Origin of the sequence: Solibacillus merdavium (genome assembly GCF_014836935.1) — a bacterium.
Taxonomy (GTDB): Bacteria; Bacillota; Bacilli; order Bacillales_A; family Planococcaceae; genus Solibacillus; species Solibacillus ferritrahens.
Window position 1 is genome coordinate 519,043 of sequence record NZ_JACSPW010000001.1, and the last position, 57,671, is coordinate 576,713.

At 36.4% G+C, this 57,671-nt stretch carries 65 protein-coding genes and 1 riboswitch (2 of these 66 only partly in view); of the genes, 45 read left to right on the forward strand and 20 right to left on the reverse strand.

Going from position 1 to position 57,671, the window contains the following annotated elements; all coding sequences use genetic code 11:
* A protein-coding gene (locus H9632_RS02425) for a hypothetical protein (protein ID WP_191702523.1) crosses the window boundary here: on the reverse strand, positions 1-451 show its 5' portion. Its footprint begins 80 nt before the window's first position; 451 of the gene's 531 nt are visible here — the first part of the coding sequence; the start codon lies at positions 449-451; its stop codon lies off the left edge, out of view.
* Positions 452-656: 205 nt separating this feature from the next.
* Between H9632_RS02425 and H9632_RS02430 the strand changes: the two genes are divergently transcribed.
* A complete protein-coding gene (locus H9632_RS02430; protein WP_191702524.1) occupies positions 657-1,877 on the forward strand; it encodes a hypothetical protein in 1,221 nt (406 codons plus the stop codon).
* A 54-nt stretch (positions 1,878-1,931) separates the two neighbouring features.
* Here H9632_RS02430 and H9632_RS02435 read toward each other — a convergent pair whose 3' ends face one another.
* Positions 1,932-3,374, reverse strand: a complete 1,443-nt coding sequence (locus H9632_RS02435; protein WP_191702525.1) for a bifunctional metallophosphatase/5'-nucleotidase — start codon at positions 3,372-3,374, stop codon at positions 1,932-1,934.
* 127 nt (positions 3,375-3,501) lie between these two features.
* Here H9632_RS02435 and H9632_RS02440 point away from each other — a divergent pair, with 127 nt between their 5' ends.
* Together H9632_RS02440 and H9632_RS02445 are read left to right on the forward strand one after the other, a co-directional pair.
* Entirely contained in the window at positions 3,502-3,831 is a 330-nt protein-coding gene (locus H9632_RS02440) for a heme oxygenase (RefSeq protein WP_191702526.1), read from the forward strand.
* An 89-nt stretch (positions 3,832-3,920) separates the two neighbouring features.
* A complete protein-coding gene (locus H9632_RS02445; RefSeq protein WP_225223651.1) occupies positions 3,921-4,613 on the forward strand; it encodes a tetratricopeptide repeat protein in 693 nt (230 codons plus the stop codon).
* A 362-nt stretch (positions 4,614-4,975) separates the two neighbouring features.
* On the opposite strand, the gene H9632_RS02450 is transcribed toward H9632_RS02445, so the two are convergent.
* The 6 genes from H9632_RS02450 to H9632_RS02475 form a co-directional block, all read right to left on the reverse strand.
* Positions 4,976-5,290: an acyl-CoA dehydrogenase gene (locus H9632_RS02450; protein WP_191702528.1), complete on the reverse strand. Its 315-nt coding sequence runs from the start codon at positions 5,288-5,290 to the stop codon at positions 4,976-4,978.
* 16 nt (positions 5,291-5,306) lie between these two features.
* Positions 5,307-5,936, reverse strand: coding sequence for a response regulator transcription factor (locus H9632_RS02455; protein WP_191702529.1), 630 nt, complete (start codon positions 5,934-5,936; stop codon positions 5,307-5,309).
* Positions 5,929-6,954 (reverse strand): sensor histidine kinase, encoded by a 1,026-nt coding sequence (locus tag H9632_RS02460; protein WP_191702530.1) that lies wholly within the window; start codon positions 6,952-6,954, stop codon positions 5,929-5,931. The genes H9632_RS02455 and H9632_RS02460 overlap by 8 nt, the downstream gene beginning before the upstream one ends.
* A complete protein-coding gene (gene liaF / locus H9632_RS02465) occupies positions 6,951-7,625 on the reverse strand; it encodes a cell wall-active antibiotics response protein LiaF (RefSeq protein WP_191702531.1) in 675 nt (224 codons plus the stop codon). The genes H9632_RS02460 and liaF overlap by 4 nt, the downstream gene beginning before the upstream one ends.
* A gap of 67 nt (positions 7,626-7,692) precedes the next feature.
* Complete coding sequence (locus tag H9632_RS02470; RefSeq protein ID WP_191702532.1) at positions 7,693-8,319, reverse strand: PspA/IM30 family protein; 627 nt, start codon at positions 8,317-8,319, stop codon at positions 7,693-7,695.
* 13 nt (positions 8,320-8,332) lie between these two features.
* On the reverse strand, positions 8,333-8,683 hold the full coding sequence (locus tag H9632_RS02475) for a lmo0954 family membrane protein (RefSeq protein WP_191702533.1): 351 nt from the start codon (positions 8,681-8,683) through the stop codon (positions 8,333-8,335).
* Between the two features lie 213 nt (positions 8,684-8,896).
* Here H9632_RS02475 and H9632_RS02480 point away from each other — a divergent pair, with 213 nt between their 5' ends.
* Together H9632_RS02480 and H9632_RS02485 are read left to right on the forward strand one after the other, a co-directional pair.
* Positions 8,897-9,115 carry a YneF family protein gene (locus tag H9632_RS02480; protein ID WP_191702534.1) on the forward strand — a complete coding sequence of 73 codons (219 nt, stop codon included), beginning with the start codon at positions 8,897-8,899 and terminating at the stop codon, positions 9,113-9,115.
* Positions 9,116-9,280: 165 nt separating this feature from the next.
* Positions 9,281-9,754 carry an S-ribosylhomocysteine lyase gene (locus tag H9632_RS02485; protein WP_191702535.1) on the forward strand — a complete coding sequence of 158 codons (474 nt, stop codon included), beginning with the start codon at positions 9,281-9,283 and terminating at the stop codon, positions 9,752-9,754.
* Between the two features lie 134 nt (positions 9,755-9,888).
* On the opposite strand, the gene H9632_RS02490 is transcribed toward H9632_RS02485, so the two are convergent.
* Entirely contained in the window at positions 9,889-10,842 is a 954-nt protein-coding gene (locus H9632_RS02490; protein ID WP_191702536.1) for an alpha/beta hydrolase, read from the reverse strand.
* A 178-nt stretch (positions 10,843-11,020) separates the two neighbouring features.
* Between H9632_RS02490 and H9632_RS02495 the strand changes: the two genes are divergently transcribed.
* Together H9632_RS02495 and H9632_RS02500 are read left to right on the forward strand one after the other, a co-directional pair.
* Complete coding sequence (locus H9632_RS02495; RefSeq protein WP_191702537.1) at positions 11,021-12,199, forward strand: acetyl-CoA C-acetyltransferase; 1,179 nt, start codon at positions 11,021-11,023, stop codon at positions 12,197-12,199.
* 122 nt (positions 12,200-12,321) lie between these two features.
* Entirely contained in the window at positions 12,322-12,579 is a 258-nt protein-coding gene (locus H9632_RS02500) for a YqkE family protein (RefSeq protein WP_191702538.1), read from the forward strand.
* Positions 12,580-12,609: 30 nt separating this feature from the next.
* Here the strand turns inward: H9632_RS02500 and H9632_RS02505 are convergent, their stop codons facing one another.
* Positions 12,610-13,080 carry a VanZ family protein gene (locus H9632_RS02505; protein ID WP_191702539.1) on the reverse strand — a complete coding sequence of 157 codons (471 nt, stop codon included), beginning with the start codon at positions 13,078-13,080 and terminating at the stop codon, positions 12,610-12,612.
* On the reverse strand, positions 13,077-13,967 hold the full coding sequence (locus tag H9632_RS02510; RefSeq protein WP_191702540.1) for an aldo/keto reductase: 891 nt from the start codon (positions 13,965-13,967) through the stop codon (positions 13,077-13,079). The genes H9632_RS02505 and H9632_RS02510 overlap by 4 nt, the downstream gene beginning before the upstream one ends.
* Positions 13,968-14,055: 88 nt before the next feature.
* Here H9632_RS02510 and H9632_RS02515 point away from each other — a divergent pair, with 88 nt between their 5' ends.
* The 3 genes from H9632_RS02515 (at position 14,056) to fur (ending at position 15,704) form a co-directional block, all read left to right on the forward strand.
* On the forward strand, positions 14,056-14,607 hold the full coding sequence (locus H9632_RS02515; protein WP_191702541.1) for an NUDIX domain-containing protein: 552 nt from the start codon (positions 14,056-14,058) through the stop codon (positions 14,605-14,607).
* A gap of 58 nt (positions 14,608-14,665) precedes the next feature.
* Positions 14,666-15,175: a hypothetical protein gene (locus H9632_RS02520; protein WP_191702542.1), complete on the forward strand. Its 510-nt coding sequence runs from the start codon at positions 14,666-14,668 to the stop codon at positions 15,173-15,175.
* Between the two features lie 64 nt (positions 15,176-15,239).
* Positions 15,240-15,704 (forward strand): ferric iron uptake transcriptional regulator, encoded by a 465-nt coding sequence (fur, locus tag H9632_RS02525; protein WP_191698236.1) that lies wholly within the window; start codon positions 15,240-15,242, stop codon positions 15,702-15,704.
* A gap of 112 nt (positions 15,705-15,816) precedes the next feature.
* Here fur and H9632_RS02530 read toward each other — a convergent pair whose 3' ends face one another.
* The 3 genes from H9632_RS02530 to H9632_RS02540 all read right to left on the reverse strand — a co-directional run bounded on the left by H9632_RS02530 (position 15,817) and on the right by H9632_RS02540 (position 18,025).
* On the reverse strand, positions 15,817-16,161 hold the full coding sequence (locus H9632_RS02530; RefSeq protein WP_191702543.1) for a general stress protein: 345 nt from the start codon (positions 16,159-16,161) through the stop codon (positions 15,817-15,819).
* Positions 16,162-16,270: 109 nt separating this feature from the next.
* Entirely contained in the window at positions 16,271-17,593 is a 1,323-nt protein-coding gene (locus H9632_RS02535; protein ID WP_191702544.1) for a hemolysin family protein, read from the reverse strand.
* 36 nt (positions 17,594-17,629) lie between these two features.
* Positions 17,630-18,025, reverse strand: coding sequence for a MerR family transcriptional regulator (locus H9632_RS02540; protein ID WP_318247663.1), 396 nt, complete (start codon positions 18,023-18,025; stop codon positions 17,630-17,632).
* A 186-nt stretch (positions 18,026-18,211) separates the two neighbouring features.
* On the opposite strand from H9632_RS02540, the gene xerD reads away from it, so the two are divergent.
* The 10 genes from xerD to H9632_RS02590 all read left to right on the forward strand — a co-directional run bounded on the left by xerD (position 18,212) and on the right by H9632_RS02590 (position 28,873).
* Positions 18,212-19,114 (forward strand): site-specific tyrosine recombinase XerD, encoded by a 903-nt coding sequence (xerD, locus tag H9632_RS02545; protein WP_191702545.1) that lies wholly within the window; start codon positions 18,212-18,214, stop codon positions 19,112-19,114.
* A gap of 89 nt (positions 19,115-19,203) precedes the next feature.
* Positions 19,204-20,382 carry a phosphopentomutase gene (deoB, locus tag H9632_RS02550; protein WP_191702546.1) on the forward strand — a complete coding sequence of 393 codons (1,179 nt, stop codon included), beginning with the start codon at positions 19,204-19,206 and terminating at the stop codon, positions 20,380-20,382.
* 14 nt (positions 20,383-20,396) lie between these two features.
* Complete coding sequence (locus tag H9632_RS02555; RefSeq protein ID WP_191702547.1) at positions 20,397-21,701, forward strand: pyrimidine-nucleoside phosphorylase; 1,305 nt, start codon at positions 20,397-20,399, stop codon at positions 21,699-21,701.
* Positions 21,702-21,851: 150 nt separating this feature from the next.
* Positions 21,852-23,582, forward strand: a complete 1,731-nt coding sequence (locus tag H9632_RS02560) for a SulP family inorganic anion transporter (protein ID WP_191702548.1) — start codon at positions 21,852-21,854, stop codon at positions 23,580-23,582.
* A gap of 274 nt (positions 23,583-23,856) precedes the next feature.
* On the forward strand, positions 23,857-24,219 hold the full coding sequence (locus tag H9632_RS02565; RefSeq protein ID WP_191698229.1) for an STAS domain-containing protein: 363 nt from the start codon (positions 23,857-23,859) through the stop codon (positions 24,217-24,219).
* Positions 24,204-24,644 carry an anti-sigma F factor gene (gene spoIIAB / locus H9632_RS02570; protein WP_191702549.1) on the forward strand — a complete coding sequence of 147 codons (441 nt, stop codon included), beginning with the start codon at positions 24,204-24,206 and terminating at the stop codon, positions 24,642-24,644. The genes H9632_RS02565 and spoIIAB overlap by 16 nt, the downstream gene beginning before the upstream one ends.
* 12 nt (positions 24,645-24,656) lie before the next feature.
* Entirely contained in the window at positions 24,657-25,436 is a 780-nt protein-coding gene (locus H9632_RS02575) for a SigF/SigG family RNA polymerase sporulation sigma factor (RefSeq protein ID WP_191702550.1), read from the forward strand.
* The gene (locus H9632_RS02580; protein WP_191702551.1) at positions 25,433-26,875 is read left to right on the forward strand and encodes a spore germination protein; all 1,443 of its coding nucleotides are present in this window, start codon (positions 25,433-25,435) and stop codon (positions 26,873-26,875) included. The genes H9632_RS02575 and H9632_RS02580 overlap by 4 nt, the downstream gene beginning before the upstream one ends.
* A 102-nt stretch (positions 26,876-26,977) precedes the next feature.
* Positions 26,978-28,297: a diaminopimelate decarboxylase gene (gene lysA / locus H9632_RS02585; RefSeq protein ID WP_191702552.1), complete on the forward strand. Its 1,320-nt coding sequence runs from the start codon at positions 26,978-26,980 to the stop codon at positions 28,295-28,297.
* A gap of 216 nt (positions 28,298-28,513) precedes the next feature.
* Positions 28,514-28,873: a GNAT family N-acetyltransferase gene (locus tag H9632_RS02590; protein WP_191702553.1), complete on the forward strand. Its 360-nt coding sequence runs from the start codon at positions 28,514-28,516 to the stop codon at positions 28,871-28,873.
* On the opposite strand, the gene H9632_RS02595 is transcribed toward H9632_RS02590, so the two are convergent.
* On the reverse strand, positions 28,870-29,373 hold the full coding sequence (locus tag H9632_RS02595) for a DUF309 domain-containing protein (RefSeq protein ID WP_191702554.1): 504 nt from the start codon (positions 29,371-29,373) through the stop codon (positions 28,870-28,872). The genes H9632_RS02590 and H9632_RS02595 overlap by 4 nt on opposite strands.
* Before the next feature lie 197 nt (positions 29,374-29,570).
* Between H9632_RS02595 and H9632_RS02600 the strand changes: the two genes are divergently transcribed.
* The 13 genes from H9632_RS02600 to brnQ all read left to right on the forward strand — a co-directional run bounded on the left by H9632_RS02600 (position 29,571) and on the right by brnQ (position 43,518).
* A complete protein-coding gene (locus tag H9632_RS02600; protein WP_191702555.1) occupies positions 29,571-30,347 on the forward strand; it encodes a segregation/condensation protein A in 777 nt (258 codons plus the stop codon).
* Complete coding sequence (gene scpB / locus H9632_RS02605) at positions 30,322-30,909, forward strand: SMC-Scp complex subunit ScpB (RefSeq protein ID WP_191702556.1); 588 nt, start codon at positions 30,322-30,324, stop codon at positions 30,907-30,909. The genes H9632_RS02600 and scpB overlap by 26 nt, the downstream gene beginning before the upstream one ends.
* A gap of 12 nt (positions 30,910-30,921) precedes the next feature.
* A complete protein-coding gene (locus H9632_RS02610) occupies positions 30,922-31,896 on the forward strand; it encodes a D-alanyl-D-alanine carboxypeptidase family protein (RefSeq protein ID WP_191702557.1) in 975 nt (324 codons plus the stop codon).
* A gap of 215 nt (positions 31,897-32,111) precedes the next feature.
* A complete protein-coding gene (locus H9632_RS02615; protein WP_191702558.1) occupies positions 32,112-32,855 on the forward strand; it encodes a pseudouridine synthase in 744 nt (247 codons plus the stop codon).
* A gap of 106 nt (positions 32,856-32,961) precedes the next feature.
* Positions 32,962-33,495: a thiol-disulfide oxidoreductase ResA gene (gene resA / locus H9632_RS02620; RefSeq protein ID WP_191702559.1), complete on the forward strand. Its 534-nt coding sequence runs from the start codon at positions 32,962-32,964 to the stop codon at positions 33,493-33,495.
* A gap of 13 nt (positions 33,496-33,508) precedes the next feature.
* Positions 33,509-35,167 (forward strand): cytochrome c biogenesis protein ResB, encoded by a 1,659-nt coding sequence (locus H9632_RS02625; RefSeq protein WP_191702560.1) that lies wholly within the window; start codon positions 33,509-33,511, stop codon positions 35,165-35,167.
* Positions 35,164-36,348: a c-type cytochrome biogenesis protein CcsB gene (gene ccsB / locus H9632_RS02630; protein WP_191702561.1), complete on the forward strand. Its 1,185-nt coding sequence runs from the start codon at positions 35,164-35,166 to the stop codon at positions 36,346-36,348. Before H9632_RS02625 ends, ccsB begins: the two co-directional genes overlap by 4 nt.
* A 121-nt stretch (positions 36,349-36,469) precedes the next feature.
* A complete protein-coding gene (locus H9632_RS02635) occupies positions 36,470-37,186 on the forward strand; it encodes a response regulator transcription factor (RefSeq protein WP_191702562.1) in 717 nt (238 codons plus the stop codon).
* Entirely contained in the window at positions 37,179-38,954 is a 1,776-nt protein-coding gene (locus H9632_RS02640; RefSeq protein WP_191702563.1) for an ATP-binding protein, read from the forward strand. Before H9632_RS02635 ends, H9632_RS02640 begins: the two co-directional genes overlap by 8 nt.
* 144 nt (positions 38,955-39,098) lie before the next feature.
* On the forward strand, positions 39,099-39,632 hold the full coding sequence (locus tag H9632_RS02645; protein ID WP_191702564.1) for an RNA polymerase sigma factor SigX: 534 nt from the start codon (positions 39,099-39,101) through the stop codon (positions 39,630-39,632).
* Positions 39,629-40,840, forward strand: coding sequence for a hypothetical protein (locus H9632_RS02650; RefSeq protein ID WP_191702565.1), 1,212 nt, complete (start codon positions 39,629-39,631; stop codon positions 40,838-40,840). Before H9632_RS02645 ends, H9632_RS02650 begins: the two co-directional genes overlap by 4 nt.
* Positions 40,841-40,948: 108 nt before the next feature.
* Positions 40,949-41,123, forward strand: a riboswitch (FMN riboswitch).
* A 245-nt stretch (positions 41,124-41,368) separates the two neighbouring features.
* Positions 41,369-41,944: an ECF transporter S component gene (locus tag H9632_RS02655; protein ID WP_225223622.1), complete on the forward strand. Its 576-nt coding sequence runs from the start codon at positions 41,369-41,371 to the stop codon at positions 41,942-41,944.
* Positions 41,945-42,168: 224 nt separating this feature from the next.
* On the forward strand, positions 42,169-43,518 hold the full coding sequence (gene brnQ, locus H9632_RS02660; RefSeq protein ID WP_191702566.1) for a branched-chain amino acid transport system II carrier protein: 1,350 nt from the start codon (positions 42,169-42,171) through the stop codon (positions 43,516-43,518).
* 49 nt (positions 43,519-43,567) lie between these two features.
* On the opposite strand, the gene H9632_RS02665 is transcribed toward brnQ, so the two are convergent.
* On the reverse strand, positions 43,568-44,428 hold the full coding sequence (locus H9632_RS02665) for a YitT family protein (RefSeq protein ID WP_191702567.1): 861 nt from the start codon (positions 44,426-44,428) through the stop codon (positions 43,568-43,570).
* Between the two features lie 358 nt (positions 44,429-44,786).
* Positions 44,787-46,244, reverse strand: coding sequence for an S-layer homology domain-containing protein (locus tag H9632_RS02670; RefSeq protein ID WP_225223623.1), 1,458 nt, complete (start codon positions 46,242-46,244; stop codon positions 44,787-44,789).
* A gap of 705 nt (positions 46,245-46,949) precedes the next feature.
* On the opposite strand from H9632_RS02670, the gene H9632_RS02675 reads away from it, so the two are divergent.
* Positions 46,950-47,336 carry a MerR family transcriptional regulator gene (locus H9632_RS02675; protein ID WP_191698209.1) on the forward strand — a complete coding sequence of 129 codons (387 nt, stop codon included), beginning with the start codon at positions 46,950-46,952 and terminating at the stop codon, positions 47,334-47,336.
* Positions 47,337-47,372: 36 nt separating this feature from the next.
* Positions 47,373-48,731 (forward strand): type I glutamate--ammonia ligase, encoded by a 1,359-nt coding sequence (glnA, locus tag H9632_RS02680; protein WP_191702569.1) that lies wholly within the window; start codon positions 47,373-47,375, stop codon positions 48,729-48,731.
* A gap of 142 nt (positions 48,732-48,873) precedes the next feature.
* On the opposite strand, the gene H9632_RS02685 is transcribed toward glnA, so the two are convergent.
* A complete protein-coding gene (locus H9632_RS02685; RefSeq protein ID WP_318247664.1) occupies positions 48,874-49,266 on the reverse strand; it encodes a tyrosine-type recombinase/integrase in 393 nt (130 codons plus the stop codon).
* 541 nt (positions 49,267-49,807) lie between these two features.
* Between H9632_RS02685 and H9632_RS02690 the strand changes: the two genes are divergently transcribed.
* The 4 genes from H9632_RS02690 to H9632_RS02705 all read left to right on the forward strand — a co-directional run bounded on the left by H9632_RS02690 (position 49,808) and on the right by H9632_RS02705 (position 51,308).
* Positions 49,808-50,005, forward strand: a complete 198-nt coding sequence (locus H9632_RS02690) for an XtrA/YqaO family protein (protein ID WP_191702571.1) — start codon at positions 49,808-49,810, stop codon at positions 50,003-50,005.
* Positions 50,002-50,667, forward strand: a complete 666-nt coding sequence (locus H9632_RS02695) for a hypothetical protein (RefSeq protein ID WP_191702572.1) — start codon at positions 50,002-50,004, stop codon at positions 50,665-50,667. The genes H9632_RS02690 and H9632_RS02695 overlap by 4 nt, the downstream gene beginning before the upstream one ends.
* 153 nt (positions 50,668-50,820) lie before the next feature.
* The gene (locus H9632_RS02700; protein WP_191702573.1) at positions 50,821-50,997 is read left to right on the forward strand and encodes a hypothetical protein; all 177 of its coding nucleotides are present in this window, start codon (positions 50,821-50,823) and stop codon (positions 50,995-50,997) included.
* An 11-nt stretch (positions 50,998-51,008) separates the two neighbouring features.
* Entirely contained in the window at positions 51,009-51,308 is a 300-nt protein-coding gene (locus tag H9632_RS02705) for an ArpU family phage packaging/lysis transcriptional regulator (protein ID WP_191702574.1), read from the forward strand.
* Positions 51,309-51,737: 429 nt separating this feature from the next.
* Here the strand turns inward: H9632_RS02705 and H9632_RS02710 are convergent, their stop codons facing one another.
* Entirely contained in the window at positions 51,738-52,028 is a 291-nt protein-coding gene (locus tag H9632_RS02710; protein ID WP_225223625.1) for a hypothetical protein, read from the reverse strand.
* Between the two features lie 288 nt (positions 52,029-52,316).
* Between H9632_RS02710 and H9632_RS02715 the strand changes: the two genes are divergently transcribed.
* The 5 genes from H9632_RS02715 to H9632_RS02735 all read left to right on the forward strand — a co-directional run bounded on the left by H9632_RS02715 (position 52,317) and on the right by H9632_RS02735 (position 56,228).
* The gene (locus H9632_RS02715) at positions 52,317-53,096 is read left to right on the forward strand and encodes a MerR family transcriptional regulator (protein WP_191702575.1); all 780 of its coding nucleotides are present in this window, start codon (positions 52,317-52,319) and stop codon (positions 53,094-53,096) included.
* Positions 53,097-53,770: 674 nt separating this feature from the next.
* The gene (locus H9632_RS02720; RefSeq protein WP_191702576.1) at positions 53,771-54,739 is read left to right on the forward strand and encodes a hypothetical protein; all 969 of its coding nucleotides are present in this window, start codon (positions 53,771-53,773) and stop codon (positions 54,737-54,739) included.
* Between the two features lie 245 nt (positions 54,740-54,984).
* On the forward strand, positions 54,985-55,461 hold the full coding sequence (locus H9632_RS02725) for a DinB family protein (protein ID WP_191702577.1): 477 nt from the start codon (positions 54,985-54,987) through the stop codon (positions 55,459-55,461).
* A 49-nt stretch (positions 55,462-55,510) separates the two neighbouring features.
* Positions 55,511-55,801 carry an alpha/beta fold hydrolase gene (locus H9632_RS02730; protein WP_191702578.1) on the forward strand — a complete coding sequence of 97 codons (291 nt, stop codon included), beginning with the start codon at positions 55,511-55,513 and terminating at the stop codon, positions 55,799-55,801.
* Positions 55,802-55,904: 103 nt separating this feature from the next.
* Positions 55,905-56,228, forward strand: coding sequence for a histidine kinase (locus H9632_RS02735; protein WP_225223626.1), 324 nt, complete (start codon positions 55,905-55,907; stop codon positions 56,226-56,228).
* Positions 56,229-56,651: 423 nt separating this feature from the next.
* Here the strand turns inward: H9632_RS02735 and H9632_RS02740 are convergent, their stop codons facing one another.
* Positions 56,652-56,819, reverse strand: a complete 168-nt coding sequence (locus H9632_RS02740; RefSeq protein ID WP_191702579.1) for a hypothetical protein — start codon at positions 56,817-56,819, stop codon at positions 56,652-56,654.
* Positions 56,820-57,398: 579 nt separating this feature from the next.
* On the opposite strand from H9632_RS02740, the gene H9632_RS02745 reads away from it, so the two are divergent.
* A protein-coding gene (locus H9632_RS02745) for a YhgE/Pip domain-containing protein (RefSeq protein WP_191702580.1) crosses the window boundary here: on the forward strand, positions 57,399-57,671 show its beginning. Its footprint extends 873 nt past the window's final position; only the first 273 of its 1,146 coding nucleotides appear in the window; it begins with the start codon at positions 57,399-57,401; its stop codon lies beyond the right edge, outside the window.

Here is a 57,671-nt window from a genome sequence, read left to right on the forward strand (position 1 = left end):
CATATGGAATTTCTACATGATGAAAGCTCGCCGCACGTTTGGAAATGATACCGTTTGCGGATTCTATTACGATTTCCCCGAAGCCATCTAAAGGAACAGGTACAATGACTTTTCCAGCCTGGCCTTCAAGCGATTCATCTGTATAAGCAAGAGATACTTCAGCTGAGCGTAAAGGAACGAGTAAGAAATAATAAAGAAGTGCTGTGAGTAAACACGCTATAATGAATGCGATTATTAAGATGATGAAGCTTGTAAAACCTGTAAAACGCTCAAAAATATAACCGGCAGCAGAAGTGAATGTGATAAACGAAAGGATAACAGCCGGATCTAAAAAAGGAAGTCCATCGATAGATACATCAGCAAAATCTGCAAAAAATAAATAAAGAATCGTACAGCATCCGATAACGATTAAGATGGTTAAATAAATGGTTTCAATGGAATACCCAAACAAGTTGTCACCTCCTTAAGTCCTTTGTATTAGTAAATACGGATGGAACTGGAAAAAGTTTCAGAAAAAACAAAATTTTAAAGGAATAACAAATTGAAAGTTAAAAATAATATCTCTTCCTTAAATCTCGCTGTCAATACGGTCAAGACAAGATTGCGTCGTGCACGTCAAATGCTCGGCATAGAGTTAACAAGGGAAGGTGAACTATATGGATCCAATTAAAGAGGCCATGAAGGAATCATATAAGGGACACGGTTTATCAAAATTAAAAAAGATGGAAACGCAGCAAAAAGTTCGTGAGCAACGTAAAACGATGTTACCTGTCGTTATTTCAACGGTAGTAACATTTACGATTTTTTTATTCATTTTTCTGACGATTAATGAGCAGAATCCTGAATTAAAAATGTCAGCTAGTATTTCAAGCAAAGTAGAAGGACAGGATGCAGTCAACGAAATGATGGAAAGGAAACTTCAATTTCAAACAATTATAGAGGACGAAGAAATAACAGCAGCGGAACGAGTAGAATATTTGCGGACGAGTGATTGGAAATTGCAACTAGCTTTTGAGCATATTACTAATTCAACATATGAGATTCCTGACGTAACAGAGAAACAGGGGATGCTGTATGCGACATTATTATTTTATATGCGCCAATTTATGCTGGAGCCTCATAGTATTACAGAAGTAGCGGATGCCTTTTCACAAGTAAGGAGGTTCCAACAATTACCTGAATTGGTTCCGGTATTAGATGCGCTTATTTTAGCCAATTATCAACCTACGAAAGCAGAACAGATGCCAGCTAACCAGAAATTTTTCTTAGTCAATCGTACGTTACAAACTGTCATCGTATGTATGTATATCCTTAGTATTTTTTTCATTATAAAAAATATTTTAAAGCGTCAGCTTTTGTGGATTACTCTTTTGAATATAGGTATCGTAATTGCGACATTAGTATTCCTTTTTAAACCGCTTCCTCATTTTTATGCTAACGATGAAACGACATTATCAATATCAAGTATAAAAGCAATAAAAGAGGCGGGGTTACCTACTGATCAAGCTCAATTCATTTCGGCAGCAACATTTGATAATAGCCGTTTTGCCTTAATTAAAGAGCAGCAAAACCATATGCTAGTGAAATTTCAAAAAGGGGATAACTACTACCAGTTTACAGACTTTACATCGTTGGGTGAGAATACACCAGTAATAACAGGTATTTATCATGTTCGTAACGATGGGCAAGCAATCTATGTTATGGCGTTTACAGAAGGACATCCAATTGTTAAAGGAGTGCTGATTGATCATGCTAGTAAGGAAATAGAGTTTCAGGTAGAGCAAGGGAAAGCTGGGATTGAAGCAATTTACCTACCTCAAAGAAATACGAGTTTTGGATTGAAGTTTTATGATGCCAATGGGGAAATAGTAAGGTAGCAATTAAAAGCGTATGTCGTTTTGTTCGGAGCGACATACGCTATTTTTGAGTATTTATTTCATTGTAAAAAAGTTTTTTAGCTCTACTGTTAATGGGCTGTTCTGTTCAATATATTCCATCATTAAGTCAGGTATGAATTTTTTTGATTTACGAATAGGCTGCTTTTTAAACATGTGGAAATGATGGGCACCTGTCGCGCGGTAGCTGTTGACCGCTACTTCAAACAATGAAGTGTCTTGTATAGGGCAACCATTATAGTTTAGTTTAACTACACGTTGTCCGACTGGTTTACTTAAATCAATTTCATAGTCAATGCCACCCCATAAATCATAAATATAAGGCTGCGGCTCTGGATAAAAAACAGAAAGACTAAAATCGACTTCGCCTTTGTTATTCAGTGCAAAGACGGCTGCGCTTTGTTCAATTGCTTCGCGAATGTCAGCTCCAGTCAGTTCAACAACTAGCAAACGATTGGCGCGCGGCATATTGTGTATAACTTGTTCCCGCGTTATAACTTTGTGAAAGCCGCCTGATGAATGGTAGGGGAGCTCAATGACAGAAATCTGAGCTCCTGAATAATGAAGCTGCATGTTATGTATCAATTGCGTGTACGATGTTGATATTATTCGCGGAGTAAAAAAATCCGAGTATGTTAAATCGTTTTCTGTATTACCGATTTCTTCCCTTTTCCAGTGGTTAAATTCGGGAAAGGGCTGTATTGGAATGTTTGAATCCACGTGTACAAGAGATGGTTCGTGAATTATTTGGTCATTTTCTATCGTTACATCGATTTGGGCAAAGCAATGCGCATTCGCTCCAGGCTGCACGACAGAAATTCCGTTAATCTTTGTCGCGATTTCTAAATGCTGATGACCAGTAATGAATACGTCAATACCCTCTATTTCATAAAGCATGCGGTAGCCTTCATTTTCCCCATGTTCAAGATCAATTTGATTCCCATTATGCAAATCCCGTTCAAAGCCGCCATGATAGCTTAAAATTACGAATTGGGCTTTTTCTACTTCTCGTACGTACTTCACAGTATTTTTCGCACTTTCAAATGCCTGTTCAAAATGTAAATTCTTTATCGTGTTTACTTCATCCCAAAGCTTCGTGAAATGCGTCACAACGCCTACTACCGCTATCCGTATTCCGTGAATTTCCTTTATAAAATACGGTTTTGCAAAGCCTGTAATATTGGCAGCTATCCATGGGAAGTTACAGGCTTTCTGTATTTTTCGCACTTTTTCGAGTGGATAATTAAATTCATGATTTCCGAAAATGCCAACATCATAGCCGAGCTTATTAGCCAGCTCTATTTGAGGATGCTGTTTATGTATAATATGGTCGTAATAGTAGCTTAAATGGCTGCCCTGAAGAAAATCACCGTTATCAATTAACAATGCAGGCTGTCTTTTTGAAATCATTTGAGCAAGCTGCGAAAACCGCTCTGTATGGCCATGTATGTCACTAGTGGCAATAATAGAAAACTGCATATGTAAAAACTTCCTTCAACTATTCATTTTCCTTCATTATAGCGTGTGTGAATTATTGCGCAACAGTGATGAAAGTGCTTTAATAAAAAGTGAATACACTTACTTTTAAATTTTAGGAGTTGGAATAATGATTACAGTAACAAACCGCATTAAAGTAAAAAAAGGCTTTGCCGAAATGATGGCGCCAAAATTTGTGCAACCAGGTCCATTACAACAGTTTGAAGGATTCCAAAAGGTTGAAGTATTAGTTTCGACTCAATTTGAAGAGTATGATGAAATGAGTGTCGTAATGTACTGGGATTCGAAAGAAAGCTTCGCAGTATGGCGTGAAAGTGATGCATTTAAAGAGTCACATAAACGTCCATCTGAAGGACAAGGTCATGGTGAGCAAGGTGACTCTCCAATGCTAGGTTCAGAAATTATTATTGCTGAAGTAGCAGGCACTATTTCAAAATAAGTTAAAAAAAAGCGTCCTAATGATGATTAGGGCGCTTCTTTTTCATACGATGATTCATCAAGATTAGGAAGGTGCTTTTCGTGTTATTAATGGAAAAATATTTTTATGACGGGCAATTTTTGAAATGCTATGAAGAGTCTACACGTCAGTTACAGGACGGCAATGACGCATTAGCTACACAATTTTTAAATTTATTTAAAAAATACGAGTATGAAAATTTCCCTAAGCCGACTGAGAAACATACGCAAAGTATTGAACGTGCCAATGAAAGCTATGAAGAAAATGATGAACTAGAACAATTGCGAAGCATTAAAGACGAACAGGAATTTTCAGCTAAAGTGAAGCAGCTTGAGCATGATGCACGAACAGCCGATGATAAACGGAAAGCACAGTCGTTTTATGTACAAGGTCATTTGTTTTTAATGGCACATCAATATGATGAAAGTGTTCATTGTTTTATCGAGGCAGTAAAGCATAATCCGAATAAAGCACTTTATTACGGAATAGCAGGTCAGACGATGAACCGGTTTAATTGGTCTCCTTTTGAGATAATGGTTTACATAGAACGGGCCATTGATCTGGATCCGGATAACGCACGCTGGTATTGGAACAAGGCACTTGTATTAACAAGACTTTATAAAGACTTAAATGCTGAGCCATTTTTAGAGCAGGCACTCGTTACTATTGAAAAGGCAATCGAGACTTGCCGTGAAGACCAAGCTTCACTTCGCAATGGCATTGATTCAACATTAGAAAACTTAAAAGAATATCTTTTCAATTAGGAGAGGCGTACAGTTGCTCGCTGTAAAAAACATTAGATACAATTAAATGATCTGAAATAAAATGGGGCTCACGAACGGTTTCAATAAGTAGGTTCGTGAGTTTTTCTTGTTAAAAAAGTTCTAATATCGGTCCGTGATTTTCTAATAAACTAAAAAAAGTTCTAATATAGTTTTGATCTTCTAATATATCTCCGAGATTTTCAAATAAAGGTATCAGATATTCAAATATCTTCCCCAGAAGTTCTAAAATCCCCACCGAATGTTCTAATAAACTGTGAAAACTTCTAATATCGTAAAACGAGAAAAAAAGCTATCTAAAAAGGACTTAAAAATCCCTTCAAGACAGCCTTTTCCACTATAAGTTATTTCTTCTTTTTGTCCCTCACAAATGCAAACACTATTAATCCAACTTGTATCACGACGATTGCAATAAAAAAGTAAAAATTCTTCGATGAACCGACTAAATTAAGTTCATCTGCCAAAATGCCTTCAATTGACTGCAATTGTGCACTTAGCAAAATAATTAATGCACCAATAAATAACATGATTTTAGGATTTATTGCAAAGCGCAGCAGCACAATAATGAACAGTGCTGAAAAAATCAGCAATAGTGTGAAGAGGGGATCCAATAATGTAAGGGTCCCATCCTGTGCAAATTTTTCATATGTGAATGTCACCGTATAACAAACCTCCTTACTTAACTAAGCCGTTTTGAAATGCATAAACGACTGCTTGTGTACGATCCTGTACTTCGAGCTTGCTTAAAATATTGCTTACATGTGTTTTTACCGTTTTTAGTGCAATAAATAGCTCTTCGGCAATTTCCTGATTGGCAAGACCCCTAGTCATACACAATAACACTTCCATTTCCCGGTCTGTTAAATGATCGTGCAAAGCAGGTACAGTACCGCGCATACGGGCCATTACTTTTGTCGTAGCTTCAGGCTCAAGTACTGTTTCACCAGCCATCGTTTTACGGATTGCTTCAGCAATTTGTTTTGCGTTACTCGTTTTCAGTATATAACTGACAGCCCCTGCTTCAAGTGCCGGATATAATTTGTCGTCATCAATAAAGCTTGTGACAATCATTACTTTCGCTTGCGGCCACTGCGCTAAAATCTCGGCTGTCGCTTCCGCCCCTGTTTTTATTGGCATAACATTATCCATCAAGACAATATCAGGTTTTAATGATAGCACCTTTTCAACCGCTTCCTCACCGTTTGTTGCTTCTCCGATGACTTCGATATCAGGCTGTGCTGACAAATAGGCAGCGACACCGATACGTACCATTTCGTGATCATCTACAATGACAACTTTAATCATTTAATTGTTCCTCCTTTTTGATCGGAACTTTTACTTCTACAATGGTCCCTTCATTTGGAACGGAGACGATTTTATACGTACACCCAATTTCGACAGCTCGCTCGGCAATATTTCTTAATCCGTACGAAGATGTTTTGTCGCCATCATTACTAAAACCAAGACCGTTATCCTGAATCCGTAAAATGGCTAACTGATCACGTGCAATTAATAACAGTTCAACCTCTGTCGCTTTTGCATGCCTTAAAGTATTGGATAATGCTTCTTGTGCAATACGGAATAAATGGTCTTCCTCCGCTTTAGATAAATTGATTTCCTCTATTTGATAATCAATATTAAAGTAGACTTTTTCCTGTAATTCGACAATTAAATCTTCCAATCCTTCTGCCAGACTTTTATTGTGCAAAGCAATTGGGCGTAAATGCAGGAGCAGTGCCCGCATTTCAAGCTGGGCTTGCTGGACAACCTTTTCTACTTGAGCCAGCTGTTTTTGGGCGTGCTCGTCTTGCTGCTGTTCTGTCAGGGCAGATAATAGCAAGGAAGCTGCAAAAAGCTGTTGCGATACGGAATCATGGAGCTCACGTGCTAGACGTTGACGTTCTGCAAGAAGCCGCTCCTGAACGATTGCATCATTTGTTTCGACCTTCTCATGTGAAAGCCGTTGCAGAGAAGCACGCTGGGTATCAATTAATTCGTTGGCATCACGCAATGCTTTATTTAAAGAACCGTTAGTTTTCTTTAATTTTTGTGCAAAATCAGGTTCTGCAATTTTTTTGACGATCCGTGTCGTCTGATTTTCCTTTATTTTCACGGTGACAGCCATCCATAATGCAATGAAGAAGCTAATACCGGTAGCGCTAATGGCGATAATTCCAAGCAATGGAATGTCATAATCAACATTTTCCCATAAAAAGCGCCACGTTTCTTCTTCTGGCTGTCCAAGTACAAAAATTAGTATATTCATTGTAAAAGAGGCAAAAATTAAAATGAGTACGAAGAATCGAGCAATAAATGCAATCATCCGCGTTGCACCTCCACATCGCCTATCCAGGAAGTAACGTACAGTACGAGTACACGTTTTGCATCCGGGTCGCCATCTTCAATATAGAACTGCTCATTTATACATAACTTAGGCGAGTAGTGTAAGCAATTTGCCTCACCATATATCGTAGAATAGTGGAGCTGAAGCGATACTTCATACGGGACAGTAATCCGCACTTTTCCTAGTGATTGATTAATGACAATAATTGATTTCCCTTGTGGTAAAATCGTTTCTGTTGTATCAACTGTAATATCTCCAATGAAGCGTTGAATGTGAATGTCACGCCATTGGTAGCTTTCTGTCGGGATGCCCGTAGTGCCAATCAATTTATTTTTTCCGGCCGTATCAATTACTTGATTTTTGATTTCTATAATTTTTTCTTTTTTCGTTAAGTATTGGTAGAGTAAAAAAATTAATGAACCGATGATTAAAAGGCGTAATGTCCATAGATGAATTATTGCAAAGAATATTAAGATGAGACCGGCCCAGAGTGAGTATTGTTTTTTCTTTTTAAAGCTGTAGAATAATAGAATTGCACCGACAACGAGTAAAAATACACTGCTATTATTGAATAGTGTCAATTCGATCAAAACGACAAGTGCCATACTAATAACGATTATCGTAAGCTGATCTGACGTAATTTTCGGCATATTGCCTCCTCCTAAAACGAGCAAAATGGAGAAAGCACGACGCCTTCTCCTTTAAAACATTATAGCATTATTTTGGTTGTTCAATGAGCTTTTGTTCTTTTTCCAACTGAGCTAAACGGGATTCAAATGATGTCACTTCATATTTGCGCTCGATATTTTGAGAGAGCTCATCGATATATATCGAAAGTTCATCGAAGTTTTCATTGTTATTGGAAGTTAACACTTTGTCCATCTGATGGTTGGCACGTACAACATTTTCTTTCCCCATTAACTGAAGTTGGCGTACTTTCATATCTTTAATTTTATGCTTCATTGTTTCAAACTTGCGTTCCAAAGCAAAGTATTCCTCGTTTGCTGCATCAATGCTTGTCAGCAATGTGTGCTTACGTGCAGTATAGGCAGCAACTTCTTCCTGTGCAAAAGTAATGAGTTCTACTTCCTCGCTAGCCTGTGCTAAGTGTAGTTGCTTTTCTCGTTTTTCCAGCATCTCTACTGTTTGAGATAGCTGTAACTCCAATTCTTTTTTTAGATGTGCCTGACGTGCAAGCAGTTTGCCAGTTTGCTCCGTTTGTTTTTCTGCTTCACGAATGTAATGATTTAACATCTTAATTGGATTTTTTTCTACTTTTTTATCAAATAAATCATGTAAGTCCGCTTGAATCGAGTATTTAAATTTTGTGAATAAATTTTTCATTATGTTTCGCCCCTTATTTGTTTAAATTTGCCCATTCGCGTTCAAAGTTCATAAATGGATCCTCTTCTTTATTGCTTGTAAAAATTTCGACTTTCTCATTTTTACGTGATTTGTAAATATAAAAAATAATTCCAATTGCCACTAGACCAATAAAACCAGGAATGTTTGAAATTGCACTAACTAATCCTACAAATGCAACAACTAAACTCATTACTTTCCCAAATGTAGATGTGCTTTCCGTGTAATAATGTAGACCGGCTGCTAAAAGTGCACCTGATATTAATAGTGCGACTACTGGTGCCAATAGGCATAGTGCAATAATTGCTGCGACGAAACCAGCAGAATATAAGAAAAACTTTTTCATTTGTGTTCCTCCTTGTATTTGATAACTTAATGTTACTTTAATTACTAAAACTAAATAACGACCTGCAACTGTATTTTCATCTAGGTCTGGAGGCTGATTGGAACTCAGACATATAACTCAAATTAAATATATAGAAACGTAATAACTTTTATTGTATAATGCTTGTTGGAGAGTTTTTCTCGGTACATATGTAATGGAGGAGGTAGTTTAGTTATGACATGGGCATGGATTTTAGGTATTGTAGTTGCATTAATCGCTGGTGTAGCAATAGGTTTCTACGCGGCTCGTCAATATATGTTTAAGTATTTGAAAGAGAACCCGCCAATTAATGAACAAATGATTCGCGTTATGATGGCGCAAATGGGACGTAAACCGTCGGAAAAACAAGTACGTCAAATGATGTCTCAAATGAACAAGTTCCAAGATAAATAATAAATTAAGCTACCTTTTGCATTCTTAAGAGTGATGGAGGTAGTTTTTGTTTTGTGAAAATTTGGCGCTTCATTAAATTAGAGTTAAAAATCTGAATATTCTATTGATTTGGATATGATTCTAGTCTATCCTTATAAGGATTGTAAGTATTGGAGGGACAAAAAGATGACAACAGAAAAAACGAATGTAGAGAGCTTCGATTTAGATCATACGAAAGTGGTTGCACCATATGTACGTTTAGCAGGAACAAAAGAGGGGGCTAAAGGAGATGTCGTGACAAAATACGATATTCGCTTTAAACAGCCGAATAAAGAACATATGGAAATGCCTGCATTGCATTCATTGGAGCATTTAATGGCAGACCGGATCCGCAACCATAGTGATGCAGTAGTCGATATTTCACCTATGGGTTGTCAAACAGGTTTTTATGTAGCATTTATGAATTATGATGATTATGAAGGTGTGTTAGCGATTTTGGAAAAAACATTGGATGATGTTTTAGCAGCTACATCCGTACCTGCTTGTAACGAAGTGCAATGCGGCTGGGCAGCAAGCCATAGCCTGGAAGGTGCACAAGAGCTGGCGAAACAATTTTTGGATAAACGTGATGAATGGCATATCGTTTTTAATGAGCAGTAAACGAAAGATCTTATAATATGCGGAATAGAAATAAAGCAGTTTAAATTTTTACGATTAGTAAAATTTAAACTGCTTTTGATTTTAAAGTGGGTTTTATAAAAATATGACCCAAACTATTTGGCGGATTCTGTATTTTACAGCAGTGTTTCCGTTTCATTACGATATGCGGGTACATAATCATGTAAAAACTTTGCGACTGTTTGTTCATAATCTCCTGGGTTTTCATTGAATGATTTCGCATGTTCTCCTTTGTCAAAAATTTTCATCATTTTTGGCTCGGGTTTTTGTTCAAATAGTTCTTTAGTCATTGACGAAGGAATGAAATCATCCGGTTCACTATGAATAAACAGAACAGGTCGTTCAATTTGCTTTACCGCATCAATGGGCATGATTTCTTTGACAGAATAGCCATCGCGAATTCGCATGAAAAAGTCTGCAAAAGGAAGTGTATATTTTGCATCAATCGGCACGACACTTTCGAAAATTCGTTTTAATAGCTGGGGAAAGTTTGAAAAAGCGCAGTCCGAAATATAAAAGTCCGCATTATCAGCCAGAGTGCCGGCATAAAGTAATGTCGTGGCAGCACCCATTGATTCGCCATGAATACCTAACAAAGCATCTTCTCCTGTAAGTTCCCGGACTTTATCGACTACAGCCTGTAAATCGAATTTTTCATAATGGCCATAACTCGTTGTTTTACCCTGTGACTCTCCATGGCGGCGGTGATCATAAACGACTGCGTTAAAGCCAAGACGTTCAAACATACGTGCATACCGCATTGAGTTGATTTTATTTTCAGTTACCCCATGGCAAATAATTACTGTATTATTCGTTTCCAACGGTTTCAGAAAGATGCCGCTAATTGTATAGCCATTTGGGGAATTAATCGTTAATATTTCTTTTGAACAGCCGTCATACCATGCTTCGTCAAAGCGTTTTGCTGTTATTTCACGCTCCCTAATAAACGCATCATCTTTTTTCTTAATATACATAATGCGATTCGTCATGAAGACACCTGTCACTGTAGTAGCGGCGGCCAGCAAAGTTGTTACGATACTACCTGATAATACTAATGTGCGTTTTTTCATGGAAATCACTCCTTATTTAATTTAATATTCAATGAATTTTTAGGATAAATCAAATATTATGTAGGAAATTGGCGGTAGAATATTTTGTGTGAAAAGTAAGGAATATTTGATAAAATTTTGTTAAGCAACTATATATATTGCCTACAAAGGGATTCACATCAAAAAGGGGGATTTTTTCATGACAGAAGTAGTAATTGTAAGTGCAGTCCGTACACCGATAGGGGCTTTTCAAGGGACATTGAAAGATATTTCGGCTCCAGTATTGGGGAGTATCGTAATAAAAGAAGCATTAAATCGTATACAGTTGGATCCAACGACTATTGATGAAGTAATTATGGGGAATGTACTTGCAGCAGGTTTAGGTCAAAATCCAGCAAGACAGGCAAGCATTGCAGCGGGTGTTCCTCATACAGTTCCTGCCATGACTATTAATAAAGTATGCGGTTCTGGGTTAAAGGCGGTTCATTTAGCAGCCCAGGCAATTATTGCTGGAGATGCAGAAGTTATTGTTGCAGGGGGCTTTGAAAATATGAGTCAAGCACCTTATATTATGCAAAATGCGCGGGAAGGTTTCCGTATGGGCGATCAAAAAATTATCGATACACTCATAAAAGATGGGTTATGGTGTGCTTTTAATGATTACCATATGGGTGTAACGGCGGAAAATCTATGCGATCAGTATGGTATTACTAGGGAAGAACAAGATGAATTCTCGGCTCGCTCACAAGCTCGTGCATCAGAGGCTATCGAGAAAAATAGATTTGTAGAAGAAATTGTTCCTGTCGAAATCCCTCAACGGAAAGGGGAACCAATCGTTTTTGCACAGGATGAATATGTAAAGCATGGCACGACTACGGAAAAATTGAATGGATTGCGCCCGGCCTTCAAAAAGGAAGGCTCTGTAACAGCCGGCAACGCTTCAGGTATTAACGACGGGGCAGCAGCAGTTGTTGTAATGTCGAAACAGCGCGCTTTCGAATTAGGGCTTAAACCAATGGCTACGATTGTTGCAAATGCGAGTGCAGGGGTAGACCCCGCCATTATGGGGGTAGGGCCTGTATCAGCTGTAAAAAAAGCATTAGCAAAGGCAAATGTAACATTAGATAAAATGGACCTGATTGAAGCGAATGAAGCATTTGCTGCCCAGGCAATTGCAGTTGATCGCGAATTAGCGTTCAATCATGATAAACTAAACGTAAACGGTGGGGCAATTGCACTTGGACATCCGATTGGTGCGAGCGGCGCACGTATTTTAGTAACATTGCTCCACGAAATGCAAAAGCAAGATGCAGAATTTGGTCTTGCTACATTATGTATCGGTGGCGGGCAAGGGGTAGCCACTATCGTACAGCGCTAAACGGTGGGGTTCAGAAACGCACTGAAAGGGATGAATGCAGACTACATGCAATGTTCAGTATAAAGCCGAATCAGGATGCAATTACCCAAATCGTAATGGATTATATATAGAAGGTGAAAATTATGGCAAAAAAGAAACAACAAAGAAGTACAAATGAAGAATTTAATGTCCCAAAAGAAAAACCGGCAACTTTAGCCGATCAGCTTGGTGGAGACGTGTTGGCCAAATTAAAGGCAGCAAAGCAGGATATGGTTGCCGATGAAAAAGCAAAAGAAGAAGAGCGTATAGCTAAAGCCGCTTTCGAACGGAAACAACGTGAGAAAAACATGAGCTTTGAAGAACTATTAAATCAATACGGGGATCAAGGTTCCAAATTTTAAGCAAAAAGCTAGTGCAACGTAAAGATTGCGCTAGCTTTTTTTTAATACTGCCTGTCCAATTTTTGTTAGTATTAGCAATGTGATTGCACCACAAGCATCGATTACTACATCTTCTATAAGCCCCCTGCGCCCAGGAATCATACTTTGACGATACTCATCCAGGGATGCAATTACAGTTACTGTGAAAAAAGCAAGTACAGTAGGGAATTTCCATTTCAGCCTACTATAGAAAATATAAAAGATGACCGCGAGTAATCCATAGCCCAAAAAATGGACACCTTTTCTGAACAGGAATTCCAAAAACTTATAGTAGCCTTCAGATTCAACCGATATTATTTTCCCCCAATAAGGAATTTGGAATTGACTTAAAAAGTCTTCAAAAGGTTTATCCTCTAAAACTTCTTTTAATAAGGGAATTATCGTTTGCTGTTCATACCTCATATTGGACATGACTGCAACAATGATAAGACCAATTATTACGAATGATATAGCTTTTTTCATCGATGCTCTGTATACCGTTCAGTTTTCGTCCAATTATGGATGTCAGTAATATTGTGCAATGTTTGAGCTTTTTCGTAGGCATCCAGATTTTGTTCCAACTGTGTGATTGTATGTGCACCAATCACTGTAGAGGCAATCGTATGATATTGCAGATTGAATGCAAGCGCAGCAGCATGGACATCGCTGTACTGTTGTTCAATTTTCTGTAAAATTTCCTCGGCAGTAGATTCCTCATAGCCCATATATGAACCCAATCGTTGGCGCCATTCATTAGTAAGTAGTCCTTTTGCAATGGAGCCACGTGTAACGACTGATGCGTCCGTCTTTTCAATTACCTCAAAAAACTCACTTGCTCGTTCATCAAAAATATTAAACTGCATCATATTGCTGACAGCGTTACTTTTTTGTAGAAAAGGAACGAATACATTCGGTCGAATAGAAGAGATACCGTATTCACGAATCAGTCCTTCTTTTTTTAAGCTTTCAAATGTGTCGATTACTTCTTCCAAATTGTCATCAGTTGTTCCGCCATGCAGCTGGTATAAATCCAAATAATCCGTTTGTAAACGACGCAAACTATCACGAATAGCCGCATTAATATAGTCTGGAGAAGCATCCCATTTCCAGCCGTCTTTTCCTTCCTCCCAACGATTACCTACTTTCGAAGCTAAATAAATATGTTGTCGATGCTTCTTCAATGCTATTCCGACATTTTTTTCATTTTCTCCACGATCATATAAATCTGCTGTATCAAAGTAATTGATGCCTGCATCTATAGCAGCGTATATTATTTCTTTTGCTTCTGATAGATTCAGAGGCAATGACATACAGCCTAAACTCAATTCCGAGATATGCAGATCGCTCGTACCTAATTGTCTTTTTTTCATAAATTATCCCTCCAACATTCGATATTTTAGAAAAGCTCTTACTAATGGTACAATGAATGGAAGTAAGAGAACAAGTGGAGGCGTAGTCATGAAAAAATTTGAAGAAAAAACGATCCATTCTGAATCTATTTTTAAAGGAAAAGTAATCTCACTGAAAGTTGATGATGTTAAGCTCCCGAATGGAGAAACGGGAAAGCGCGAAATTATTAATCATCCCGGTGCTGTTGCTGTAATAGCTATTACAGAAAACAATAAAATTCTGTTTGTTGAGCAATACCGCAAAGCTCTGGAGCGTTCAATTGTAGAAATTCCCGCAGGCAAGATGGAAAAAGGTGAGGAGCCAATTGTGACAGCGCGCAGGGAATTGGAGGAAGAAACAGGTTATACGTCAGAGGATTTGAAATTTGTTCAAGCCTTTGCAACTTCACCTGGGTTTGCAGATGAAGTTATCCATATCTATGTTGCGGAAAAGTTAAAAAAATTGGACATTCCCGTGGACTTAGATGAAGATGAGTTTGTAGACCTAATGGAACTATCATTGGAAGAAGCTGAAGCTATGGTTGCTGATGGAAGAATATTCGATGCGAAAACTGCTTTTGCAGTTTTATGGGTGAAAATGAAAATGAATTTAAAACAGTAAATGTTTACGCATAAGGACAATTTATGTGCATAAGTTGTATGGACAAGGAGGCGTCCAAATGCGTAAATATTTATATATTCAATATACATCTATGATAGTCATATGTTTTATTTGTGGTGTAGCATGTTATCAATTGTTTCAAATTGAGCAAGTACAGCAAATTATTAAATATAGTGATCGAAGACTACTTAATTTGGAAAAACCGGAACTGCTTTGGAGTGTTGTTCCTTTCCTAGTTTCTTTAATTATAGTATTATTCTTTTCGACACATAAATATTTACCACGACTAGCCCTAGTTTTTATTTCTATAAAAGTCACTTTCCTAGGGTTTAGTTCGGTTTATTTACTTGTGCAGCATCAATCTATAAAATTGTATGCATTTTGGTGGTTTCCGTTCCAATTGATCTATTGTGTACTATTGATCGCTCTCTATCAAATTACGAATAACAATAGTGGTAGACGAGCTTTGAAAAATGTAATGCCTTGGAAAAAAGTAATATTTCTGTTAATAATGATGGTAGTTTTTTTCGGACTTGAAAATATAGCAATTACTTATTTATTTAAATAATCATTGTCTTGTAATGAGTTTTACTCATTTGGTATAATGAAAAGAGTTTAGGAGGGCGTCACATATGGAGAGCCGTATTGATAGAATTAAAAAGCAACTGCATAGTGCGAGCTATAAGCTGACGCCACAGCGAGAAGCAACAGTAGCGGTATTACTTGAGCATGAGGAAGATCATTTAAGTGCCGAGGATGTTTACTTATTAGTAAAAGATAAAGCACCTGAGATTGGACTGGCTACTGTATATCGTACACTTGAGCTTTTGACCGAGCTGAAAATTGTCGATAAAATTAATTTTGGTGACGGGGTGTCTCGTTATGATTTACGTCAAGAGGGCGCAAAGCATTTCCACCATCATTTAGTTTGTATCGAGTGTGGCGCAGTAGATGAAATTCAAGAAGATTTATTGGAAGATGTAGAAGAAATTGTGGAGAAACGTTGGAACTTTATAATTAAAGATCACCGCCTGACATTCCATGGCATCTGCTGGCGTTGTCATGATCATGATAACTCTGGAGACAGCAATGCATAATCTATAATCAAAAAAGAAGAACAGCGCAAGTGGCTGTTCTTTTTTTGTTTTCTTATAGAACATAAAAGAGACGATTAGGATTTCCTAATCGTCTCAAGTATTACTATTTAAATTAAGTACGTGGATGATGTGCAATAATAAGGATTTTTCCTGCTTCTAAATCATCTTTAGCAGTAGCATGCTCATGTTCACCTATTCCTAAGTTAGACAGTTGATGATGAAGATCATCAGGCGTCATTTGGAAAAAGTTTTTAATCGCTGCCAAAACCCCTTTATCATTTTTGGTTGTTTCCGCCGTTGCTCCGGCATCTACATTGAAAAATTCTGCGATATCTTCTGCACGCTTATTGCTATTCGCAAAAATATGAATGTGATCACGATCATAGCCTTCTGCAACGAAAGATTCAATTACTGATTTAGCCTGTACACCATTTTCCACTGATTTTAAAATTGCCATTTACATACACTCTCCTTAACTTAAGAATAGTTATATGATTCCCTAACATTAGTTAATTAAAACTTTGGGAAAATACTAGTTCTTTTGGAGGGTTGTGAAGAAATATAGGTTACAGCACTGTTTCAATTAAATCATCTAGCATTTTTATCTCTAAAAATTGAATTTGATGTCCATCGATTTCCTGGATTTTAAATAGATAATTTTCATAAATGAATGAATCCTCAATATTTAAATCTGGCATATTTGTAAAGTACCAGCCACCGATTGTATCGACGTTAGGACTTTCAATATTCAAGAACAGCAACTTTGAAACGTCATCAAGTAATACTTTAGAATAGACTAAATAATGATTTTCGCCAATTTTACGAATATCCGGAATTTCATCGTCATCAAATTCATCGCGAATTTCTCCGACTAACTCTTCCAGAATATCTTCTACAGTAATCATTCCGCTCGTTCCACCGTATTCATCCAATAATATCGCAATATGGATTCTTTTCTTTTGCATAATTTGCAATAAACTTTGAATAGGAGTGGTCTCGATCATATGGATTACGGGATTGATGAAGTCCTCAAGCTTAAATGTAGCGGGATTAATTCGGTTATTCATCCCGAGTGTTAAAAAGTCTTTAATATTTAAAAAACCTAATATATTATCACGGTCGCCCTCATAGACTGGATAACGCGTATAGCGCTCTTCAGATACTTGAGTTAACACTTCTTCAAACGTAGCGGATATATCAAATCCAATAATATCCGTTCGCGGTACCATAATTTCACGTGCAATCTTATCGTCGAATTCAAATACATTGTTTACATATTTCAATTCATTCACGTTAATCTCGCCTGATTTATAACTTTCCGATAAAAGTAATCGTAATTCTTCTTCCGTATGTGATAATTCATGTTCACTCGCTGGTTGCATACCGAACACTTTCAATAATAAACGTGCAGAACCATTTAATAGCCAGATTAAAGGGAACATTAGTTTATAGAAAAATTGAATAGGTTTCGCAAATGCCATAGTTACGGCCTCCGCTTTTTGGATAGCAATTGTTTTAGGTGCCAATTCACCAACTACAACGTGGAAAAACGTTGCCAAAAAGAAAGCTCCGCCTAATGTAAACCAGTGAATATAATCTGTACCAATTCCGATGGATTCGAATAGCGGGTGTAATATAAACTCAAAAGTAGATTCACCAACCATACCAATTCCTAATGCTGTTACGGTAATCCCCAGCTGGCAGGCAGATAAATATTCATCTAAATGTGTTGTTACATTTTTAGCTGAGAGTGAACCAGATTTCCCTTCAGCAACGAGCTGATCAATACGTGATTGACGTACTTTTACGATAGCGAATTCAGTTGCTACGAAAAAGGCGGTTAAAGCGATTAAAACCGAGAAAATTATTAAGTTAATGATTGTGGTCAAACGAGCGTTCTACTCACGAAGTAGAACGTTCACCTCCTAGTTATTTAAAATTAATAAAAGTGACTGCATGAGTGCTACACTTTCAGGCGAAACTTTTTTACGAAGCTTTTGTCGCTCCTTCTCATCTAAATGTTCCATTAATACTGTTACATCATGTTCGAGCTTGCGCATTTGTAAACGAATGTCTTGAATATCGATTTCTTCAGGCTCATTTTCTGTAGGAGCAATTAAACGATGGATTTCATCTAAACATTTACCTTGCTTTTTTTGCTCCTCAATCCAGTGGATGCGATTAATCATTTCTTTATCATAATAGCGATAATTGGATGCCGATCTCTCAACTTTTAAAAGGCCTAAATTTGTATAATAATCAATTGTCCGTTTTGTTACCCCAGTAGCAGTGGCAAGCTCTCCAATTTTTAGTTTTTCGATCCCAAGTTATCACCTCAATCATAACGTTTTACTTTCAAGAATAACGCAGAAAGTACATTTTGTAAACATAATCCATATATAAACAGAAAAACAAATATTAGTAAAAATGTATGGAGGCGCAATTATATCGACTGTCTAAGTAAAATGGTAAAATGAGTTTATATAATGCTAGAGGGGCGATTTTTTATGCAAGCTTTGAAAGATTCAATAGACGATTATCTTCATTTTATTAAGGTTGAACGGCAGCTTTCTGATAATACTTTACAATCGTATAAACGAGATTTAATCGCTTATGCTCGTCATATCCATTATGAACAGCATATTAATGCATTTCATGAAGCTGTTCGTGAACATATTTTGCTTTATTTGGAGAGTTTACGGACAGCAGGTAAGTCTTCGAAAACGATTTCGAGACAAATTTCTTCGATTCGATCCTTTCATCAATTTTTACTTAGAGAAAAGGTAACCGATCAAGATCCTACTGTACATTTGGAAATGCCGAAAAAAGAGCAATCATTACCAAAGGTGTTATCAGTAGAAGAAATTGAGGATCTCATAGCTGCACCTTCCATAGAAAAACCACAGGGTGTTCGGGATATAGCGATTTTAGAGATTATGTACGGCTCCGGAATGCGTATAAGTGAGCTTATTGAATTAAATTTGGAAGATATCCACATTACGATGGGCTTTGTTCGCGTATTTGGTAAAGGTGGAAAGGAACGGATTATTCCGCTTGGTCGAGGAGCACTGAAAGCATGCAGCACATATTTAGAAGAAGCAAGACCAAAGCTATTAGGAAATGCTCCTAAAAATGATGCGTTTTTCATCACGCAAAGAGGGAAACGATTTACTCGACAAGGCTGTTGGAAAATTATAAAAGAACATGCGGAAACGGCAAATATTTCAAAAGAAATAACACCACATGTATTGAGGCACTCATTTGCTACTCATTTAATCGAAAATGGAGCAGATTTACGAGCTGTCCAGGAGCTGCTAGGTCATGCAGACATTTCTACAACACAAATCTATACACATGTAAGCAAAACTCGTTTGTCCGAAGTATATAAACAATTCCATCCACGTGCCTAAAAATAAATTCTATCGAAATCGGATGTCTGACCTTTATTTGTTTAGGCCTTTTATGTAAAATAGAGAGGAAGAATAGGAGTGAAAGCATTATGCAACCGTTTAAAAAGATACATGTAATCGTAATGGACTCTGTAGGTATTGGTGAAGCACCGGACGCACATAATTTTGGCGATGCCGGCTCAAACACATTAGGTCATATAGCAGAAAAAATGAATGGCTTAAACATGCCGAATATGGAAAAAATGGGCTTAGCCAATATACGTGAACTTAAAGGTATTAATAAAGTCGAAACACCTACAGCTTATTTTGGCATGATGCAAGAAGCGTCTGTAGGAAAAGATACGATGACAGGTCACTGGGAAATAATGGGTCTAAATATTGATACCCCATTCAAAGTTTATCCGAAAGGCTTTCCACAAGAACTGATTACTCAATTAGAAACGGCAATAGGGCGCAAAGTGCTTTGCAACATGCCGTATAGTGGAACCGCTGTCATTGATGATTACGGTAAGGAACATATGGAAACAGGCGCAATAATCGTCTATACATCTGCTGACCCTGTTTTACAGATTGCAGCACATGAAGACGTTATTCCTTTGGACGAATTATATAGAATTTGTGAAATTGCACGAGAATTAACTTTAAATCCGGAATTTTTAGTTGGTCGTGTTATTGCACGTCCCTTCGTCGGAGTGCCGGGCAACTTTAAGCGTACGGCCAATCGTCATGACTATGCATTAACACCATTTGGGCGTACAACAATGGCAGAAATGAAAGACTCGAATCTAGAAGTAATTGCAATTGGTAAAATTTCGGATATATTTAATGGTGATGGGGTTACCGAATCAATTCGTACAAAAGACAACAGTGATGGTATGGATAAAATGGCTGAAGTTGTTCGTCGTGACTTCCATGGGATAAGTTTCCTGAACCTTGTTGATTTTGATGCGAACTTCGGACACCGTCGTGATCCATTAGGTTACGGTGAAGCATTAGAGGAATTCGATCGTCGATTACCGGAAGTATTGGATGCGTTATCAGACGATGATTTACTAATCATTACGGCTGATCACGGAAACGATCCAACATTCCCAGGTACAGACCATACACGTGAATTTGTGCCATTAATTGTTTATTCTCCTCGCTTTAATGGTGGAACACAGCTGCCATTACGTGAAACATTTGCAGATATTGCAGCAACAATTGCTGATAATTTTAAGGTTGCAGCACCACAGTTCGGAAAAAGCTTTTTAGAAGAGCTTAAATAAGGGGGACAATCATCATGAGAATGGTAGATATTATTGAAAAAAAGCGAAATGGCGAAGAATTGACGACAGAGGAAATCCGCTTTTTCGTTGAAGGTTATACAGATGGTACGATTCCTGATTATCAGGCAAGTGCTTTATGTATGGCGATTTACTTTAAAGATATGACGGATCGTGAACGAGCGGACCTTACGATGGCAATGGTGGAATCTGGTGACCAAATTAACCTTTCTTCTATTGAAGGTGTTAAAGTAGACAAGCATTCAACAGGCGGTGTAGGAGATACGACAACTTTACCACTTGCAGCAATGGTAGCGGCTGTCGGTGTACCTGTTGCCAAAATGAGCGGTCGTGGCTTAGGTCATACAGGTGGAACGATTGATAAATTGGAAGCAATTGAAGGCTTCCATGTAGAATTATCAAGTGAAGAATTCTCCAACCAAGTAAATGAAATCGGCATGGCTGTTATCGGTCAATCAGGTAACCTAACGCCGGCAGACAAAAAGCTATATGCACTTCGTGATGTAACAGGAACGGTTTCAAGCATTCCATTAATCGCAGGTTCCATAATGTCCAAAAAAATCGCAGCTGGTGCTGATGCAATCGTTCTTGATGTAAAAACAGGTGACGGTGCGTTTATGAAAACAGTCGAAGATTCGGTTAAACTGGCAGAAGCTATGGTGAAAATCGGAAACAGTGTCGGTCGTAAAACGATGGCAATTATTTCGGATATGAGCCAACCTTTAGGTTATGCAATTGGTAATGCATTGGAAGTACAGGAAGCGATTGATACATTAAAAGGTCAAGGCCCAGCAGATTTAAATGAACTATGCTACACATTAGGTTCCCAAATGGTTGTTTTAGGCGGAAAAGCCGAAACAATCGAGGAAGCACGAAAAATGCTGGAGGAAGTTGTAGCAAATGGCGCGGCATTGGAAGTATTGAAAAAGTTTATCGCTGCTCAAGGTGGCGATGCTTCAGTAGTGGATGATCCATCACGCTTACCTCAAGCAAAATATCAAATTGACGTTCCAGCGAAACAAGCGGGCTATATTTCAAAAATTGAAGCTGATGATATTGGTACAGCAGCTATGTTACTTGGTGCGGGGCGTGCTACTAAGGAGTCTGAAATCGATTTAGCCGTAGGACTTGTCCTGCATAAAAAAGTAGGCGATCAAGTTGCACAAGGTGAATCTTTAATGACAATTCATGCTAATAGCGAAAATATAGAACATGTAATGGAAAAAATCTATGCACATGTATTCATTTCCGCTGAAAAAGTAGAAGCACCGAAGTTAATTGAAGCGATTATAACTCAATAATATAGGTAAAGCTTTTTATTGTCCGAAAGGGTAGTAAAAGGCTTTTTTTATGCTTTTGAAAATACATAAATATGGTAAAATATGAATTAAATTACTGTACTATGTACGATAATAACTATATAAATGAATAAATAGTGAAGAAGGGATTGTATGCAAGTTAAATGGTCAGGTAGATTTGAAGGCTATTCATTCGCCCATTTTAAAAAGGATTTACTGTCAGGGATAATCGTAGGGATTATCGCTGTACCTTTGGCTATGTCCTTTGCGATAGCATCTGGTGTTAACCCAGAATATGGGATTTACACGGCGATTATTGCGGGGATTTTGATATCGATATTTGGTGGCTCAAAATTTCAAATTGGCGGTCCGACTGGTGCATTCGTTCCGATTTTACTTGGAATCGTATTAGTCTACGGGTATGAAAACCTGCTCATTGCAGGATTGATGGCAGGTATTATGCTGGTATTAATGGGAGTTTTCAAACTAGGGACACTCATCAAATATATTCCCAGACCTGTTACTGTTGGATTTACGGCAGGTATTGCCATCATCATTTTTGCAGGACAAATCGGGAATTTTTTAGGTTTGTCGAATATGGAGCAGCATGAAAAATTCCATATGAATATTATAGAGATTGCCTCCAATATAGGAACAATAAACTTCTATAGCGTTCTCATAGCGATCATCAGTTTAACCATGATTATTATTACTCCGAAATTTTTACCTAAAATTCCGGGGGCACTCGTTGGAATTTTAGTTTCCTCTCTTGTTGCAGTGCTTTTTTTACAAGGTCAAGTGACAACAATCGGCTCGACCTATGGAGCAATCCCAAATACATTACCGCAATTTCAAATTCCGGAAATAACAATTGAACGGATTTACATGTTAATAGGTCCAGCCTTTGTTATAGCAATGCTTGGGGGGATTGAGTCCTTACTGTCTGCAGTTGTTGCAGATGGTATGACAAACAGCAAGCATCATAGTAATAGGGAGCTTATTGGGCAAGGGATAGCTAATATTGTTACACCATTCTTTGGAGGAATACCAGCTACAGGGGCAATTGCACGAACAGCTACTAATATTAAAACAGGAGCAACTTCGCCAATGTCAGGTATTATCCACGGAATATTTGTTCTTTTGACACTACTAATCTTGGCGCCGTTTGCTGTACATATTCCACTAGCAAGCTTAGCACCGGTACTAATGATTGTGGCATGGAATATGAGTGAACGCCATCATTTTTCACATATTCTAAAATTGAAATCCGGGGATTCGCTTGTACTTGTAATTACATTTTTGTTAACGGTGTTTACAAGTTTAACTTTGGCAGTTGAGGTTGGTCTTGTTTTAGCAGTGGTGCTTTTTGCAAAAAGAATGAGTGAAATGCTCGTCGTATCGAAAGTATTACCTAATTTAGAGGAAGATGGTAGTAAACTGAAACCCCAGATGGTGTCGGATTTACATGATTGTCCGCAGATTAGTGTATATACAATAGAAGGTCCCCTCTTTTTCGGTGCAGCACAAACTTTTGAACAATCGATATTAAATACTATTAACTACCGACCTGATGTATTTATTATGCGTTTAGGAAAGGTACCTTATATTGATTCGACAGGGGAAGAATATTTCCGCAGTATCGTAAAAAATTTCAAGTCGAATGGCGGTGAAGTCTTCGTTACGGGGGTTAAGCCTAGTTTAGAGGAAATGCTGAGACGTAGTGGATTATACGACTTAATTGAAGAACGGAATTTTTATCAGAATACAGGGGAAGCAATTACGGCAGCTTTTGATTATATTAACATAAAAAAATGTATTGGCTGCAAGCATTTAGCGTTTAAGGAATGCCAAGTTTTATCACAAGGGGAAGGAGATAAACTTTGATCGTCGAAGGCATAAATTGACAGGGGAGACTGATAGGACAAGTGCTACCCAGAAGTTTGTGCTATGAATATGCAATGAGAGACTAAGCAGAAAGTTTAACTTTCTACTTAGTCTCTTTTTTCGTACTATGAATGATTAAAAATTAATTGTAATACCTATACTAAAATCAGTTGTCGCACGAGCACTACTTTTAACGAATTAACACTAGTTTTGTCAGCTGTAAAGGAAATTATCCGACCTTGCCGAATTTGCATGCAAGAAGGAGGCGATGTAGTTGAATTTTAATTTAACAATGTATCCAAATGATATATTGATTGTCCAACTTTTCGGTGAACTGGATCATCATGAAACAGAAAAAGTGCGAACACATATATCAAAAGCAATTTTACAAGGAAATGTAAAGCTACTCGTTTGGAATTTAGAGCATTTAAATTTTATGGACAGTTCTGGTATTGGGTTAGTGCTTGGCAGAATGCGAGAACTCCGAGCTGTCGATGGGGAAACGATACTCTTAAATCCATCAAAAACAATGCAAAAAATATTTCAATATTCAGGGTTAGGAAATTGCGTACAATTTGCATCTGAACAGCAAGTTATTTTACACAGCGAGGGGGATTGTCAATGGATAACGAAATGACGCTAACTTTTCTAGCGCGTAGTGAAAATGAAGGGTTAGCGCGTATTGCAGTTACAAGCTTTATGGCGCAACTTGATCCGACAATTGAGGAACTATCAGAATGTAAAACCATCGTATCTGAAGCCGTATCAAATGCCATTATTCATGGATATGCAAACAATCCAAATGGGATTGTTACTGTTTATGCGGTAAGGTATGGCGCGGAAATTAGCGTAACAATTAAGGACGAGGGATGCGGCATCGAAAATATCGAAGAAGCACGCGAACCATTATTTACAACAAAACCGGAGCTTGAAAGGTCTGGAATGGGCTTTACGATTATGGAAAGCTTCTCGGATTTTTTACAAGTGGAATCCGTAATTGGACAAGGAACAATCGTTACATTTACAAAGCAAATTATGCCAATACAGACACTCGTGACATAACGAAATAAGGGGATGGGGAACATCGAACAGTCATCTGAAACGTTATTAACACAAGCGTATATGCGCGAGTTAATCGCAAAGTCACAAGAGGGAGATCAACTTGCGAGAAAAACGATGATTGAAGGAAATACTAGACTTGTTTGGTCTATCGTTCAACGCTTTGCATCAAGAGGGGTTGAGCTGGAAGATTTATTTCAAATAGGCTGTATTGGCTTAATGAAATCGATTGATAAATTCGACTTGTCCTATGAAGTAAAGTTTTCTACGTATGCAGTACCGATGATTATTGGAGAGATTCAACGCTTTTTAAGAGATGACGGAATGGTAAAAGTAAGTCGATCCATCCGGGAGTTGAATTTTAAAATTCGGCATGCAACGGATGATTATTTAAAGACAAATGAAAAGCCGCCATCTATCGCGGAGTTAGCGGAAATACTTCAAGTATCACAAGATGATATTTTATTAGCGACAGATGCAATGCGGGACCCGGCAAGTCTGCATGATCAGCTATTTGAAAATGATGGTGATTCCATTACATTGATGGATCAAATGCGAGATGATAAATCTGAGCTGGCATTTGACTATGTACCATTGAAAGATATGCTAAAACGCTTAGGGAAACGAGAGCAGTCGATTATTTACTTCCGTTATTATTTAGATTTAACGCAAACGGAAATCGCCGATCGTCTCGGGATTTCCCAAGTACAAGTTTCGAGATTGGAAAAGAAAATATTGGCCCAATTGAAAACCTGGATGGAACTATCAACTATGAGTAAGCCGGTGAAAAAATGACGAATCAGCTTTTTACATCTAAGGATATTGCAAGAGGTTATTTTGAGTCCCAGTTCGATACAGGAAAAACATTTGATCTTTGTGTTAAGGATATTACGATAAAGAATTTACCCACGCTTATCGTATACGTTAGTGGTCTGGTAAATGGAGAAAGCTTAGCTGAGATGCTTGCAAATACCCAGTGGGATCAAGAAGAGGAAATTGATGACGAACAAGATTACTTCCACTACCATTTCAATTATCATGGTAAAGAAGATGCAACATCAGTTGATGCTTTTATGCTCGGTGTTTTAAGCGGAAATGTAGGATTTGTTACAGAAAGCGGCTATTGCTATTTAGCGGAATTCCGCAATTATCCCGGTCGTAGCCCAGAAGAACCCGATAACGAAAAAGTTATTCGAGGATCCAGGGATGGTTTTTCTGAAAATATTATTACAAATACGGCATTAATCCGTCGTAGAATAAGAAGCGAGAAGCTAAGATTTGAAATGCATCATGTTTCAACTTACGGGCAAACAGATGTTGTTCTTTCCTATATGAGTGATTTGGTTAATGAGTCCCATTTAAAATGGCTTATTGAGCGGCTACAGCAAATTCAGCATGATGGTTTAACAATGAGCGATAAATCGTTGGAAGAATGGCTGTTTAAGCAGAAATTCCATCCATTGCCTTTCGTTCGTTATACTGAGCGTCCTGATATTGTCGCAGCCCATGTATTAGAAGGTCATATCGCGATTATGGTAGATACCTCGCCTTCAGTAATGTTGATTCCTGTAACAATGTTCCATTTGCTGCAGCATGCTGAAGAATATCGGCAGGCACCGTTAGTCGGGACGATGATGCGGTTCCTTCGTTTTGGAGCGGTCATTCTAAGCTTTCTTTTGCTTCCTTTCTGGTATTTACTAGTTACACATCCGGATTTACTCCCCGATAGCTTAGCCTTTATCGGGATAAATGAAAAAGGCCAAATTCCAATATTTCTGCAAATATTATTTGCGGATATCGGAATTGAATATTTGCGGATTGCAGCAATTCATACTCCGACACCGTTATCAACTGCAATGGGTTTAATCGCCGGTATCATCATCGGACAAATTGCAATTGATGTAGGGCTATTTTCAAGTGAAGTAGTATTATATACCGCAGTTACGGCCATCTTTACGTTTGCCATTCCAAACTACGAATTGAGTATTTCCGTTAAAGTATTCCGATTAGCGCTTTTAGCGGCAACCGCATTGTTTGGTGTAAGTGGATTCTTTATAGGTATCTTTATTATTTTCACATATTTATGTTCATTAAAGCCGATGAAAGTGCCATATTTGTGGCCTCTTGTTCCGTTTTTCCCAAAAGCATTTGCTCGGGTCATTATCCGAACACCAATGTCACAGGATGCACTTAGACCGTTTGTAGTAGGTGCAAAACAGCGAAAACGAGCTTGAACACACATTGCATCAGTAAGTCTCCTATGTTAAAGTTCTCATATGATATATTTGATTTTTGAGAATATTAGCTCGAACAGGCTATAGTTAGGGGAGAAAACTATGCATTTATACGGAACACAGCAAATTAATGAACAAGGCCATTTAACAATAGGTGGTATAGATACAATTGAGTTGGCCCAACAATATGGTACACCGCTATTCATTTATGATACAGCGCTTATTCGTAAACGTGCACGTGGCTTTATCCAGACGTTTGAAAATCTTGGTGTAAAAGCGCAGGTTGCATACGCATCAAAAGCATTTGCCTGTGTTGCGGCATATCAGTTAGCAGCTCAGGAAAACCTATCTTTGGATGTTGTATCCGGCGGCGAGCTTTTCACGGCAATTAAAGCAGGTTTCCCAGCAGATCGCATTCATTTCCATGGGAACAATAAATCAATTGCTGAACTTGAGCTAGCGTTTGAAACTGAGATTGGTTGTATTGTTGTGGATAACTTTTATGAAATCTCTTTACTTAAAGAGATGGCAAAACAAAGAAATCAAAAAATGAAAATTCTGTTGCGCGTGACACCAGGTGTTGAAGCACATACTCATGACTTTATTACTACAGGTCAAGCTGACTCTAAATTTGGCTTCGATTTAAATAATGGACAAGCTGATGAGGCATTTAAACAAGTAGTATATGATGAAAATATCGAACTATTGGGTTTACATTGCCACATCGGCTCTCAAATTTTTGAAACAGAAGGCTTCAGTTTGGCGGCGGGTAAAGTAATGCAAAAAATGGGTGCGTGGAAAACACAATATGCTTTCGAAGCACAAGTATTAAATTTAGGTGGCGGCTTTGGAATCCGATATACAGAAGAAGATAAGCCACTGGAACCTCATGAATATGTAGCAGATATGATTCAGACAGTGAAAGCCGAAAGTACAAAACTTAATCTGGCAATGCCTGAAATTTGGATTGAGCCAGGTCGTTCTTTAGTAGGGGATGCGGGTACTTCGCTTTATACAGTAGGATCACAAAAGACAGTACCGGGTGTACGTGAATATATTGCAGTCGATGGTGGTATGAGCGATAATATTCGCCCTGCACTATATGATGCAAAATATGAAGCGGTTATTGCCAACAGAGCTAATGAAACTAAAACAAGTACATATACTGTTGCCGGAAAATTATGTGAGTCAGGCGATAAGTTAATCATTGATGCAACTTTGCAAAAAGCAGAGACAGGCGATATTTTAGCAATGTTCTGTACAGGTGCATATGGCTATTCAATGGCTTCCAACTATAATCGAGTTCCAAGACCAGCAGTAGTATTCGTTGAAAATGGTGTGCATCAACTTGCGATTAAGCGAGAAAGCTATGAAAATCTTGTAGTAAATGATCTGCCGTTAACATTGGTAAAGGGTGAATAATCGTTGAAATTATCGAAGCAAGCGAAATGGGGTTTCGGCCTGTTAATGGGAATTATCATTTGGTCACTCCTTTTCATATATATTATTAGTCCATTTATTTACAAATTCTCAAACTAGTATAAGTGCCTTTTACATTAGACGTTGGAAAATTGTGTTATTGCATTTCCACTGGACTTTTGTTAGGATTTGCAATGGTAGAATTGAGGGAATGTTAAAATGTTAGTTAGATATAAAAAAGCACTTGAAAAGATTGCTATGGGATTGATTTCGTTAATGCCGCAGGAAAAAGACATTAAACGTTTAATGGAAACCATTCACCAATATGAGCAAAATGAAAATTGGACGCTTTTTTTATGGAAAAAAGGTGACGAATATGTGGGAGCAGTAGGAATCGCGGAAGAAAATGATGCCGCAGTAATTCAACATATTACTGTCATCCCATCCTATCGTGGAGAAGGTGTTGCCTTGACCATGCTAAGACAGCTCCAAGAGATGGGATTCAAAAATATTCAACCAAACGAAGACACAAGTGCATTTGTCCAAAAGTGTATAACTATACTAAAAGAAGTCGACTAGTTCAGTCGACTTCTTTTTTTAAATTGTCTTGCTTCAAGTATTTCTGTGCGGTCTCTAAGCATATGTTTATTGAAAATAAAGTGTGAATCCATTGGTGTGCATGTACTTATTTTTTGTTGAACCAAGGATTGTAGCTGCTCATTTTTAAGAGGAAGTGCAAATTTCAGAAACGGTTCATTTGCCTGCATTTTCTGTAATCTATCTTTCAAAATCAAAAGGAGTTGCTTGAAATCAATGTAATCAAAAAACTCGCTTTCTCTATTTTGCTCAAAGTTTAAGACTGCTTTACTCATCATACGTGTTGCACCATTAAAGTTAGCCCGTCTCCAATGGTACATACTTGTCGCAAGTTGTACATAGCCAACAAGCGGATGAAGCTTTTCTTTTGGGGCAATCTCTTTCCAATACTCTTCCAATACTTCGTGACATTCAAAGTAGTCCTCATTGCCATTGAAATATGCACAATAATCGATAAACAGTGGGTGAAACAAAGGATGCATTGTGATCTCCTTTCATCTATACTTAAATAGGTTCTGCTTGTTTTTGTAGAACGATGTCGAATAAAAATAACTAGTAAATGCAAATTTCAATTATAGCTTAATTTACATATTTATGATAAATTTCGATTCAACTTTTCCGGTAATTATTTTTCTTGAAAAGCGATTAAGGCACAATTGATTAGGATAGGTGGTATTTTATGTCTTACGAAGTGAAACTAGATGCCTTTAGTGGGCCACTAGATTTATTATTACATTTAATTCATCGCTTGGAAATTGATATCTATGATATTCCGATGTCGGAGTTAACAGAACAGTATATTGATCATATCCATGCGATGCAAACATTGGAACTAAACGAAGCAAGTGAATATTTAGTAATGGCGGCCACATTATTAGCTATTAAAAGCCGCATGCTTATCCCCATTAATGAAGGTGAAATCGATACAGCTGAACTAGAAGTGGATGAAGCCGATCCACGTGAAGAGCTTGTCGCCCGTTTAATCGAATATAAAAAATATAAGGAAGCAGCTGTACAGCTTCAGGAGCTTGAAACTGAACGCGGGCACGTCTTTACAAAAGCGCCAAGCGATTTATCTGAATTTATACCGGATGAACAGATGGTACTTTTTGATCAAAATGTAAATGTTTATGACATGCTTAGTGCGTTTCAGAAACTAATGCGCCGCAAACAATTGAGAAAACCATTGTCCACTCGAGTAGCTAGGCAGGAGATTTCTGTAAAAGACCAAATGCGCTCTGTTGTAAAAATATTAAAAAATTCAGGCGGAAGAGTAATGTTTACTCAATTGTTTGAAGCAGACGATAAACCAATGCTTGTCTTAACTTTTTTAACATTATTAGAATTGATGAAGCGCCAAATCGTTGTCGTTGAACAACAAAACAACTTCGACGATTTATCGGTATTACTGCAAAAGGAGGACATAGAGGATGAATTCGAACAAATTATTGAGTAGAATCGAGGCACTGTTATTTGTAGCTGGTGATGAAGGTATGACCGTAAAACAATTGACACAATATATAGAAGTGGAACCAATGGATATCGAGGCAGGATTAAGTGAACTCCAATCTCAGTATAATGATGACGAAAAGCGCGGAATAGCTTTAAAACAACTTGCTGGAACTTATCAATTAACAACAAAGCCAGAAGTAAACGACACATTGAAGAAGCTGATTGAAAATCCCACAAATCAAGTATTAACTGCAGCCTCATTGGAGGTATTGGCGATTATAGCCTATAAGCAGCCAATTACACGTGCAGAAGTGGAAAATATACGGGGTGTTAAGAGTGAACGACCGATAGCCAAGCTAGTTTCACGTGCACTTGTACAGGAAGTGGGACGCGCAGAAGGGACAGGGCGTGCAATATTATATGGAACGACAAAAGAGTTTTTAAATTATTTTGGGTTGAAAAGTATTAAAGAATTGCCGCCGTTACCGGAAGAAGTCGATCAGGAAGATGATCAGCCTACAGATTTATTTTTAACGAAGTTCCAGGAAACATTTAATCAAAATTAAAGGAGTGACTTGTTGAAAAAGTGGTTTGTATCTATTGTTATGTTGTTTGTGTTTTTTAGTAGTACCATGCAAATAGAGGCTGCGGGAAATAGCTATGTTGTTATCGATGCAGAAAACGGCCGTACATTAATGGGGGTCAATGAACATGCTCGATTGCCGATAGCCAGTTTAACGAAAATTTGGACTGCGTTAATTGTTTTGGAGAATAGTGAACTTTCCGATGAAGTAGTTATTTCAAAAGAAGCTGCAATGGTCGAAGGCTCCTCCATTTATTTATTGGAAAATGAGACATATACAATTGACTATCTGCTTCACGGCTTAATGATGCAGTCAGGAAATGATGCGGCAACTGCGTTGGCGGAGCATGTGGGTGGATCGGTCGAAGGCTTTGTGAAGCTAATGAATGAAAAGGCTCAGCTTTATCGTCTGCATGAAACGACTTTTACAAATCCTACAGGGTTACACAATGAAGCCCACCTTTCCTCAGCATACGATACGGCAAAAATGCTGCAAATTGCGATGATGAACCCGCAGTTCAAGAAAATTGCATCCACACAAAATTTTTCGGATGGCAGGCAGTGGAAAAATAAACATCGCCTTATGCATGAAAAAATTGGGGCTATTTCTGGAAAAACAGGCTATACAAAAGTTGCAGGGCGCACACTTGCGACATTTTTCGAACGGAAACAAAAATCATTTGTTATCGTTACAATCAATGAAGGAAATGATTGGAATGTTCACCGGAATTTGGCGGACTTTATCGACAAGAATTTTGATCGGGAAACAATTGTAAAAAAAGGGGAATACAAGGCGAATGGATTATCGATAGAACTGGATGAGCCATTACAAATGCTTCTTCATAAGAAGGAAAAACCAAACTTTCAGCATATCGTAAAAATTTCAAGACTTAAGGATTCAAATAGAGGAGTATGGCTTTTGTATGCAGATGATGTATTAGTCGCCTCCAAATTAGTTACGATAAGGTGACCGGATGTATTGTTGGAAAAGCGAAATTTCTTTAATAAGTATTGAAAGTATGCCATAATTTTTATTCGTTAAGGAAATTTATGGCGTACGTAATGTGGATGACGAGTCATAGATTTAATTTACATCAAATTATTTATAGCAATAAAGGAAAAGTGCAAATTCGAATGCTGTAGAAGCGTGCGTCTTTGCAGTTTATCAATCAATGAGGTGAACTTATGGAAAGATTACAGAAAGTAATTGCATATGCAGGCGTTGCATCACGACGTAAAGCAGAGCAATTAATCGTAGAAGGTAAAGTAAAAGTTAATGGAGTAGTGGTAAAAGAGCTTGGAACAAAGGTTTCAAATTCGGACACGATTGAAGTAGAAGGCGTAAAGCTTGAAAAAGAGGATAAAGTATATTTCCTATTATATAAACCACGTGCCTATATTTCAGCTGTTACAGATGATAAAGGACGTAAAACAGTAACGGATATTTTCAAAAAGCATGTTCATCAACGTATATTCCCAGTAGGTCGTTTGGACTATGATACGACAGGCTTATTATTATTGACGAATGACGGGGATTTTTCAAACTTAATGACACACCCGAAATTTAAAATAGACAAAACATATATTGCACGTGTTAAAGGAATACCTACAAAGCAAGGGCTAATGAAGCTTCAAAATGGAATTAAGCTAGAAGACGGGAAAACTGCTCCAGCAAAAGTAAGCATGACAAGTTTTGATGAAAGTGCTGGGAAAGCAATTTGTGAAATTACAATCCATGAAGGGCGTAACCGTCAAGTGCGTCGTATGTTTGAAGCAATTGGGACACCGGTTGTGAAGTTAAAACGTGAGCGCTTTGCATTTTTGGATTTAACAGGATTGTCGCCTGGGGAATATCGTCAGCTAACAAAGCATGAAGTAAAACTATTGCGGGTACTGGCTGAAACAGGAAAAATAGATTACAACAATTAAAATAGTGGAAACGTTCATAAATCATTCATAATTAAAATAATTATCATTTTGTAATTATTTGCTATAATAGGCAACAGTAGTTGCTAAAAGGAAGGAGGTTTTTTGTTTGGAAAAAAAAAGAAAACGTTCTGTGACACGTGGCATTATACTAGCAATTTTAGCAATAGCGATTGGATATACAGTTTATGGTGCTGTAACGAAAGATAAACTAGAGGTAGTAAAGGCAGGGGCACAAGCGCCTGATTTTGAAGTAGTAGATTTGAATGGTGAAAAACATAGATTAAAAGATTACGAAGGAAAAGGTGTCGTTTTAAATTTTTGGGGAACATGGTGTGAACCATGTGAACGAGAATTCCCTGCTATGACACGCCAATATTCAGCATTTGCTAATAAAGGTGTACAAATTATTGCTGTCAATTTTGCACAGTCCGAATTTGAGGTTAAGAAGTATGTTGCCAATATGGGGATGACGTTCCCGGTTGCGATCGACAAAACGAAAAGCGTATTTACAGCCTACAGCATTGGGCCTCTTCCTACATCAATATTTATTAAACCAGATGGTACTATTGACCGTATTATAACTGGTGAAATGAGCGAGGAAAAAATCGCACAGTATATGGAGTCAATAAAGCCGGAATAGGAGTTTTAACGCAATGAATATAATACTTTGTGAATGCGGGCATGAAAATCCTGAAGGTACTAATCTCTGTCAAAAATGTGGATCTCCTTTAACATTGGAGGAAAAAAGCAAAAAAATTGCAGACATGCGGTACGAAGGGACAGCCATTCGTTCAAAAACTTACAACAAATCGATTATTGATAAAATATGGAATTTTTTCTCGAGTGTAAAGGTCGGCATTTCACTTATCATAATAAATTTAGTGGCAGCTTCCATCGGGACGATTTTACCACAGGAATTTTACGTTAGTGTAGCGACGGATGCAGAGAAGGAAAAATACTATTCAGATGTATATGGCTGGTTTGGAGAAATATATTATGCGTTAGGGTTATCGGATCTTTATTCTTCCCTTTGGTTCCAAATACTAGTATTAATGCTGGGCGTTTCTATTATTATTGCGAGTATTGACCGTGGTATCCCATTACATAAATCTTTAAAAAATCAGCGAGTAAAAAGACATACGAGCTTTATGAAGCGTCAACGCATTTATAGTGAAGGCAAGCCGAGTGAGAATACTGACCAAACATTACAGCTTGCTGAACAAACTTTAAAAAATCTAAAATATAATGTACGCCGTGAAGATGACGCGATATTGGCAGAGCGTGGGCGTTTTTCTCGCTATGGCGCTTATATAAACCATGTCGGACTTATCATATTTATAATAGCTGTTATGCTCCATTTAGTTCCTGGCTTCTACGTAGATGAGTCTATCTGGTTACGTGAAGGAGAAACACGGGCAATTCCGGGTATGGATGGTTATTTTTTGAAAAACGACCAATTTATATTGGAAACATACGATAATGATCCACAAGGTGAGCAAATTAAACAAGGAATTAATGTTGTCGCAAAAAATTACCAAACAGATGTTACATTATATAAACAACAGGAAAATGCTGTTCCAGGACAAGCTGAAGATTTGGAAGAAGTGAAGCAGTTTAATATCCGTGTGAATCATCCATTAAAGCATGAAGGTTATGCAGTTTACCAGATGGACTTCAGGCTGAATGAAATTAAAACAATGGTTTTTGACTTAACGCTTAAAGAAACTGAAGAATCACTTGGACAGGTTAGTATAGATTTAACAAATCCTCAAGACGAATACTTATTGGATAATGGAGCAAAAGTAGAATTAATGGGCTTTTATCCTGATTTTTCTGGGTTTAAGGAAGGTGTGCCGCAAACTGCTACACAAACACCGAATAATCCGGCATTTATATTTAAAATGAGTACTCCTGAGAAACCAGAAGGGGAAACAAGTTTTGTAGCTATTCAGCAAACCTTGGAGCCAGAAGGTAACAACATGTACAAAATGAAATTTGCAAATGTTGAAACACGTCATATGTCGGGCTTAATGGTCCGATACGATCGCACAATCCCTCTACTTATAGTCGGAGCGATTATCTTCATGGTCGGTGTAGTGATTGGTTCGTATTGGAATCACCGTCGTATATGGATTGAACAGTTGGAAGACGGTACAGTTCGTTTAGCAGCCCATACAAACAAAAACTGGTTTGGTATGAAGAAAGATTTAGACGTCTTAAAGAAGCATGCCCATATACCACAATACGTAGATCAGCTGGAATCAGAAAATAATGAACATGTTGAAACAGAAAAGGATGGTAAAACCTTATGAGTTTAATAGATTTAAGCGGTTATTTACTGTATGTTGCATTTTTTTGTTATTTATTTGGCACATTCCTATTTGGAGGGGCAATTAAAGAAAAAAATGATACAGCGGCAAGTCGAGCAGACAAATACGGTAAATTAGCAATCACCGTTACAATTATCGGCTTTGTTGCACAATTAGGTTATTTCATAACACGTTGGATTTATACAGGACATGCACCAGTTAGTAATATGTTTGAATTTACGACAGCATTCGGTATGTTCATCATCTTGTCTTTCATAGTTATTTTCTTTATGTATAAAGTGTCTGCATTGGGTGTTGTAGCGTTACCAATTGCACTTCTAATCATTGCATATGCTTCGATGTTCCCGACAGAGGTAAGTCCGTTAGTACCATCATTACAAAGTCATTGGTTAACAATTCATGTAATTACGGCAGCAATAGGTCAATCCATTTTTGGAATCAGTGCGGTAGCTGGTCTAATTTATTTACTGAAAAATGTAAATATGAATGAACGCTCAAAAGAGAGTTTTTGGCTGGAAACTGTTATGTTCTGCTGTGTATTAATTGTAGGTTTCGTGGCAGCTACTGTAACATTCAATGTCATGGATTATGAAGCGAAGTATGAATATGTCGATACTTTGGATAAAGTAAGTACTTCAACATATATGATGCCGCCGATTTTTGGTATGAATGAGTATGTAGAGCTAACAGAGGATCGCATGACTCCATTAGTAGAATTGCCTGCACTGATTGATGCGCGTAAATTAACAACAGTAGTATGGTCCGTTCTATTTGGTACGGTTATATATATTTTGATCCGCCTCATCTTTAGAAGAAAGGTAGCAACTATGTTCCAGCCGTTGGTAAAGCGAGTAAACTCTACGTTAATGGATGAAATTGCATACCGTACAGTTTTAATTGCATTCCCAATATTTACGCTCGGAGCACTGATTTTTGCAATGATTTGGGCGCAAAAAGCATGGGGACGCTTCTGGGGCTGGGATCCAAAAGAAGTTTGGGCACTTGTCACATGGCTATTCTATGCAGCGTTTTTACATTTACGTCTATCAAAAGGCTGGGAAGGTAAAAAAACTGCCTGGTTAACGGTAATAGGATTCCTAATCATTTTATTTAATTTAGTTGTCGTAAACTTAGTAATTGCTGGGTTACACTCTTACGCATAAAAATATTAATATGTCAAAAAGTTATAAAAGTTCAATCATTTTGGTTGAGCTTTTCTTTTCAATTGTACTTTTAAAAGGTACAATGGAGTAGAGAAATAGAGTTTTGAAAGGGGCAACATCAGTGTCAGAAAATATTTCTGTATTAATTGTAGATGATGAAGACCGCATTCGACGTTTATTAAAAATGTATTTAGAACGCGAAGGCTACGCAGTAGAAGAAGCAGAAAACGGAGAACAGGCACTTTCAATGGCGCTAGAAAAAGATTATCATTGTATTTTACTAGATATTATGATGCCTGAAAAAGACGGTTTGGAAGTTTGCGCTGAGCTGCGTGAAAAGAAAACAACACCGATTATTTTGTTGACAGCAAAAGGAGAAGAAGCAAACCGGGTTCAAGGTTTTGAACTAGGAGCTGATGACTATATTGTTAAACCATTTAGTCCACGTGAAGTTGTGCTGCGTGTAAAAGCTATTTTACGACGCTCAGCTGTATTTTCACCAGTATCGAATGCATCTTCATCAAAGGATTTAGTTGTATTCCCGCATTTAACAATCGACCACGATGCACACCGTGTAACGGCGGATGGTACAGAAGTAAATTTAACACCGAAAGAATATGAATTATTATACTTTTTAGCGAAATCTCCTGATAAAGTATTTGACCGTGAACAACTGTTAAAAGAAGTTTGGCATTACGATTTCTTTGGTGACCTCCGTACAGTAGATACACATGTTAAACGTTTACGAGAAAAGTTGAACCGCGTTTCTGAAAATGCGGCGAAAATGATTGTAACTGTTTGGGGTGTAGGCTATAAATTCGAGGTTGTAAATGATTAGAATAGCAACAAGTATTGTCGGGAAGCTATGGGTAACCATTTTGCTTCTCGTTTCATTTGTCCTGTTTATTTTCACGGTATTTATGCTGGAGTTTCTAGAAAGCTATCATAATGAACAATCTGAAATGTCTTTGAGACAAACTGCTGCAGCCATTGCTAGCATTGTTGATGAGGATGAATTGGATGATAAACAATTCGCAATCATTTCGGAGCTGTTAACAGAAACGACGAATGTCTTAATTGCGAAAAATCCAAATGAAGTGTTGTATTCAATGCAAGAAGGATTGAATAAAGAGGAAATACAGAAAAATATTATTTCAAACGAAGAATTAAGGGAAGTTTATGCAACTAACGAGCCAATTGTCAAAGAGCTCCTTCTGCCTTCGAATATTGATGAAAATAAAAAAATGAAATATATCGTTCTTGGCTTTCCTTTAAAAAGTGAAGAAGAGTTACACGGGGCGGTATTTATTTATAAAAACCCGGACGCATTAAATCAGACAAGTAATGAAACAACGAAAATTGTTTTTTTGGCAGCGGCTATTGCATTCATATTAACAACTATTTTTGCGTTTTTCCTTTCCTCCAAAATTACGTTGCCATTACGTAACATGCGTGAGCACGCATTTGAATTGGCAAAGGGTCGATTTGATTCGAAAATTGAAATAAAGCAGAATGATGAAATTGGTCAGCTAGCAGTAGCCTTTAACCAAATGGGGCGCCAATTAAAGCACCATTTAGAAGTGATTAATCAAGAAAAAGAGCAATTATCCAGTATATTAACATCGATGACAGATTCTGTAATAACTTTTAATCGTGATAAAACAATTTTGGTCAGTAATCCTCCTGCAGAGCGCTTGCTTCAAAAATGGTTTATCGAAAAAGGCTTAAACAGTTCAAAGCCGATTCCTGAAGAGCTTTATCAAATGCTTGACCATGTCCTAAGTTTTGAAGATCAGCTTGACGAAGAGTTACAGATGGGAAAATCTTATTATAGTATTACTATTAGCCCCCTCTATAGCGGAGATTCAATTCGTGGTGCAGTCGCTGTTATACGAGATAAAACAGAGGAGACAAAGTTGGAAAAGCTGAAGTCGGACTTCATTGCCAATGTTTCGCATGAGTTGCGAACACCGATAGCGATGCTACAAGGTTATTCTGAAGCCATTATAGATGGTGTTGTCACAACAGAAGAGGAACGCACTGATATGATTCGCATTATTTATGATGAGTCCCAACGGATGAGCCGACTCGTTACGGATTTACTGGATTTGGCACGAATGGAGTCAGGTCATATGAGTCTTTATAAAGATGATGTGCCATTAGTATCGGTAATTGAACGTATGACACATAAGTTTGATCAGACGGCAAAAGAAAACCATGTCCATCTTCTTTTTGAAACCGACTTTTCGGAAGATGCACTCATTCCGATTGATGAAGATCGCATTGAGCAAGTGTTAACGAATTTAATCGATAATGCAATCCGCCATACGCCGGCTGAAGGCTCAGTTACAGTATCGATAACAAATGAGCAGAAATTTGCTAAGGTTCAAGTGAAGGACACTGGTCGAGGAATACACCAAGATGACTTACCTTATGTATTTGAACGCTTTTATAAAGCGGATAAAGCACGGACGCGTTCAAAAGGTGGAACAGGCTTAGGGTTAGCGATTACAAAAAATATAGTAGAAGCGCATAACGGTACGATTTCTGTGGATAGTGTGGAACAGCAAGGAACAACCTTTACATTTTATTTACCATTAAATTAACAAAATCGTAGTAGGAAAAGTTTATCATTTTGTTCTCAAAGTGGTAAACTTTTATTTTTAACAAGTTAATTCATAATTATATTCCATGGTATTGTAACTTTTACTGTTTGAAAACGACAAATAATTAGAACGGAGGTGGGATGGGTGCAACAGTCCATTTTCCATCGATTATACGATATGTATCATCAGGATGTTTTTAATTTTCTTTTTTATTTAGTGAAAAACCGGACAGCGGCGGAGGATCTTTCTCATGAAGTGTACGTACGTGTACTGAAATCGTATGAACGTTTTGAAGGGAAAAGCTCTGAAAAAACGTGGCTTTTCTCAATTGCGAAAAATGTGGCAATTGATTATTTCAGAAAAAAACAGGTTCGGGATAAGCATGCATTTACCGCATTTGATTGGGAAACGGAGCAGCTTGTAAGCCCCGTACCTTCACCAGAACAGTCTATGGAATTAAACGATGAACTAAGTCGATTACTGCTTGCATTGGAACGATGCTCGGGGGATCAGAAAATGGTGATTATTATGCGCTATCTTCAGGAACTTACGATACAGGAAACGGCTGATATATTAGGATGGACCACAGGTAAGGTTAAAACGACACAGCACCGGGCATTAAAAAATTTAAGACAGCTATTGGAAGCACAAGATGGAAAGGAGGCGAATTCATTATGAAAAAGGAGCGTTGGGATGAGGAAAACCTGGAACAACTCCTAAAACAGGCCCCGAAAGTAACCGATCATCGAACAAAGGATGAAATATTCAATCGTTTAAAGGATGATGGAGCATTTAATGAACAGCCGCCTCAAATACAACAGCCTAATCAAAAAGGGATTCGCTGGGCACCGCTTCTAGTATCGATCGCATCCTTATTTATTATAGTTTTGATTGGTGCACAGTTTTTAGGGAATGATCAGTCCATCTCGATGGAACAGAATACATTTGATATGGCAACTACAGAATCGGAAGAAAGCGCCAAAATGAGTAGGACCGAGGATGTAAGTGACCCCTCGACAATTTCTAATTTTTCATTGGATGCACAAGCTGAACAGACATTAATTTATGAAAGCCAGCTTGAAGGAGTAACATTATTTAAAATTGGTCTTGCTGGTGATGATGCAGAAAGCGTTCCTGTCAGTATATTAATACCTAATGAAGTTGTGGTAGATAAGCTTGGGACCGATAACCCGACAACATTGGAGCTTTATAAAACTTTTAGTCCATTACTCGATGAACAAATGATGGGGTTTAATGAGTATCACCCGTTAAAAGGCGAATTGCGTGAAGAGGGAGATAGGCTTATTCACACATTACCTGATGACCACGGATATGATACAAGTTCTGCTACACTATCTAATTATTTCGGCTCCCTTGTGGATACATTCGGAAATTCGTACGAAGAGGTACAAATTGAAGATGCAAAAGGGGAAGTCGTCTATTTTGATTATGTTGGCGAAACGGCACAGTCTTTTCAATTGAAAGGGGAGCAGACACAATACAATTATTTTATGTATCAAATGAGGGATGGGGCAGTTTATTCAAGTCCTAATTTTCGTATGACCTTTCCTAACGTGACTGAGGCGATCGATAATATGACAACGGAAGCAAACGATATATATCGTACTGTCATTTTACCTGGAATTTCATTAAAAGTAGAGGATGAAGGGGATATCGTTACTGTAACATTCGAACAAGCACTTGATTTGGAACAATATGATGCTGCCCAAGCAATGCGTATGATAGAAGGATTAATTTTAACGGCAGCAAGTTTTGATAAACAAATTAAATTTGAAAAAATTGTGCAAGAAAATTGGAGTGGTTTTGACTTCACGAAGCCTTTAGAGAAGCCAATCGCGGGGAACCTACTGTTCTATAACTTTTAAATAAAACAAATGAATTTACTCGGAATTGTAAGCAATGGTCTTTACAATTCCGTTTTTATATATATAATAGAAATTGTAACAAGAATTTTGTTGCACAATTTCATATTGATTCATCTTCGGGGCAGGGTGTAATTCCCGACCGGCGGTAATTAAAGTTGTAGCCTCTGACCATTTACTTGGAGGACGTTACAGTAAACTTTTCGAGCCCGCGAGCCACTTTTTGTGTGCAGGATTTGGTGCGATTCCAAAGCCGACAGTATAGTCTGGATGGGAGAAGGTGAAGGTACGGTCGTCATTTTATGAAAATGTCGTGCTTTTGTAGTACCGTTAATAATTTCCTTAACTATGAGCGGAATGTCTTTCGTATACATATTTTTAAGGGGATTTACTACAAAATGCATAAGTAGACTTTTATTTAAGTGTGCCTATTTCTCCCTTATGCTCTTTTTTGCATAAGGGTTTTTTCATGAATGATTTGATACGTCCTTTCTTCTTGCGAGATGGAATCAGCAAAGAGGAGAGATTTCTATGCAAAAGAGAAGTTTGAAGTTACGGTCATTCGTAACAATCGCTATGCTAAGTGGGATTTCATTCATATTAATGCTACTGAATTTCCCATTACCTTGGTTTCCTGTATTTTTGCAGATTGATTTTAGTGATGTACCTGCATTAATAGCGGCGATTACGATGGGACCTGTCGCAGGTATTCTTGTTGAACTGGTTAAGAATGTACTTGATTGGATTTATACGGGAGCTCCAGAAGGAATTCCGGTAGGTCACATGGCAAACTTTGCAACAGGCGTATTATTCATTTTACCAGCTTACTATATTTACAAAAAGTTCCCTTCTGCAAAAGGGTTAATTTCTGGCTTAGTCGTTTCGACGGTTGTAATGTCGTTGGGAATGGCTGTATTAAATTACGTAGCGTTCCTACCACTATATACGTATTTACTGGGCTTTGAATATGATATGTACGAAACGATAGTATTGGGTATTTTACCGTTTAATATAGTTAAAGGAATTATGATGCTAGTTGTCGTGACGATGATTTACCGTTCGATGCGTGTATGGATTGAACAACAGCGCCGACAATATTTAGCTTAACTAAATAAAAGCACAAGGAGTTATGTCATAAAGGATTGTTTTTATGACATAACTCCTTTTTATTTGCTGGAAGATTGTTAGTTTATGTGTCTTAAGTTATATGGAAATAATTATTACTATTGTAATCATAGTAATTCACTGTTATCATAATGTACATTGTTGTGAAAAATCTGGCTATTTCGTCAAAAGACCAACATTATATTACTTCTTTAGGAGAGATGACGATGGAGAAAAAAATACCATTTTCAACATACGCAGTAATTGGGACGATGCTGTTCGGTATGTTTTTTGGTGCGGGTAATTTAATTTTCCCGATACAAATGGGCCAGTTAGCAGGTACGAATTATTGGCTGGCGTTAATTGGTTTTTTAATAACGGCAATAGGGCTGCCGTTTTTAGGTATTCTTGCAATTGGCCTTTCTGGAAGTAATGGATTGCGTGATTTAGCGAGTAAAGTACACCCGGTATTTGGTTTATTATTTGCATTGGCATTATATTTAACTATTGGACCATTTTTTGCTATTCCACGTACTGCAACGGTACCTTTTGTAGTTGGATTTGAACCTTTTATCGATCCGTCTCAAATAACATTATGGCTAGCGGTATTTAGCTTTGTATTTTTTGCTATCGTATTTTATTTTTCGTTAAATCCAGCGAAAATTATGGATATTATCGGGAAATACTTAACACCGGCATTCTTGATTTTTCTGTTTGTTTTAATCGGGATCAGTTTATTTTCGCCAATGGGTGATTTTGTAGAGCCTGTTGGGGCATATATAAATGATGCGTTTATGACAGGGTTTAAAGAAGGTTACAATACGATGGACGCGCTTGCTTCACTTGCATTCGGTATTGTAGTTATTCATGCGATTAAGCGAACGGGTATTACCGATAAAAAAGAAATTGCAAAAGCGACTTGGAAATCGGGTATTTTTGCGATGGCTTTAATGATGCTTATATATGGTCTCATTACTTATATGGGTTCATCAAGTGTAACGGCGATTGGAACTTATGAGAATGGTGGTCAAATTTTCGCGGCTGTAGCGGATTATTACTTTGGTTCGTACGGGGCAATTTTACTAGCTATTATTATTGTGTTGGCATGCTTGAAAACAAGTATTGGGTTAATTACATCGTGTAGTGAATTCTTCCATGAAGTATTTCCGAAAGTGAGCTATAAAGCATTTGTTGTACTGCTGTGTCTTGTATCGTTCGTTATTGCGAATGTCGGATTAACAAATATTATTACATATGCAGTACCGGTGTTAATGTTCTTATATCCTTTGGCAATTGTCTTAATTATTTTAGCGCTTTTCGGACCGTTGTTTGGTTATAAACAATCAGTTTTTGCGACAGCTATTTTATTTACATTCTTTATTAGTGTTATCGATGGCTACAATGCATTAATCGAAAGTGTCCCAGCGTTTAAAGGAAACTTATTATCATCAATTTCAGCTGTATATATGGATTATTTACCTCTTTATACAATCGGTTTAGGTTGGATTGTTCCAGCGTTAATTGGGGCAGTTATCGGATTGTGTATTCCGAATAGTATTAACAAAAAAGTTGAATAGAAATGGGTGTGTAAAAGTTGAAAATCTTTTACACACCCATTTTTCGTTTCTAATGTACATTTTGTTTTTTGAAGCTGCCACCTTTTACTTCTACAACTTCATAAACAGTGACAAAAGCATTAGGGTCAATTTCACGAATGATAATTTTCATTTTACTTTCTTCCATTCGGTTAATTACACATGTAATTTCTTTAAACTCCTGGTTGGAATAAGCGCCGTAAACGGTATTAAAAGTAGCGCTACGTCCTAAACGATCTCGGATTGTCTCCACCATATTTACAGGTTCGCTTGTAATAATTTTATACGTTTTAGAACCGCTTAACCCTTCCTCAACAACGATAATAACCTTCGACGCGATATAGTAGGCAATTGCTGATAATAAAGCACCCTTAAAGCCGAACACAAACGAAACAATAATGAAGACGAAAAAGTTTAAAAATAAAATTAAATCACTCGTACTAAACGGGAGCTTTCTAGAAAGCAATACTGCAAGCATATCAATACCATCCAATGCACCACCATTACGTAGTGCCAGCCCCATACCGATACCTAAAATAATCCCCCCAACAACGGTAATCAATAACGCGTCCCCGGTCACGATTGTCGGGACATGGTGCATAAGGGATGTACCAATTGCTAAAGAAGCAATTCCGAGAATAGAATTGATTGCAAAGGTTTTACCGATTTGTTTATAACCTAAGTAAACGAATGGAATATTAAGTAAAGCAATTAACATACCTAAAGGTAATGGTGTTAATTGTGAAATTACGATACTAATCCCTGTAATTCCTCCATCGGAAACGTTATTTGGAATTAATACGGATTCTAAACCGTAAGCGGCGATAAAACCTCCGATAATAACAATGATTTTTTGTCCGATAGACTTTGCGATGTTTTTTTGCTTTGACATAAATCTCCTCCTCAAATATATCGTAATAATTATACATGAATAATACTATGATTTCTTTTCAACACTATAATAATTTGAAATTTTGTGATTAAACCAGATAATTTCTCGATTTTATATCTCAAGGATCCTTGAATTTCATATTTCCATTTTCATGAAATTTAAAAGGAAATCAGCAGTGGGGTTTTATATAAAAGTATTTTAACCTTTAATTTGGATAATTTACCGAAGTCATAGAATTTTTATGTCTGAATTCGTTGGTTGTATTATATTATTTATCTGAACGAGCTGGATTTAGTGAATAAAAAAGCTATCTGGAAAAAATGCTTTTTCCAGATAGCTTTTATTAAAGAATTGGAGTTTATTGACCCGCTGAATCTAATGCGTCTAAATCTTCAATTGGTTTTGCGTTTTTCAGTACTTCGGCAGGGATTGTAATTGTTGTTGCTGCATTGAAGTCTGAATATTTTATTGTTGATTTACTTTCAATATCCATAACAACACCTTCAATATTTATGCCCATTCCGAAGTCCATTACCATTTCTTCGATGTCAAAAGTTTTTTTGTTAATTTTAATTTCATAGTTGAAATTACCGAACTTCATGTTTTTCATTTCAGCTAGAACTTCTTCATCCAATCCTAAGTTCATAGCAGATAACTGCTCTTCAACTAACGCGGTAAATTTATCACCAGCTCCTGTTAATTTTAAAGTATAGTAATCTTCATTTTCTTGAATTGTGAAATGAGTAGCAAATTGTTGTAGCATTTTTAATTGATCCGCTGCATTAATTTGTGTGCCGGATTGAGCTAATAACTCCTCATACATATCTGAAGGGAATTTCATCCAAGATTTTGTCGTTCCTTCGTACAAATACATGCCATCTTTTTCAGTCATATACATTTTCAATGGCATTTCAATAGATTTTCCTGTCGTTGGATCAACCGTAGAGATTGTACCATCAGCAAAGAACTGCATAGGTTTGTTGACAATCGACATATCCATTTTTGTGTTAGTATCGATTTTAATTTGTTCTTCGCCTTCTTCGATTTCCATCGATTGTGTCATTGTCATTGTAGCCTTCATGCTAGTTGTAGTTTGCTGTTTTTCAATAGCCTTTGTAAAAACAGTTTCTAATAGCGCTGTATCTTGAGAAGTTGTTGAAGGTTGTTCTTCTTTTGGTTCAGTTGGCTCAACAGTTTCTGTATCTTCTTCTATAAGTTCGTTCATTACATTGAAAATAACAGTTGCTAGCTGACCGCGTGTAATAGAGTTCTCAACACCAAATTCCGTGTCACTTACACCGTTTATAATACCATATTCATATAATGCTGATACGTAATAATAGTATTCATTGTCTTCTGGTACATCATCAAATGAGCTACCCTCTTCAGCTTCTAATTCTAATACTTGTGCAAGCATATAGGCGAATTCGCCACGTGTAATTGTTTCGTTTGGCTCGACTGTGTTATCTTCATAAATTTCGATTGCATCAAACGCTGCTAATGCTGCAATAGGACCGTAATATTGGTGGGATACTGGGATGTCTGCGAATTTCGGATTTACTACGTTTTTTGTATCAAGACCAAGTGCACCAGCAAGCATTTTCGCTGCTTGTCCACGTGTCACATCCTGAGCTGGTTTATATGTGCCATCTGAATAACCGCTAATAATTCCAGCTGCATGTAATTCTGTGATTGCCTTAAAATGTGCGTTATTCTCAGTCACATCTGTAAAAGCACCTGATGCTGAAGCTGGAGCTACCGCTACTGCAGTCGCTGCTAATGAGGCAACTGCTACTGTGTAAAATTTCTTTTTCATATTCATATATCCTCCTAGAATCTATTGTGCCTCAGCCGAACTACACATAAATTATGCATAAGCTGCTAAAGGCTTTATCTAAATTCATTTGCTGTTTTGAGCAGCAAGCGAATTCGAAACAAAGTAAGTCGTAAACGTCAGGAAAGATAAATATCTCTCAAACTTCAGTGACGGTCCGATTTGGTTGTTTTATATAGTTGAAAGGAGAAGGGATGTACTGTTTTCAGCTATCCTCTTCTTTTACTTATTCAGTCGAAATCCACTATAAAGTATTTTACATAATTTTTTCAAATAAATCCATAATTATCTAATTTTTATCTTTTAAGTATCTGCTGATAAAGAAATAAGAAAATTAAATATGAAGTTCATTCAATAACGAGGAACTATAGTCAGAATTACATAGGCGCTTTGTATAGCTGCGTAATTCGGTTGGGGAATCATGTAATCCTAACGGAAATTAGATTTTTAAAGAGTGACCCGCTTATTGAATAGGTATCCAAAATTGCCGTACTGTTAATTATTCTATTATATCGGCGCTATTGTATTACTAATTAATGGTAATTTACATCAAGTTCACATAAATGAGCGAATATTCGAATTCTGAGATTAATTTGTTCTAATATTCATATGTTAGTTTTTATAACATTGAATTGACAAAGTACCTAACATTGATTTAAAGTTAAATCAAGAAAGGGAGGCGAGAGGATGAGTCGAGAATTTCGAAGAGCGATGCCGTTATTGCCGATTAGCATGGTTATGCAACTAACCGACTTAACGGCAAGACAAATCCGTTACTATGAAGAACATGAACTAATCGTCCCTGCCAGATCAGAAGGAAATAGGAGAATGTTTTCTTTAGATGATATTGATGCCCTATTGGAAATCAGAGAGTTACTTGACCAGGGTATTAATATGGCAGGTATAAAAAAGGTATTTGCCATGCGGACGAAAGACTATGTTACGAATACTGACATTGTGCGAATGTCCGATACAGAACTAAGGGCAATACTGCGTGAAGAAATGCAACAAGCTCAGCGAATGCAAAAAACTTCGCTACGACAAGGCGACTTATCGCGTTTCTTTCAATTCTAAAAAAAGATAAAAACATAATTAGGGGAGTGTTGAATAATGGCAAATACAGTTATTAATAAAGCGGGCAAAGCAACTAAAGAGAGTATCAAAAAAATTGTGGCTGACAAGAATGTGAAGTTTATTCGTCTACAATTTACGGATATTTTAGGTACAATTAAAAATGTTGAAATTCCAGTAAGTCAATTAGATAAAGCTTTAGATAATAAGATGATGTTTGATGGATCTTCAATTGAAGGATTCGTTCGTATTGAAGAATCTGACATGTATTTACGTCCTGATTTAGATACTTTCATGATTTTCCCTTGGACGGCTGAAAAAGGTAAAGTAGCTCGTTTAATTTGTGATATCGCACGACCGGACGGCTCACCTTTTGAAGGAGATCCCCGTTCAAACTTAAAACGTATGTTAAAGGAAATGGAAGAGCTTGGATTCACAGGCTTCAACTTAGGGCCGGAACCAGAATTCTTCTTATTTAAACTAGATGAAAAAGGTAATCCAACATTGGAACTTAATGATGACGGTGGCTACTTCGATTTAGCGCCAACTGATCTAGGTGAAAACTGTCGTCGTGATATTGTGCTTGAGCTTGAAGAAATGGGCTTTGAAGTAGAAGCATCTCACCATGAGGTAGCGCCTGGTCAGCACGAAATCGATTTTAAATACGCTAATGCGATCGAAGCGTGTGATAACATCCAAACGTTCAAGTTAGTTGTAAAAACAATTGCACGTAAACACGGCTTACATGCAACATTTATGCCAAAACCGTTATTTGGTGTAAACGGTTCAGGCATGCACTTCAACTTATCGTTATTCCAAGGCGACAAAAATGCGTTCTGGGATGAAGGGGCAGATTTACAGTTATCAAAAACGGCTAAGCACTTCTTAGCGGGTGTATTAAAGCATGTTCAAGGTTTCACTGCAGTAACTAATCCAACTGTAAACTCATATAAACGTTTAGTACCTGGCTATGAAGCACCTTGCTATGTTGCATGGTCACCGAAAAACCGTTCACCATTAGTACGTATTCCAGAATCTCGTGGTCTATCAACTCGTATTGAACTACGCTCAGTAGATCCATCAGCAAACCCATACTTAGCAATGGCAGTTATTTTAGCGGCAGGTTTAGATGGCGTGAAAAACGAAATCGAACCACCAGCACCAGTGGACCGCAACATATATGTAATGAATGCACAGGAGCGTGCGGCAAACGGCATTGATAGCTTACCAGGTTCTTTAGATGCAGCATTAGCGACTTTAGCTAAAGATGAAGTCATTATAAACGCATTAGGCGAGCACATTTACGCTAACTTTAAAGAGGCGAAAGAAGTAGAGTTCGATATGTTCCGCACATCTGTGCATCAGTGGGAACGCGATCAATATATGAAAATGTACTAAGAGGAAAGCGTTGGGGCTATAGGCTCCAACGCTTTTTTATTTTTGTTGCCCACAAGCTGATTTTTGATTGCCCACATTTTGCCCACAAACTTTTTTATTGCCCCAATTTTTCCATGTATTCATCAAAATTATGAAGGGTATTTTATGCATGTTTATGCGATATGTGCGCATAAGTATTAATCGTGGTAGTAGCAGATTCATGACCTAATCTGTCAGCAATCGATTTCATATCCCATCTAGCCTCAATAAGCATTGCCACATGCGTATGACGGGTAGAGTGAATCGGAATTGGCTCAAGTTCTAAATGTTCTTGAGCAGATTTAAAGGCGTTCCAGAGGGTTGATTTTGAAATTGGGTTTCCATCATCACGACCAAACACAAGGTTTAGTTCATGATTATAAAGACTACCGACAAGCATCTTCTGTTCGGTACGATACTTTACATATGTTTTGAGTTTTTGCATATATTTTGGACGCATTTTGATGATGCGGGTAGAGGAATAGGTTTTCGGATCACCGAGGAGAGCTAATTGAATATGCTCACAAGGTTAATAAAGTAGAAGAGGATAAAGGTCTTATTACAGTCCGTGAAATCCTTGAGAAACATTGGAAAGGTGAACCGTTTATCGCAGTTACAACAGGTAGTTACTAGGTAATCCGGAAAAAGGGTGATAAATATGGCGGCAGAAGTAGAGGAAATCGTGAAAGTTGGTCGTGAGTACTTTGTTTAATCGATTTTGAAAGCGAAGAACCATCCTTCTATTACAATTCACTTAATGAAAGTTTCGAGCGTAATTTTAGCAATTAATGCGCTTATTGGAGTAGGGAATAATGCGAAGTCAAAGAAAGTGAAGTAAATATCGTTGGTTTGGAGATTGTAAAAGGGACAATGGATGTTCCAAGAGATTTATTAATTGATTCTATTATAGAAACTTTTGATGAACTTGGCTTAATTAAAAATAAAGATAGATAGGTGAAATGTTTTTGATATAGAAAAAAGCTACGGTTGCAACCGTAGCTTGGATTTAGACCAGCCCTTTGATCTGTACAATAATATTATATCAGAGGGGTGTCTATATGAGAATGCAAGATTTGGAAATAAATGTTGAAGGGAGACTTTTGGTTGATATAATGGAGTTAGCTGACAGTTGTGTGATTATTATGTCACAAGGTAAAGCCAAAGTCGCCGAACTCCCTGCATTTGCCGAAACTAAAATAGTTACACATCAAGGGCAGGTGAAAAGAGTTAGATGGGAAGAGGGTGAAGAGTTTTGATAATAAATAAATTTTTATTACTTATTTGTTTGGTTTTACTTATTTGTATATTTATCGCGCAAATTGTACATTATTATTTCGATAGAGAAGAAATAAATTTTAATGAGGATTTACAAAATCAAATAAAAGGATTAAAAAATAAAAAAATAAGTGTAAGTAAATATTGGGAACTAATAACTAAAATCGATGGCTTAAAAGGGAGTTTGAATAATAAATTAGAGAAATTAGATTATTTAAATAACTATCACGAAGAAAAAGAGCTTATATATATGAAAAATATTTTGGAGAAGCAAGTTTCATTCAATATATTTTTACAAACCTTGTCTATTTCATTTTTTATTGCCTTTTTTACAGTTGGGTCTACATTAATTTTTAACTTTACAAATCAAGTAGGTACTGCATTAAATGAATATACTAATGAAACATTGGAAACTTTTAATTCAGATGAGATGGTAGGAGATAAAGAAAAATACTTTGAAAAATTAAATCAAAGTATGGATATTAAAATAGATACTATCAAGAGTATGTTTAACTATGGTTTAATAGGAATATCTATTTTTATTATTATATTTTTAATTTATAAAGCTTACTATGATAATAAAATTTCAAAAGTAAAAGAATATCTTTCTTGGGTTGAATATCTAATCGAAACCAAAAAATGATTTTTGATATATTTTAATATAAAGGCCTACCAGTCATCTGGAGGACAACGATTGATAGCAGTGTACAGCTGCATCTTTTGTTGTCCTCTTTTTTATTGTACGAAATTCAAATTGACATAGCTATTCCATTTCAGAATAAAGGGGTGAATGAATTTGAGAACGATTCAATCAGAATTTAAAAGACAAAGCATTACAAAGCAAAAGAATACAACTTCATGGGTGAAGCAGCCAAAGGAAAAAGAGCAGTTAAGCAAGTGGGAACTTGAAGAATTGATGGTTGTTAGGCGGGACACATACAAACGAGCCGGCAGTGTAATTCGCAGAAGATAAGGAGTGGAATAATGATGGAAATGTTAAAAAATATAGACGGGAAAGCAACGCAAAAAGCAATTGAGAAAGTATTAAGGCAATACCGCACATATCAGTTGACTACACCAGAAGAGTTATTGCCAACGATTACTCCTAAATATACTTTAGAGATGACTTCATTTGATGGAGGTGTGAATTCAAAAGTTGAAAATGCTGCTATTAGAAACGTGGAACATTATAGGCAAGCAGAAAAGTTTTTTACTCGTTTTAATCATGGATTTTATAAGCTAACAAAAAAAGAACGTCAATTGATCATTAACGGGTTCGGTTGATGGGGAGAAAGATTCTAAAAACAATGAAAATGACACTCTGATTAGCATTAAATTTAGACAGTAAATTCTCTATGTAAATGACGATTAAAAACGCTCAAATTATTTCTGAGCGTTTTTTGATGAAATATTATACTCTAATTAAGGTTACTTCTGAAAAATGCAAAGTTACAACTATAAGAATATACACGATTTTATTCAGTAACAACAATGACGCAGCACTATCTGAAACACGCTCAAACTGTTGCTAAAACTACATTTGTAGAAACTTGCATAAGATCGCGTATAAATAATGTTCCATTTAAAACCACAAACGTTGATTTCACAACATTCGTGGCATTTTAGCGTATGCCCAAACTTTGATTTGGGGACGTTATTTTCGTTTTTTTGAGTAATGTATACATGAAGCAGAACTTTCCAATTTTTAAATAATTAAGCTTCGCTAATTCCCATGGCTAATAATAATAGAAAAGCAAAAAATAAAACCGCTAGATTTGCGATTAACCCAATCAATCCAATTAATAATTTGCTAATACGTCCTTTAGACATCCATGAAGATATTACAGCTAGTATAATACCTATAATTGATAAAATGCTATAAATAGTAATTAAAAGGTAAATATCAGCATTGGGTCCTCTTTCTGTATAGAAAAAAATAATACTTACTATCACAGGCAATATAGATAAAATCCCTAAAATTGTCGTTACCTTACTTTTATTCAAAATCAATACCCCTCCCATGCCTATTGTAATTCAATATTCTATAAATACATAGTTATCCCCTTTAAAAACCTTCCCAAAGCGATGTTTGGTCGCTTTGTTTTGCTTAGCGTTGTAAATCCGTATAAATCTATCGGACTCTCATATTCCAGAAAAGATCAATTAAATGAAATAAGTATTGTTGAATTAACGGGAATAGTGCGACAATATATCAATTTCAAATTTATCCCTTGAACCTCAAGTTACTTGAGGGTTTATAATGAACTTATACTTTTGTTGGGAGGAATTTTGATGAATAACAATAACAAGTTTTCCGTTGGGGAGTTTTCAGAAAAAACAGGAATACCTATTCCTACTTTACATTACTATGATGAAATTGGTTTATTACGACCAGAAAAGAATCCTTCTTCAGGGCATCGCATTTACAATTATCAAGATATTATAATATTACAAAAAATTCTAAGTTTAAAATTCCTAGGATATAGTCTGGATGAAATAAAAAATTTATTAAATAAAACAAGCTTTACAGTTGATTTAAATGAAAGCTTGTCTCTCCATTTGCAAGCTTTAGAAAAAGAGAAAATACAAATCGAACAGTCAATGAAATCTATTAATAGAGTAATTAGGTTAATTGAGGAAGAGGGAACAGTGGATAGTAACTTAATACTTAACCTTATTCACAGTATGCGTACTGAACATATACAAAAAGAATGGATGGATCGCCATATGTTAACGGATGTCGTGGATGTCGTGGAAGAGTTAGAAAAGAAATCCGAAGAAGATAATTTCTCTTTAGATAAAACGATTTATCAAGTGTCTAAAGAAGTGAAACAATTATATGGTAAACCCGTAGAGGACCCGAAAGTACAACGAATGATTAAGAACTATGTAGAAGAATATTTTTCATTGCTTAGTGAGGATTTGATGCAAAAATTCGCTGATATGAATATAGAAGGAGAACTTGATTTTCAAGAATTTGAAAATATGACACCTTCTCCTTTTACAGAAGATGAACAAAAATGGTTTGATCAAGCGATAGATTATTATATTCAACAAGAAGAAATAGAATAGATATTAATGAGCTATACTCTAATTATATTCCAACTCCGTTCTTAAAATCGTATTTGAGAACATCTCTGGGCTTGAGATTATAAATAATTAAATTTGATGCCAACCTTATGCAACAATCGGGCGCTTTCCTGGAAAAAAGGAAGACCCTAAAGTGATTTTATAAGGGATTTAAGAGCAATAAGATAAAACAAAAAACCACTGAGATCATTCTTCAGTGGCTTCTTTTTGTTTCTTTGATTCAAGAATTTTACGGTTTTGCTCTATTACTTCTTTATTCTTCTCTATTGTAACCTTGATGTTTTCAAGCATTTCTTTATCTTCATTACTACTAGTTTCAGAATTATCCTTTAGGTGTTCATCTAAGTGGGATGATTTATTATCTTTAATAATCTAAATTCACCTCTCATAATGACTATATTTTTAGTATAAATGATTGAAAGTAACTTTTATATTAAAATTATGTATCATTTTCGGAGTTTTGGTTATTCTACTCGTTTACTGGGTATAGGTTTGCTGTTTTCCGTTATAGGACCATATTGTGAAATAAATTCATTTTATACAATGTTACCAAACGACCATTTTGGGAAGTTAAGTTTGATGGAACTGTCAAAATTGGACTTATGAATGATTTAATATGAGTTTCTTTATGTGAAAATTGGATGAGGGGGATTTAAGTGATTAACGAAGTTTTAATTGGTGAAATAAAAGAAGCTCAAAAATATACGAATTTCGTAATATTAATGCCTACATTACATGAAACGTATAATTTTAAAAATATTACGTTAAAAAAAGAAACAAATAAGCAACGTTCTTCAATTCGTTTTGAAATACATAGTAAAGGAAAAGTCCTTCGCATTAAACAATTTTTTTATGATTGGGCGATACCTGTAATTACAGCGGATACGAATTTAATACAGCAAGGGAAGTCTTTTGAAATAGAAGGTATAGTCGGTTTTATTGGTATCGATTACAAAGGTAATCAAGCTGCTTGTTTTTGTAGATGGTTCACTAATATTGAACTCTCTGTAATAGAGGGTACTTTTGATGAAAAAGAAATTTTAATAATATTAGAAGGTTTAAAAGCAGTTGATAACGATTCAATTCGCACAATAGGTGAACAGTCTTTTACTACCTGTAGTTACACCGCTCGTTATAATAGATCCAAATGGAATACCGATGACGAAGTTTCTCGTGTAGCTTGGTACGAGGCTAACAAGAAAATACAAATTGAAGAAAACCTAGGAATTAAGATACCTAAAAATCATAATGAATTTTTTTTAGACTCAATAGGTTATAAAGAATATGAATCTGATACAGAGTATCATTTTTTATATCGTTCTCAAGAAGACTTTACTAACGGGTTTTGGATATGGATTGCCCCTAGAAAATTCTCAGATCCGCTTCCTCAATTTACAGGTAATAAAATTGGAACTAGGCAGAGTTGGAATATCAAAAAAGTGAGTGGATCTATTTTACACATCCCAGTTAATGAAATTATTTTATGTCGCCAAAATACCAAATATAAAAGCTGGATGGTCCATTGGGAGAAAGATAACTATATTTATCACTTTTATTCTAGAGCTAGTATAAAAAATAATATTCGGGAGTTCCAATTATTTTTTTCGGCATTGTATTCTCAGTAAAGAAATATTCTTAAAAGTAAGTAACGACCCATCCCGCTAAACGATCTTCCAAAATCGGGCGCGATTCTTGAAAAAGAATTGTGCTTTTTCAGTAATAAAGACAGATTGTAGAAGAATGCCTTAGGGGGAATTGTAAAGCTAACCTCTTAAATTAACGGGTTAAATTATTTTTCAATAAAAGAGGAATTTAGGTACAGAAAGCTAATTTATATCTTCAAACTACTTTATAAAATGGGAGTGCTTTAATGAAGAATTTTTTTGAATATAACTGGAATGTAAGAGATGAATGGTTTGAATGGTGTAAGCAATTAACTGCTGAAGAGTTGTTAAAAAAACGCAAAGGTGGAGTAGGAAGCATTTTATATACCCTTTTTCATATTGCTGAAGTGGAATATAGTTGGGTACGTGGTATTCAAGGAAAGGAAGATGTAGTAGTTCGGTTTTCAGATTATAGTTCACTTGAAATGGTTAAGTCTCTTTCGGAATCATTCCAAAAAGAAATAGCAGAATTTTTAAATGTAAATTTAGATGAATTAAAGGGGGAAGTTGTAAGTGTTCCTTGGGATAAAGATACATACACTGTGGATGAAATACTTCACCATATTATTGCACATGAAATCCATCACATTGGTCAACTCTCTGTTTGGTCAAGAGAATTAGAAATCATCCCCGTGCCTGCTAACTTTATTGGAAGGAAGTTTAATTCCATTCATACATATTAAATTAAAGGGTTGAAATATAGCGAATATACGATTAAATTCGGAAGGCAATATGAACTATACTGATAAGTTCACAAATACCGGCATTAATATCCATTATATCGAGACAAATGACCATGTTCCTGACTTATTACCTCTTGTATATATCCCTGGAGCTTTAGGAAATGCAGAACAATTTATTGAAGAAACGAAGTCTTTTTTTCCTAGACATTGTATTTCTTTAAATTTAAGAGGAAGAGGAAAAATTGGAGTTCAAACGTTATTGACTAGTAGTACTATATTGGATGTGAATTATAACGTTAACTCTGCAATTATATCGATGGTTAGTTTATCAATTAACTAATATTAAAATTTCTTTATTGTTAAAGTGGTTAGTAAAGACATAAAAATCAAACTTATATAGTTTTAAAAATAGGATATAGTCTATGTGGCGGAAGGAGAGAGAAATGAAAAAAAAAATAATTATCTTTAATCTCTTATTTTGTATAGTAGTTATTTTTGCTAATTACAATTATTTTAATTCTAAATCTCGAAACGCTATCGTTTATAACTACGTGGAAAACTATATTGAAACTAACTATGGCATTGGTAGAGAAAATTTAAAATCAGATGAAAACAATTATCGAAGAGGAATGGGGTTGTGGGAAATAGAGGTTAAAGATATAGAAACAAAAAATTATTACTTTTTTGAAGTGGATATTAGAGATGACTATTCATTAATTTATATAAGAGATCTTACTGAGATTTATCGTAAAAATCAGGTTGATTAAAGAACGTTTATTGCAACATGCATCAGCAATATTTTAAGGAAATAACAATATATTCTGACTTATAAAGCATTCTTGAGGGAATGCTTTTTTTATATTTAAAATTAGAATGAGAAGATAAATAGATAAATGACCGTAACCCTTATGCATATTTTCTTGTATAAAATTTGCCCACAAATGATTTTCTGCTTTGCCCACAAACTAATAATTTTCTTCTACAGTGTTTTATAATGTACGAACTCCACAAAACATTGATTTATCATTATTCTTATTGAACTAAATTTCCACCTATTATATAGGAACAGAATCCACACTTCTGTTCACCAGTAGGAACGCAATCAAATATGAAGATGTACTAAGAGAAAAGCGTTGGGGCTGTAGGCTCCAACGCTTTTTTTGTTTTACTGACCAATACTCTCTCAAGAATTAAGCGGCACAGTACGCTAACGGAGAGAGAACATGATTAAACACGTCTTTTTTTACAATATAATATGTTTTTTCATCATATGTAACGATTACTTGCCCAGGCTTAACAAATACTTTGGCAGTTTCTAAATTAGCGTATTTAGCACCTAAAATTTTTGAAATGTTCATTTTAAAAACTCCTTTAATGTTTCTATTATTGTTGTTCCCCCAAAAATAGAAGTCTAAAAGTATTTTTAAAAAAATTTAATAACCAAATTATAGGAATAGATAAGTGTAATATCTAAAGATTTTGATTGGGAAACAACAGCTGGTGTTCATTGGTCAAAGGCAAGAAACGATTGGATGTGCGAAGGGCAAACGAGAGGCTTGAATCGTATTTGCTTTTTCTACCTAGGAAGTAGTATAGATGTGCTACGTTAACTTTCCGACATTTGTATAAAAAGTTTTATTAAAATAGAGTCGTAAAAGGCAGGAACGTTAATTTTGAACAAGACTCGTGCCTTTTTGGTGTATTCCCAAAACTTTGATTTAGAAACATTTAAAAACGTAAAAACGTAAAGGCATACAAATGTATTGCTTTTTTACAATACTTTTAAAATATCATATTAATTTGTTTTTGCATTATTAGAAGTACATAGTAAAAGAAAAGATGAAATCATTTACTTTTTTAAAATAATAATATACTATACTTTATACTAAGTACTTTAGTTAAAGTACTTTGACTATTTATATAGGGAGAATTATTTAATGCCATTTAATAAATTTATGAAAAATCAAGGTTTTGGTGCATCTGTATTTATGGGTATCTTTTATGCAGTTGCAATGCTTTTAATTTTTTTACTAGGATATACAGCGCTACCAGGAAATATGGATAAATTAAAGATTGCCATAGTTAACGAGGATGCTGGTAAATCTGGTGCGCAAATCGTCACGCAGTTAGGGGAAAGTTTACCATTTGAGATTCAGTCTAATTTATCTAATGAAAAAGCGTTAAATAAATTAGAAGATAATAAATTAGCA

Coding starts and splice junctions, on each gene's coding strand:
- spoIIAB (WP_191702549.1), top strand. CDS start 24,204: ATGGATAACGAAATGACGCTAACTTTTCTAGCGCGTAGTGAAAATGAA.
- H9632_RS02715 (WP_191702575.1), top strand. CDS start 52,317: ATGAATAACAATAACAAGTTTTCCGTTGGGGAGTTTTCAGAAAAAACA.
- H9632_RS02470 (WP_191702532.1), bottom strand. CDS start 8,319: ATGAAAAATTTATTCACAAAATTTAAATACTCGATTCAAGCGGACTTA.
- H9632_RS02625 (WP_191702560.1), top strand. CDS start 33,509: ATGAATATAATACTTTGTGAATGCGGGCATGAAAATCCTGAAGGTACT.
- H9632_RS02735 (WP_225223626.1), top strand. CDS start 55,905: ATGAAAAAAAAAATAATTATCTTTAATCTCTTATTTTGTATAGTAGTT.
- liaF (WP_191702531.1), bottom strand. CDS start 7,625: ATGCCGAAAATTACGTCAGATCAGCTTACGATAATCGTTATTAGTATG.
- H9632_RS02530 (WP_191702543.1), bottom strand. CDS start 16,161: ATGGCAATTTTAAAATCAGTGGAAAATGGTGTACAGGCTAAATCAGTA.
- H9632_RS02455 (WP_191702529.1), bottom strand. CDS start 5,936: ATGATTAAAGTTGTCATTGTAGATGATCACGAAATGGTACGTATCGGT.
- H9632_RS02560 (WP_191702548.1), top strand. CDS start 21,852: ATGCAAGTTAAATGGTCAGGTAGATTTGAAGGCTATTCATTCGCCCAT.
- H9632_RS02705 (WP_191702574.1), top strand. CDS start 51,009: ATGATGGAAATGTTAAAAAATATAGACGGGAAAGCAACGCAAAAAGCA.
- scpB (WP_191702556.1), top strand. CDS start 30,322: ATGAATTCGAACAAATTATTGAGTAGAATCGAGGCACTGTTATTTGTA.
- H9632_RS02670 (WP_225223623.1), bottom strand. CDS start 46,244: ATGAAAAAGAAATTTTACACAGTAGCAGTTGCCTCATTAGCAGCGACT.
- H9632_RS02445 (WP_225223651.1), top strand. CDS start 3,921: ATGGAAAAATATTTTTATGACGGGCAATTTTTGAAATGCTATGAAGAG.
- H9632_RS02580 (WP_191702551.1), top strand. CDS start 25,433: ATGACGAATCAGCTTTTTACATCTAAGGATATTGCAAGAGGTTATTTT.
- deoB (WP_191702546.1), top strand. CDS start 19,204: ATGCAACCGTTTAAAAAGATACATGTAATCGTAATGGACTCTGTAGGT.
- H9632_RS02490 (WP_191702536.1), bottom strand. CDS start 10,842: ATGAAAAAACGCACATTAGTATTATCAGGTAGTATCGTAACAACTTTG.
- H9632_RS02730 (WP_191702578.1), top strand. CDS start 55,511: ATGAACTATACTGATAAGTTCACAAATACCGGCATTAATATCCATTAT.
- H9632_RS02740 (WP_191702579.1), bottom strand. CDS start 56,819: ATGAACATTTCAAAAATTTTAGGTGCTAAATACGCTAATTTAGAAACT.
- xerD (WP_191702545.1), top strand. CDS start 18,212: ATGCAAGCTTTGAAAGATTCAATAGACGATTATCTTCATTTTATTAAG.
- H9632_RS02460 (WP_191702530.1), bottom strand. CDS start 6,954: ATGATTGCATTTATTGCTCGATTCTTCGTACTCATTTTAATTTTTGCC.
- H9632_RS02440 (WP_191702526.1), top strand. CDS start 3,502: ATGATTACAGTAACAAACCGCATTAAAGTAAAAAAAGGCTTTGCCGAA.
- H9632_RS02675 (WP_191698209.1), top strand. CDS start 46,950: ATGAGTCGAGAATTTCGAAGAGCGATGCCGTTATTGCCGATTAGCATG.
- H9632_RS02590 (WP_191702553.1), top strand. CDS start 28,514: ATGTTAGTTAGATATAAAAAAGCACTTGAAAAGATTGCTATGGGATTG.
- brnQ (WP_191702566.1), top strand. CDS start 42,169: ATGGAGAAAAAAATACCATTTTCAACATACGCAGTAATTGGGACGATG.
- H9632_RS02650 (WP_191702565.1), top strand. CDS start 39,629: ATGAAAAAGGAGCGTTGGGATGAGGAAAACCTGGAACAACTCCTAAAA.
- H9632_RS02575 (WP_191702550.1), top strand. CDS start 24,657: ATGGGGAACATCGAACAGTCATCTGAAACGTTATTAACACAAGCGTAT.
- H9632_RS02665 (WP_191702567.1), bottom strand. CDS start 44,428: ATGTCAAAGCAAAAAAACATCGCAAAGTCTATCGGACAAAAAATCATT.
- ccsB (WP_191702561.1), top strand. CDS start 35,164: ATGAGTTTAATAGATTTAAGCGGTTATTTACTGTATGTTGCATTTTTT.
- H9632_RS02495 (WP_191702537.1), top strand. CDS start 11,021: ATGACAGAAGTAGTAATTGTAAGTGCAGTCCGTACACCGATAGGGGCT.
- H9632_RS02430 (WP_191702524.1), top strand. CDS start 657: ATGGATCCAATTAAAGAGGCCATGAAGGAATCATATAAGGGACACGGT.
- H9632_RS02505 (WP_191702539.1), bottom strand. CDS start 13,080: ATGAAAAAAGCTATATCATTCGTAATAATTGGTCTTATCATTGTTGCA.
- H9632_RS02615 (WP_191702558.1), top strand. CDS start 32,112: ATGGAAAGATTACAGAAAGTAATTGCATATGCAGGCGTTGCATCACGA.
- H9632_RS02520 (WP_191702542.1), top strand. CDS start 14,666: ATGCGTAAATATTTATATATTCAATATACATCTATGATAGTCATATGT.
- H9632_RS02690 (WP_191702571.1), top strand. CDS start 49,808: ATGAGAATGCAAGATTTGGAAATAAATGTTGAAGGGAGACTTTTGGTT.
- H9632_RS02510 (WP_191702540.1), bottom strand. CDS start 13,967: ATGAAAAAAAGACAATTAGGTACGAGCGATCTGCATATCTCGGAATTG.
- H9632_RS02600 (WP_191702555.1), top strand. CDS start 29,571: ATGTCTTACGAAGTGAAACTAGATGCCTTTAGTGGGCCACTAGATTTA.
- H9632_RS02515 (WP_191702541.1), top strand. CDS start 14,056: ATGAAAAAATTTGAAGAAAAAACGATCCATTCTGAATCTATTTTTAAA.
- H9632_RS02595 (WP_191702554.1), bottom strand. CDS start 29,373: ATGCATCCTTTGTTTCACCCACTGTTTATCGATTATTGTGCATATTTC.
- glnA (WP_191702569.1), top strand. CDS start 47,373: ATGGCAAATACAGTTATTAATAAAGCGGGCAAAGCAACTAAAGAGAGT.
- lysA (WP_191702552.1), top strand. CDS start 26,978: ATGCATTTATACGGAACACAGCAAATTAATGAACAAGGCCATTTAACA.
- H9632_RS02480 (WP_191702534.1), top strand. CDS start 8,897: ATGACATGGGCATGGATTTTAGGTATTGTAGTTGCATTAATCGCTGGT.
- H9632_RS02555 (WP_191702547.1), top strand. CDS start 20,397: ATGAGAATGGTAGATATTATTGAAAAAAAGCGAAATGGCGAAGAATTG.
- H9632_RS02485 (WP_191702535.1), top strand. CDS start 9,281: ATGACAACAGAAAAAACGAATGTAGAGAGCTTCGATTTAGATCATACG.
- H9632_RS02655 (WP_225223622.1), top strand. CDS start 41,369: ATGCAAAAGAGAAGTTTGAAGTTACGGTCATTCGTAACAATCGCTATG.
- H9632_RS02435 (WP_191702525.1), bottom strand. CDS start 3,374: ATGCAGTTTTCTATTATTGCCACTAGTGACATACATGGCCATACAGAG.
- H9632_RS02475 (WP_191702533.1), bottom strand. CDS start 8,683: ATGAAAAAGTTTTTCTTATATTCTGCTGGTTTCGTCGCAGCAATTATT.
- H9632_RS02640 (WP_191702563.1), top strand. CDS start 37,179: ATGATTAGAATAGCAACAAGTATTGTCGGGAAGCTATGGGTAACCATT.
- H9632_RS02500 (WP_191702538.1), top strand. CDS start 12,322: ATGGCAAAAAAGAAACAACAAAGAAGTACAAATGAAGAATTTAATGTC.
- H9632_RS02725 (WP_191702577.1), top strand. CDS start 54,985: ATGAAGAATTTTTTTGAATATAACTGGAATGTAAGAGATGAATGGTTT.
- fur (WP_191698236.1), top strand. CDS start 15,240: ATGGAGAGCCGTATTGATAGAATTAAAAAGCAACTGCATAGTGCGAGC.